Source organism: Rhodospira trueperi, from assembly GCF_900101965.1.
Lineage (GTDB): Bacteria > Pseudomonadota > Alphaproteobacteria > Rhodospirillales > Rhodospirillaceae > Rhodospira > Rhodospira trueperi.
In genome coordinates this window covers 343,312-400,413 of record NZ_FNAP01000002.1, presented here as the reverse complement: position 1 = coordinate 400,413, position 57,102 = coordinate 343,312, and the positions used below count along the sequence as shown (strand labels likewise).

Genomic DNA, 57,102 nt, shown 5'->3' with positions numbered 1-57,102 from the left:
ACGGGGTAGTCCCGCGCCCGCAACGCCTGCTCCAACTGGACCGGGAACGCCTTGTCCTGGGGCAGGTTGTAGCCAGCGGTCAGGCTGTCGCCCAGCACCATCAGGCGCATGTCCTCGGCCGCCGCCGGCGCAGACAGGACCGTGACGAACGCCAGCGTCACGACAACGGCTTTCAACCACCGCCGCGCATGCCCATATCCGCGCCAAGTGGACAGGAACCAAAGGCTTGCAAGCTTCATGACGGACTCCCCGACGGCCCCGCCGACCATCCGCCTGCGCGGCGTGCGCCTGACCCTGACGGGTCCGGCCGGCTCGGTCAACATTCTGCGCGGGCTCGATCTGGACGTGCCCCAGGGGCAGGCGCTGGGCTTGGTGGGACCGTCCGGGGCCGGCAAATCCAGCCTGCTGATGGTCGCCGCCGGCCTGCAACGCCCGACGCAGGGCACGGTCCAGGTCGCCGGCCACGACCTGTCCGGGCTGGACGAGGACGCGTTGGCCCGCTTCCGCCGCGATCATGTGGGGGTGGTGTTCCAGGGCTTCCACCTGGTGCCGACCATGACGGCCGAGGAGAACGTCGCCGTGCCGCTGGAGTTCGCCGGCCGCCGCGATGCCTTTGAGGTCGCCCGGACGCGGCTGGAGGCGGTCGGCCTGGGGCACCGTCTGGGGCACTATCCCGGCCAGTTGTCCGGGGGCGAGCAGCAGCGCGTGGCGTTGGCGCGGGCCTTCGCGCCCGACCCCCTTCTTTTGCTGGCCGACGAGCCCACCGGCAACCTGGACGGCGAGACCGGCCGGCGGGTCATGGACCTGCTGTTCGGCCTGCATGACGAGCAGAAGACGACCCTGGTCCTGATCACCCACGACCCGGCCCTGGCGGCGCGCTGTGACCGGATCGTGCGCATCGACGACGGGCGTATCGTGGATGACCGCCCGGCCAACGAGGCCGCGGCGTGACCCCGCCCCTCTCTCTCCGGCTGGCCCTGCGCGAGATGCGCGGCGGCCTATCGGGATTCCGCGTGCTGGTCGCCTGTCTGGCGCTGGGGGTGTTCGCCATGGCCGCCGCCGGGTCCATGACCCGCGCTATTCAGGAGGGGCTGGACGCCGACGCCCAGGCCCTGCTGGGCGGAGATCTGGAGGTGGAACGGCGCTACCGCCCACCCGATGACGCCCAGATGGCGCTGATGCGGGAGATCGCCACGGTGGCGCCCACCGTGGACATGCGGGCCATGGCCATCGCGCCCGGCGACGACGGCGGACGGGCACTGGTGGAACTGAAGGCGGTGGACGACGCCTATCCGCTCTACGGCGCGATGGAGCTGACAGGCGGTGGCGCGCTCGGCGACGCGCTGGCGCGACGGAACGGCGCCTGGGGCGCGGTGGCGGATCCGAACCTGCTGTCCCGCCTGGGTTTGTCCGTGGGCGATGCCGTCCGCGTCGGCGAGGCGACAGTCGAGATCCGCGACACCATTGCCCGCGAACCCGACCGGGTGGCCAGCCTGTTCTCGCTCGGCCCGCGCCTGATGATCCATCACGACGCGTTGCCGGAGACGGCGTTGATCCAGCCGGGCAGCCTCCTCACCTACGACACGATGCTGCGGGCGGACAGGGGCGTGTCGGCCGAGGCGATCCGGGCGCGCCTGACCGAGGCGTTCCCGGAGGCCGGCTGGCGCCTGCGCGGCACCGACGCGGCGGCGCCGGGCCTGACGATCTTTCTGGAGAACCTGACGCTCTATCTGACGCTCGTGGGGCTGACGGCCCTGCTGGTGGGTGGGATCGGGGTGGCCAACGCCGCCCGCGCCTATCTGCAGGGGCGCATGACCACCATCGCCACGCTGAAATGCCTGGGGGCGCCGGCCGGCGTGATCTTCCGCGTCTATCTGATCCAGATCGGCCTGCTCGCCGTGCTGGGCGTGGCCATCGGGCTGGCGGCCGGCGTGGCGGCGCCCTTTGTCGCCGAGGCGCTGTTCGGCGACTGGTTGCCGGTGCGGGCGCGGGTGACGGTCTATCCCGAACCGGTGCTGCTGGCCCTGGTCAGTGGCCTTCTGGTGGCGCTGGTGTTCGCGGTGTGGCCGCTGGCGCGGGCGCGCGACATCCCCGCCCTGGCCATCTTCCAGGGCATGACCGCCGAGACCCGCCGCTGGCCCCGGCGGCGCTATCTGCTGGGGCTGGCGGTGGCACTGGCGGCGCTGGTGGCGCTGACCGTCGCCAGCGCCCACGAGCCGCGCTTCGCCGCCGTCTTCGTGGCTGGCGCCGCCGGCGCGCTGGGGCTGTTCGGGCTGGCCGCCGTGGGCGTACGGAGTCTGGCCCGCCGTGCCGGGCCGCTGGCGCGCGGCCGGCCGGGGCTGCGTCTGGCGCTGGCCAACCTGCATCGGCCGGGATCGGCCACCGCGTCGGTGGTGCTGTCGCTGGGGCTGGGTCTGTCGGTGTTGGTGATCGTCGCCCTGATCCAGGGCAATCTGGGGCGTCAGATCGACGAGCGGCTGCCGCGCGAGGCACCCTCGTACTTCTTCATCGACGTCCAGCCGCATCAGGTCGACCCGCTGAAGGCTCTGTTCGCGGCACAGCAGGGGGTCGGCCGCACCGCCTTCGCCGACATGGTGCGCGGTCGCATCACCCGGCTGGACGGGATCCCGGTATCCGAGGTCGACATTCATCCCGACGCGCAATGGGCGGTGCGCGGCGACCGGGGGTTCACCACCGGGGACACGCCGCCGGAGGACTCGACCATCGTTCGGGGCGACTGGTGGCCGGCGGGCTACGACGGGCCGCCGCTGTTCTCGCTGACCGAGGACCTGGCCGACGGCTTCGGCCTGGAGATCGGCGACACCCTGACCGTGAACATCCTGGGCCGCGAGATCACCGGTGCCCTGGCGAACACCCGCACGGTGAACTGGGGCTCGCTGCGCATCAACTTCACGTTCATGGTTTCGCCCAACGCCCTGGCCGGGGCGCCGCGCACCTGGATCGCCACCGTGCGCGTGGACGACGCCCACGAGGCGGCGCTGGAACGCGCGGTCACCGATGCCTTCCCCAACGTCTCCGCCATCCGCGTCAAGAGCGCACTGGAGAGCGTGCGGGGCATCCTAGACACGGCGGCGCGGGCCATCACCGTGGCGGCGGCGGTGACGCTGGCGGCCGGGGCGCTGGTGCTGGCCGGGGCGTTCGCGGCCGGACACGCCCGGCGGGTCTACGAGTCGGTGGTGTTGAAGGTGGTGGGGGCGACGCGTGGGGCGTTGCTGCGCGGGTATCTGCTGGAATACGGCCTGCTCGGGCTGGCGACCGGGGCCATTGCCGCCGCCGTCGGCACCGCCGGCGCCTGGGCCGTGGTGGTGTTCGTCATGAAGGGCGACTGGGTGTTCCTGCCCGGCGTCGTGGCGGCGACGGTGGGCGCCTGCGTGCTGCTGACCCTGGCCGCCGGCTATGTGGGCACATGGCGGGCGCTGGGCGCGTCGGCGGCACCGCATCTGCGGAATGAATAGGCGCGCTTGCACATTTCGTCATGCCGCGACCCGTTGCCATCACAGACACAAGGGATTATAAGGCGCGCGCCCGTTCGGCCCCGGTTCACCGGTCCCGCCCTTATTGGGTCGCCGTCGGCCGGCCTCTCTCTCTTCAAGACACAGCAGGAAATCCCGATGGCCATCGAACGCACGCTTTCGATCATCAAGCCCGACGCCACACGCCGCAACCTGACCGGCGCCATCAACGCCCGGTTCGAGGAACGCGGCCTGCGCATCGTCGCCCAGCGGCGCGTCCAGTTGACCCAGACCCAGGCCGAGGGCTTCTACGCCGTCCACAAGGAACGCTCGTTCTTCGGCTCGCTGGTGGCGTTCATGTGCTCCGGCCCGGTCGTGGTCCAGGTCCTGGAAGGTGAGAACGCGGTCACCTTGAACCGCGAGATCATGGGCGCCACCAACCCGGCCAACGCCGAGGCCGGCACCATCCGCAAGGACTTCGCCGAGTCGATCGAGGCCAACTCGGTGCACGGCTCCGATTCGCCGGAGAACGCGGCCAAGGAAATCGCCTACTTCTTCTCCGAAGTCGACATCGTCGGCTGACCGGTCTCGCCCCAGGACAATTCTGGGGCTTGAACCGCAGTGGCCCGCGCTGTGGTCCGAATGCCCGCGGCGGATGAGTCCCTATCATCCTCCGCGTGGGTTCGGCGTGTTCGCGCGCGTGGCATCAATGAGTCGTTTGCACCAGTCTCGAGTGCAGTTCCCAGTCGTGCCGAACCGATTGAGCCATTGTTAACGTCTTTCCCCTATCGTTGCAGACATGACAGTATTGTCGGTGTTCTGTGGCGATTGAAGAAAGACGAAAACCATGTTCCACGGAAAGTCTATTCTCATAACCGGGGGCACCGGTTCATTCGGACGCCAGTATGCCCGCACAATTCTGAAGTCATACAGACCTCGTAGGCTGGTCATTTATTCCCGCGATGAGCTGAAACAGTTTGAGATGCAGGGGGAGTTCAACGACCCGTGCATGCGTTTTTTTCTGGGCGATGTCCGGGATTTTGAGCGGACGCGGCAGGCTTTCCAGGGCGTGGATTATGTCATCCACGCGGCGGCGCTGAAGCAGGTGCCGGCCGCTGAATACAATCCAACCGAAGTCATCCGGACCAATATCAACGGGGCCGAAAACGTCATCCGCGCCAGTCTGGAGGCGGGGGTCGAAAAGGTCATGGCGTTGTCCACGGACAAGGCGGCCAATCCGATCAATCTTTACGGCGCCACCAAACTGGCCTCGGACAAGCTGTTCGTCGCGGCCAACAACATCGCGGGCAACAAGATCACCCGGTTCGCGGTCACGCGCTACGGCAACGTGGCGGGATCGCGGGGATCCGTGATGCCGTTCTTCGCCCGCCTGATACGCGACGGGGCCGATCACCTTCCCATCACTGACGAGCGGATGACCCGGTTCTGGATTACGCTTCAAGAGGGCGTTGATTTCGTTCTGAAGAACTTTCACCGCATGGTCGGCGGCGAGATCTTCGTCCCCAAGATTCCGTCCATGCGCGTCGTTGATCTCGCCAAGGCCATGGCCCCGGACCTGCCGCTTGAGAACATCGGGATCCGGCCGGGCGAGAAACTGCACGAGATCATGTGCCCACGGGATTACGCGCACATCACATGGGAGTTTGCCGACCACTACGTTATCGAGCCGACGATCCGGTTTACGGACCACAATGTGGACTATGGCAACAACGCCATGGGCGAGACCGGCTCTCGGGTGGAACCCGATTTCGAGTACAACTCGGGTGAGAACGAACACTTCCTGTCCGTCGAAGAACTCCAGGACCTCAATGCGAAGCTCGGCGTATGATCCCGTACGGTCGCCATACCATCGAAGATGACGACATCGCGGCGGTCGCCGATGTTCTACGCAGTGAGGCCTTGACCGGAGGGGCAGCGGTCGGACGCTTCGAAACCGCTCTGGCGGCCGTCTCGGCGGCCCCGCACGCGGTTGTCTGCGCGAGTGGGACAGCGGCCCTGCACCTTGTCGCCATGGGGCTGGGGCTCGGCCCGGGGGACGCGGTGGTGGTTCCCTCCGTGACCTTCCTGGCCACGGCGAACGCGGCGCGGTACGTGGGGGCCGACGTGCGGTTCGCCGATGTCGATCCCGACACCGGTCTGATGACCCCCGAGACCCTGGAGGAGGCGTTGGCCCGGCCATCGCCGGGACGGCCGCGCGCCGTGATCGCGGTGCATCTGAACGGGCAATGCGCGGACATGGCGGGGCTGCTGACCGTCGCGGAGCGGCACGGCCTGACGGTGGTCGAGGACGCTTGTCACGCGCTCGGCGGCGCCTACCGGCTGGACGGCATCCGGCATCCCGTTGGCGCGGCGCCGCGGTCGGCCGCCGCGTGTTTTTCGTTCCATCCGGTCAAGACGGTGGCCATGGGCGAGGGCGGAGCCATCACCACGCGGGACGACGCGCTGGCGGATCGGGTGCGTCGGTTCCGCAACCACGGTATGACGCGCGATCCCGGGGCGTTCACCGAGACGGCCCAAGCCTTCGATCCATCGGGCGCGGCCAACCCCTGGTACTATGAGATGGCGGAGCCGGGGTTCAATTACCGGGCCTCTGACCTTCATTGCGCGCTAGGCGCCAGCCAGTTGGCCAAGCTGGATCGGTTCCTGGCCCGGCGCCGTGCGCTGGCCGCGCGGTACGACCGCGCGCTGGAGCCCTTCGCACCGCTGGTCCGGCCGATCCCGCGCGGCCCGACGGAGGACGACGGCTGGCATCTGTACGTGGCGCTGATCGACTTCGCGGCGCTCGGCCAGACGCGCGCCCGGGTCATGGAACGGCTGCGGGTCGCCGGCATCGGCACCCAGGTCCATTACCTGCCGGTGCATCGGCAACCTTACTACCGCGCGCTCGATCCCGACATCACCCTGCCGGGAGCCGACGCCTATTACGCCCGCTGCCTGTCGCTGCCTCTGTTCCCGGATCTGGATGACGGGGCCGTGGAGCGGGTGGCCGCGACCTTGGGGGAGATCCTGTCATGACGCGATTGGCTGTCATACCCGCGCGCGGTGGAAGCAAGCGCATCCCGCGCAAAAACATCCGACCGTTCTGCGGCAAGCCGATGATCGCCTGGTCGATCGAGGCGGCGCTGAAATCGGACTGCTTCGACGCCGTCATCGTCTCCACCGACGATGACGAGATCGCGGATGTCGCACGCGCGCACGGCGCGGCGGTCCCGTTCCGTCGACCGGCGGAACTGGCAAACGATCACGTCGTCACCGGCGACGTGATGTCTCATGCCATCGAGGCCTACGCGCAGGGCGCGGAGCAGCCGTCTTATGTCTGCTGCATTTATGCGACGGCGCCGTTCGTGGTTCCGGACGATCTGCGCGGGGGATATGAGCGGGTCACGGCGGAGGGCGTGAATTTCGCGTTCTCCGTGACGACGTTCGCCTTTCCGATCCAGCGGGCTCTGCGATTGCTGGAGGACGGTGGGGTCGCGATGTTCCAGCCGGAGCATGAATACACGCGCTCTCAGGACCTGGAGCCGGCGTACCACGATGCCGGGCAGTTCTATTGGGGCCGGGCGGAGGCGTGGCTGTCCCAGAAATCCGTCTTCGCGCCCTGGTCGGTGCCGATCGTGTTGCCCCGCTACCGGGTTCAGGACATCGACACGGAAGAGGATTGGGAGGTCGCCGAGCGTCTGTTCGCCCTGACGAGAGAGCGCGTCCTTGGGGGGTAAAGCGCTCGGGCCGTGAGCCGGGAGGGTGGGTCGATGAAGGTCATCGTGCGCGCGGATGCCTCGACGGACATCGGGTCGGGCCACGTCATTCGATGCCTGACACTGGCGACGGCGCTGCGACAGGACGGGGCCGAGGTCCGGTTCGTGTGCAGGGACTGCCCCGGTCATATGGCGGACCGGATCGCGGCCGCCGGGTTCGCGTTCACGCTCCTGCCCGCCGCCGGTCCCGCACCAACGTCCGCGACGGCGCGAACCGATGCGGCGCAAACCATCGGTGCCGTGGGGCCGGTCGCGCCCGAATGGGTCATTGCCGATCATTATGGTCTGGACCGGGCCTGGGATGCGGCGATCCGGCCGCACACGCGCGCCCTCGCCGTCATCGACGATCTGGCCTGCACGCCCCGCGACTGTGATCTCCTGATCAATCACACGGTTCGTCCCAATCTGGAGGCGTTCTACCGTCACGCCCTCCCGTCGCATTGCCGACGCTTTCTCGGGCCGGGTTACGTGTTGTTGCGGCCCGCGTTCGATCAGGGTGTCGCGCAACAACGAGACGGAACGGTCAAGCGTGTCCTGGTCTATTTCGGTGGCGCGGACACCGACAATCAGACACTCCGCGCCATGGAGGCCCTGTCGTGCTTCGATGGGATCGAAGCCACGGTCATTCTGGGCCTGCACCACCCATTTCAGTCCGAGATTGAACAGACCCCGGTCGCCCGGCGGTTCGATCTTGTGGCGTACTGCGATGACGTGGTCGGCGCCATGGCAACATCTGACCTTGCCTTGGGTGTCTGTGGCGGGGCGGCGTGGGAACGATGCGCGATGTCCCTGCCCTCCCTCGTCTGCATCACGGCGGACAATCAGGTTGAGGATGCTGAAATCCTGCATGAGAGGGGGGCGGTCGACTGTCTGGGCTGGTCGCGTGACGTCACGGCCCGGATCTGGACGGATGCCATGCGGCGCGCCCTGGACGACCCGGCGCGGGTGAGGCGGATGGGAACGGCGGCGCATGCGATTGTCGAGGGGCACGCACGCAACAGGGCGCAGATCGTGCAGGCGTTTCGCGACATCCCGGACTCGCGGCCATGTTGAGGGCGCTGTCGGAGGTCCTGGGGGGAGCGCATGTGGTGCCGGCGCCACGGGCGTCCCTGGGGCTTGTGGCCGCCCTGCGGGCGTGGGGTGGGGGCGGTTCCGTCGCGGTTCCATCCGCCGTCTGTCAGGACGTGGTCGTCGCCATCCTGGCGGCCGGTCGACGGCCCGAATTCTGCGATGTTGACGCGCGAACCGGCGCCGTTCCCCTGAGCGAGTGGCGGCGGGCAAGAGAGGCGGGCGCCTCCGCCGCCGTCGTCGTGCACCTCTACGGCAACCCCGTCGACACCGTCGGCATTCGGGAGATCTTTTCCGGCGGTCTGGTGATCGACGATGCCGCGCAGGCTCTTGGCGCGCGAACGCCCCGGAACCTCGCCGGCTTAGGCGGCGATGTGGGGCTCTTTTCCTTCGGCAGAACCAAGCATATCGAGGCGGGTGGTGCCGCGCTGGCCTGCTTCGACACAAGTCTCGCCGAGGCGTGCCGCCGATGTCTCGACCTGATGGAGCCGACGTCCCGCGCCGATCACGACGAGCGGCAGGCCCGTTTCAGACGCGGGTTCGACGCCGCGCGGGCCCATCTGCGCGAGTCCGGCGATCCCAGTCAATTCGCGGGGCTGCTGGACGGCCTGGAGCCCACGTTGCGCGTGCCGCCACCGGATGGGTGGCAGCAACGGGTATCGGATGCGTTGCCGGAGTTTCCGGCAGCTCTGGAGGAGCGTAGACTGAAGGCCGAGGCGTGGGCACGCGGTCTGGGTGCCGTCGGCTTCGAACCGGTGGGGATGGATGAGGCGGCGGCCCCCTGGCGCTACACCTGCCGCCTGCCGGGCCTGAACTGGTCCGCACAGCATGCCATCGGAACGGCGATCCGTCGTGGGGGCTTGGATGTCAGCCACTGGTATCTGCCGGCGCATTGGTACCGGGGGCCACATCAGGAGGGGTTTGAGGGAACCATTCAATTGAGCCGGGAGGTGTTTCAATTCTGGATCGACCAAACGATATCGGTTTCCGACATTCGTGAGGGTTCCAGTCTTGTTGCCGCAGCCGTTGAGCAGACCTGGCCCGAGCGAAGGTAACGTCTGGTCTTTCAACGTGAATGCACGCAGAGCCTTGCAATTCTTTGCATCGCTCGCGGTGGGGAGGGCCCTATGGAGGCATCCGAAGATACGGCACGCCCGAAGCTGAGAGGGATGATCTATCCCGACGAGTATCTTGTGCGTATGTTTTTCAAGTCCGGGCTTCAGACATCGGCCGGCCGGGTTCTTGAGCTGGGGAGTGGATCCGGAAACAACCTGATGCACTTCGCCCGTTTTGGCTGGGAGTCCGTCGGCCTCGACTACGATGGCGAAAGTCTGGATGATTGCCGGCACAACTTCAAGACCTGCGGATACAAGGGTGATTTTCATCAGCACGATTTGAATGATGGCCTTCCCGACTTGGCGCCAACGTTCCAGGCCTTGGTCGCGGCCAGCAGTCTATATTACATTCGTCGCGACTCTGTTTGGCGCTGCCTCCAAGAAAGCCGTCTTTTGCTGGCGCCTGGGGCGGCAGTTTATCTCAGAATGCGCCTCCCCCAGGACCACCGATACGGGCGCGGCGTTCCAGTCGAACGAAACGGCTGGAGATTGACGATTGATTACTCAGGAGAACAGGATCTGTTGAATGTGTTCTGGGAAGAGTGGGAGCTTGTTGAACTTCTTGAGGGAACGCTTGGTCTTGAAAAGAATCGGATGAAAATTCTGAGAACCCACTATGAGAACCACCAGAACGACTATTTTGTGTCGAATAGCGACATCATTATCTGGGGGACTCTCCCGTAATGCGGCGCCTTGCGATCATGCAGCCGACGTTTCTGCCTTGGGCGGGATACTTCAATTTGCTGGCGCAAGTGGACGACTTCGTGTTTCTGGACGACGTTCAGTTGGAGAAGCAGTCCTGGCAGACGCGCAATCGGCTGGTGATCAATGGGGGTGCCCAATGGGTGTCCGTCCCGATCTGTCACGGTGGTCTGGACCAGACGATCCTTGAAACCCGGGTCGTGCCGGATCGACGATGGCGCCAGAAGTTGTGGCGCACGGTGACTCAGAATTATGGGAAACATCCGCACTTCGCGGACGCGCGCGGTATCCTTGACGTTGTTATGGAAAGCGAAGAAGAAAGCCTTGCGAAACTCAACGAAGAGGTCATCGTTTACATTAAGGGTCAAGCGGGGATACAATCGGATATCCATGTCGCGTCAGGCATGAATGCGAGCGGAAAAAGGACGGAGAAACTGATAGATATTTGCCGACACCTTGGGGCGGATGAATATGTTTCTCCCGTTGGGGCGAAGGCCTACTTGACCGAGGATGATTTCGAGGGAAGAGCGCCCTGCTCTCTTGTGTTTCAGAACTTCACGCCGTCTGAGTATCCCCAGAAAGGGGTTGATGAATTCATCCCGAATTTGTCCGTCGTCGATGTCGTGGCCAATATCGGTTGGAACGGACTTGTGGAGTACGTTCGATGAGGACCCCGCTTTTGAGGAGACAGGTCGATCAGACGCGCGTTCCGGTCCTGCCGCGGGCGCCGGCGCAGGCGCGTCCGGTTGCGTGCGGTCCCGTCCATAAAAACCCCGTCCATAAAAACAACGCAGCGGTGGTGAGAAGGGAGGCGGAGATATGGCAGGGCTGAGGATCGGATCGCGGGACGTGTCCCTGTCTTCGGCCCCCTTCATCGTGGCCGAGATGTCGGGCAACCATAACCAGTCGCTCGACCGCGCCCTGGCCATCGTCGAAGCGGCGGCCGAGGCTGGCGCGCACGGCCTGAAACTCCAGACCTATACGCCGGACACCCTGACCCTGGACGTCGATCACGACGCGTTCCGGGTGGCCTCCAAGGACATGCCGTGGACCGGGCGGCACCTCTACGATCTGTACCGGGAAGCGATGACGCCCTGGGAATGGCACGCGCCTCTGTTCAAGCGGGCGCGCGACCTGGGCATGATTCCGCTCAGCACGCCGTTCGACGACACGGCGGTGGACCTGCTGGAGGACCTGGGGTCCGACGTCTACAAGATCGCCTCGTTCGAGAACAATCACCTGCCGCTGCTGCGCCGGGTGGCGGCCACCGGCAAGCCGGTCCTCATGTCCACCGGCATGGCGACGCTGGGTGAACTGGACCTGGCCGTGCGGACACTCCGCGAGGCGGGGTGCCGCGACCTTGTGCTGTTGAAGTGCACCAGCACCTATCCGGCGACACCCGAGAACACCAACATTCTGACCATCCCGCACATGCGCGAGCTGTTCGGCTGCGAGGTCGGGCTGTCCGACCACACCCACGGCATCGGCGTGGCGGTGGCCAGCGTGGCCCTGGGGGCGACGGTGATCGAGAAGCACTTCACGTTGTGCCGGGCCGATGGGGGCGTGGACTCGTCCTTTTCCATGGAACCGGAGGAGATGAAGGCCCTGGTCACGGAGACCGAACGGGCGTGGCAGGCCCTGGGTCATGTGTCCTACGGTCCCACGGCCGCCGAGATGGAATCGCGGTCCTACCGCCGGTCGCTCTACATCGTTCGGGACTGCCCGGCCGGGCATGTCCTGACGGGCGACGACGTGCGGATCGTCCGCCCCGGCCACGGGCTGGAGCCGGTGGCGTTCGACGACGTGATCGGCCTCGTTCTGCCACGGGGCGCGCGGCGGGGCGATCCCGTGACCTTCGATCTGTTCCGGTCGGCATGAACGGACCCCGCGCTCTGACGGCCGCCCTGATCGGCCTGGGCAACATCGCCTGGCGGTATGACGGCGGGCGGGTGGAGCCGGGTGCGCCGGCCCTGACCCATGCCTCGGTGTACGACCGGTCCCCGCGCACGACCCTGACCCTGGGGATGTCCCCCGACGCCGGGGAACGGCGGGCGGCCCAAGAGGCGCTGGGCATCGACACCACGGACTCCCTCCCGGATGTGCTGGCGGCGCGGCCCGATGTCGTCAGCATCTGTTCGCCCTCCGCGCTGCATGCCGAGCACCTGCGTGCGTGCCTGGACGCCGGTGTCCCCATGATCTGGCTGGAGAAACCGGCCGCCACCCGTCTGGCCGATCTTGACACCGTCATGGCCGCGAACACGGGGGCGAGCGTGGTGGCGGTGAACTTCCAGCGCCGCTATCAGCCGGCCTACCGGGCGTTGCGGGATCTCTGCACCTCCGGCGAACTCGGGCGATGCCACCACATCCAGGCCGTCTATTCGCGCGGGCTGGAGACCAACGGCTCGCACATGGTCGATCAGGTGTTGTTCCTGGCCGGGGATGGGCGGCCGTTCACCCTGGACTGGGTCGGTCCCACCGGCGGACCGGACAATCCGGGGTTCGCCCTGACGTTCGACGGAGGATTGACGGCCATGGTGACGGGGCTGGACCTGCCCTATCACTGCATCGACATCGCCGCCGTGTTCGACGGCGGACGGGTCTCGCTGTTGCACGGTGGTCTGACGGCGGTGTTCGAACGTCGGGTCGAACAGGAGCTGTTTCCCGGGTTCCATCGCCTGCGTCCCGAGCCCGATCCGCGCTTTCCGACCGACTGCGACTTTGGCGGGTCGATGGCGGCGGCGCTGGACGATCTGATTGCCGCGCACGAGACCGGCCGGAACGCGGCCAGTTCCCTGACCACCGCGCGCGCCGGGCAGGCGCTGATGCAGGCCGTGTGGGAGCAGCTTGGGGGGCAGCCATGACGCTGGTGTTCGCGGCGGGCGACGTGGGCGGGGCGCGCGCTCTGCTGCCCGTGGTCCGGCTTTGCCATGCCCGAGGCCTTCCGTTTGCGGTGGTGCACCATGGCTTCATCGCGGACGCGATGGAGCCGGGCTGGCCGGCCGTGGACCCGGGGCGGGACCCGGGGGAGGCCCTGACCTCTCTCGGCGCAAAGTGTCTGGCGTTCGCCACCAGTGTCTCCGACATGCTGGCCCTGAACTGGGCGCGGGCCGCCGCCGCCCGGGGGGTCAGAACTCTCCACCTTCTGGACAACTGGTCCTCGTACCGTCGTCGGATGGACTATGGGGATGCGGCGGTGTTCAGACCCGACGTCTACGCGGTGCCGGACCAACGTGCGGCCGAGGCGGCCATCGCCGAGGGTATCGATCCGACGACCGTGCGCGTCATCGGACACCCGGCGCTGGCCGATCTGGCCGGAGAGGTGGCCCGCGCGGGGTCCTGTCGCGGGTCCCGGACACGCCTGTCCCTGCTCTTCGTGTCTGAACCGGCGGCCCTTGACCAGGGCTCGACGCCGGACACCCCTGACTTCCGGGGCTACACCGAAACACAGGTTCTGGCGATCCTTTGCGCGGCACTGGCGCCGCTGGCCGATACACTGACGCTGACCGTTCTGCCGCATCCGCGAGAGGACGCGGCCGCACTGGCCGAAACCTGGGAGACGGTGCGTGGTCCGCTCGATGGTGCCGTGGTGCCGCCTGGAAACGGCCGCGCCCATGTGTTGGGCAGCGACGGCGTGGTCGGCATGGCCTCGATCCTGCTGTACGAGGCTTGGTTGGTCGGCCTGCCCGTCCTGTCCGTCCAACCCAACTTGCGGCTGAATGAGCTGACATTGATCGGACGCCGAGATGGCGTGCGTCTGATCGACGATCCCGACGCGGCGCCCGATCTGATCCAGGACTGGGTGGCCAAGCTGCGCACCGGGAGCCCGCTTGTGCCGCGACCGGACCTGGTGCGCCATGCGTCGGCGGCCGACGCCTGTCTGTCGCTGTGTGGCCCCGAAACACACGACACGCCGTAAACGGACTGATAAGGGCTTGAGTGATACGGTTCTGCGATCGGACTGGTATTGCGCGACCAATGGGCCGTCACAGGGGTGCGGGAGGGCAGAAGTGAGCGGACAGACATCCGGCGCGTCTGTGTTGGCGATACAGGGTGGGCGCCCGGTGCGCGCCGAGCCGTTTCCGTCCCGCAACACGATTGACGACGAAGAGAAACGGGCGGTCGCGCGCGTTCTGGACAGTGGCGTGTTGTCCCGCTTCCTGGGCACATGGCATTCCGACTTTCGCGGAGGAGACGAGGTCCGGGCCCTTGAGGAAGAGTGGGCGGCGCGTTTCGGGGCCCGCCATGCCGTGGCCGTCAATTCCAACACCTCCGGATTGTACTGCGCCATGGGCGCCATCGGCATCGAGCCGGGCGACGAGGTCATCGTGACGCCCTACTCCATGTCGGCATCGGCGGTCGCGCCCCTGATCTACGGCGGCGTTCCCGTGTTCGCGGATGTCGAACCGGAGTTCTTCTGCCTGGACCCGGCGTCCGTCGAGAGTCGGATCGGCCCGCGAACGAAGGCCATTCTTGTCGTCGATCTCTTCGGCCAGCCCTACGACGCCGAGGCCATCAACGCGCTGGCCCGGCGCCACGGATTGACGGTGGTGGAAGACGCCGCCCAGGCCCCGGGGGCGACCCTGAACGGTGTGCCGGCCGGCCGCCTGGGCGATCTCGGCATCTATTCCCTGAACTACCACAAGCACATTCACTGTGGCGAAGGGGGAGTGGTCGTCACCGACGACGATGATCTCGCCGACCGCGTCCGCTTGATCCGGAACCATGCGGAATCCGTCGTCGAGGGCATGGGGCACCGCAATCTGACCAACATGGTCGGCTTCAACTTCCGCATGACCGAGATGGAAGCCGCCGTGGCGCGATGCCAGTTACGCAAGCTCGACGGGCTGTTGGAACGGCGTCTTGAGAATGTCGCGATCCTGGAGGAGAGCCTGCGCGACTATCCGCCGCTGCGGCCGGCGGGCCAGCGCCCCGGCGCCCGGCATGTGTACTATGCCCACGGCCTGTTGTTTGACCCCGCCGTGGCGGGCGTGTCGCGGGATCGCTTCATCGCGGCAGTGCGCGCCGAGTTGCCGGTGTTCGCGGGCCGCGAGACGGAGGGCGTGACGCTGGGGTGCGGGTACGTGCGGCCGCTGTATCTGCTGCCCCTGTTTCAGGACCGCGTGGCCATCGGCGGCCGGGGCGATCCGTTCCCCGGGGACAGACGCTACGACAGGGGGCTCTGTCCGACCTGCGAGCATTTGCACGAGACGGCGCTGGTGCTGCATGAGTTCATGATCCCGTCCATGACCCGCGCGGACCTTGCCGACGTTGTCTCGGCCTTCGAGAAAGTCTGGGAGCATCGCCACCTGCTGAGGGAACACTGAACGCATGGCCCAGACCGCAATCCTGCGCACGGCGCGCCTGACGCTCGAGCCGCTGTCCGAACGCCATGTGACCGAGCGTTACGTGGCCTGGCTCAATGACCCGGTCCTGATGCGGTTCAGCGAGCAACGCCACAGGCAGCACACCATCGAAAGTTGTCGGGCCTATCGGGACTCCTTTGCGGGCACGCCGAACCATCTTTGGGCCATTGAGGAAACGGACCAGGGTCTGGGCCATATCGGCAACATCAACGCCTATGTGGATGTGCCGAACAGCCTTGCGGATGTCGGCATCCTGATCGGCGCGGCGGCGGCACGTGGAGGGGGCTTTGGCCTCGAGGCGTGGCTGGCGGTGCTGGACCATCTGATGAACACCCAGGGACTGCGAAAGGTCGCGGCTGGGTGCATTGCTGAAAACACGGCGATGTTGCGTATCATGGAGGGGTCCGGCATGGTCGAGGATGGTCGCCGCCGCTGTCATTATTTGGTCGATGGACGTGACGTGGACATCGTCCACGCGGCGGCCTTTCGGTCCACCTGGACCCCCGTCGGTAAGCATCCGTGAACACGGCGCCTCAAGAGACGGTCCGGGCTCTGCCGCCATTTTGGGGTTCGTTCCTGAGCGAAGTGCCGCGTCCACGCTGAACGGGAGAGAAGTCGATGCCTGTCGATTCAACGCAAGCCTCGTACGTCGACGATGCGTTGTTCAGGGAAAACGTTGCCGTGCTGTCCCGGCGGGCGCCACGACTGCGCGGTCTCATCGACTCCCCGCGAGAAGGCTACACCATCCATCGCGCGGACGGTGACGGATTCCAAATTCTTGACCGTCAGGGCGCGCCGGTCCTTCCGGACCCGGAACCCACCTATTCCCGGAACAGGGCCGCGGCCTTCCTTGAAAACCCGTTTGTTCTTCGGCATGCGCGGCATCCGAAACATGTGCCAGACCCCTATCTGTGGTGGGACCATGTCCGACCGATCATGGATGAGCTGCCAAGGGAGTTCTGGTTTCGCACGGTCCCGCATACGGAAGCCCATACATTGGCCTGCGTCGACTGCCCGGCGCCGGACGCTCTCCTGGACATCATCAATGCCCTGCCGGAACTCCGGAACGTCCTGGTCATGACCTGCAATGTCGGCCTTTTTGTCGGGGCGCTGCATTATTCGAGTTGGAAAGATTTTTTTGAGTCTTTGTCGGACCGGGACATATCGGTCGACTTCATTTATTCGGCCAACGACGAGCATCTTTCCCAACACCTGGTTGACTCCGTATTCACGCTGACTCCGTTTTTGTCAGACAATATTCTGGTCTATTTTCATCATTCGAACCCAGCGACAGAGGGAGTGCGAGGTTCACTGCAGACCAAGTACACAAACCGCCTGCTTGGTGTCGGTTTTTTCTCCGATGAACTGGAGATGATCCGGGCGTCGCGGTCCAACATCATGGTGCATCGGCGCCCGCTGATCGCCCGACGAGAAGCCCACGACGGCACGGCGATCGTCGTGGGGTCCGGGCCCTCGCTCGACCATACCATTGATGCCCTGAAAGACATCGCGGATCGCGGTTTTGTCATTGCGGCCGGAACCGCGGTCGAGCCGTTGTTGGAGGCCGGGATCAAGGTGGATTGCTGCGTGATCCTCGAAAGGGGGCCGGAAGTGCCGGAGACGTTCCGGGACATGGCCGCCCGGGTCGACCTGTCGAACGTGGCCATGATTGCCAGTTCCACAGTGGATCCAGAGACGGAAAAGTATTTCGGCAGCGCCTACTATTTTTTCCGGCCGGGCATGAACACATCATCCGGGTTTGATCCGGATGGAATTCATACCATGCGGCACTGCGACCCAACGGTGTCCAATACGGGAGTTGGGTTGGGCCTGTATTTCGGCTTTCGGAAGTTCATTTTGTTCGGTGTGGATTTGGGCACGGCCGACCCTGATCGTCATCACAACCGCAATACAGCATATTACCGATCAGACGAAATCAATCGGCAACTTGAGGAAGACCCAATCGTCATGGACGAAACGGCAGTCGGGGCATTCGGCGGGCTGGTTCGGTCCAATTTCGTCTTGAACTGGTCGCGGATGCTGATGGAACGGTGTCTTGCGGAACGCACGGACAGCTTGGTGATTTCGGTCTCCGACGGCGCCCGGATAAAGGGATCTGTTGCGGTCTTGCCCGAAGCTGTGAAGGGTCTGTCGCGGGCATTTCCAGTTCTCTTGAACCCGTATCCGGAAGACGTCCTCACCCCTGAGGAATACGACGTCGCGAACTACAATTACAACCTTGGCCACGCCGAAGAGTATCATGCGATGCTTCACAAGGCAGCAAGCGAAATCAGTTGGGAGCGCAGACATGAGGTCGCAAATGACTTTCAGCGAATCCTTCTTTTCATTCGCCGGCAAGACCCGTTCAAGATCGTTTTCCGTGGCACCACTGCGGAAATGGTATGGTCATTCTTTTCGGTGCTGAATCGCATGACCGACGAAGAACGACGAACCTACGAACCGCGGCTCCGTGAGGTCATGCTGAACAGTCTGCAAACGATGAAGCGCGAGGTCGCGGACTTGCTGAACGCGGACCACTAGTGCACTGATCCAGACAAAAGATGCAGCCTGCATTCTTTTGTCTGGATCGAAAGTGCACTAGAAACAATGTTTTTTTTTTGCAGCGACGTCTGCATTCAAGGGGACTCCCTTGAATGCGTCGCTGTACTAGGGGCCGAGACCCGCACATGACGTCGCGCAGCGCAAAGCCACTCCGAACCGCGCCCCTTCGGCTCAGTCCCCGAAGAACCAGACGTGATCGGCCGCGCGTGTGGAATAGGGCTTCAAGAGAGCATTTGACATGATTTCGGTTGTGTTCGGCGCGAGCAACGCCGCACGGCTGTTCGCGTCGACCGATAGGTCGAAGGCGCCGATTGTGGCCAGGATGATCGAAAGATTCCGGTAGTGATTCGGGTCCGCCGGCTCCACGGCGATCGCCCGTCTCAGGGCTTCCGCGGCGGGGCCGAACTGACCGACTTCGTACAAGGTCAACGCGGCGTTGTAGTGCGCCGATGCCTCGGCCGGTGAGAGGCGTTGTCCCCGTTGGGTTGCCGCATCGGCGGACAGGGAAAACCCAAGACTCACTTCGGTGTCCGCCAAGTTGTAATAGGCCGGCACGAAATCCGGCTGCAGGGCAATGGCGGCCCGGAAGTTGTCCCGGGCCTGGGGCCCATTGCCGACCGCCCGGTTGGCACGGCCCATGGAGAACTGAACCATGGGATGATTGTGCTGCGTGCGCATCGCCTGTGTCGCGATGGCAAGGGCTTCTTCGTTGTCTTCCAGTTCCAGCAACAGGCCGACCAGATTGGTCACCGCCTCAACATAAACAGGCTCGAGGCTCAGGGCCTTCCTGTAGTAGGCCTTGGCTTCGGACAGCCTGCCCGCCCTTTTGTGATAGACGCCGAGAATGAAGAAAATGCGCCAAGGATCGGGAACCACCTTGACTGCCCGATCCGCCGCGATCATGGCGTTCTCAAACTCGCCAAGCGAAAAAAGGGCGCGGATCAAGGGCACCCAGGCATCGGTACAGTCGGGCCACGATTTTACGATGCCGAAGGCCTTGCTGACGACGGCCTTATGGGCGCGAATGCTGACGTACCCTTCCAGATCCCCTAGCGCGAGGGTCTTGTCGCCCTGTTCCGCAAAACGATCAGGGTCAGTGTCAGGCGTGTTCATGTCGAAACCCTTCCTGGAAATACAGGGATCGGTGCTCGTTCGTTCCGCGGGACCGCATGATAACGGTGTCGTTGAGTGATCGGCGGAGGATCATGTCGGATAGAAGAAACCGCGCATGAACGAAAGACGGTCCATGACCACGCGGCGACCCGCCCGGCTGACGCCTAGCGTGCGCAGCAGGGCCACTTGGTCTCTTGGCAACCGCCAGCAGTAAATCCCCCTGAAGGACCCGAGATCAAGCCCCGCCTCGCCCAGCGCCGTGACACATCGCGCGTCCGGAACGCACAAATGATGGTCGGCGAGGGGCCAAAGCGCTTTCAGCCACGCGCTTTGCCTCAGGTCGAGGCCGACGTGCCATCGCGGAACGGCCGCGCGCAACGGCCCGAGCGTTCGGGCGACATAACTGATCCACATCTCCCGCAGAAACCCGCCATGGCGCTCCATGATCTCCGGGGTCAGGCGTCCGTCCCACCCGGGTTCCAGCTTGTTCATGCGCTCGGTCAGCCGGGACAGGACGTCGGTTCCCACGAGGGCGTGCGAACTGACCGACGACAGGCCGATGGCGATGTCTGGGCCGGATCGGGGCGGAAAGACGAAAAGCAGACCGCTGGGGGCGTTGTTGTCGCGGTGCAGCGGACCCTGCGTCTGGGGCGGGCCTCCATCGGCCTGGGCGAGCGCTTCGCGGACCTGTGGCACACCCGATGCAATGTCAGCGTCAAGGTCCGTATCGGTGAACCGATCACACGGGTTGATGAGGGAGTCGGGCCGTTTGAGAACGCGAAGAGTCTCCCGCCGACTGGCATAGGAGTTTGGCTCCAACATGCCGCGCAGGCCGCGCAAACCGAGATCGGCCGTTTCGTCGGGCCACGCCTTCCGGTTCGCGCCGGCAGTGTCCACACCCGGGCCGAACATGGCATGAACGGTCTCGACAATACGCTCATCCAGACCCGGGAGCGTGGCCGCGTTCAAGAGGCAGCCGGCGGCAACATGCGGTGCGTTCCGCTGCCGGGCGAGGAGATATCCGAGATGCGCCAGATGGCCCGAGCGTCTGTAGCGGGTCCACAGCGCATTGAGGGTCAGGTCGATTTCGTCGAAGCGACGTTTGTCAATGTAGTATCGGCTGGCACAGTACATTTCACCTTCGGATAGGTCGGGTCGGGAGAACACCGCCTCCGGCAGGTCCGTCACGGTCGTATACCCGTGCAGAAGCATGCGCGCGAAGATGTACCGAAACAGGGGATCGCGGCCCGGGTCGATGGCCTGCCCGGTGATGATGGCGTTCGCTGCCCGTTCCAGGGGCGTGAGGACATCGTCAAGCAACGTCGTATTGCCAAGCCCCTCGGTCTTGTTGCCGTCATCGACGTCAGTCCGGTTGGCCCTGTCCTGGACGACGTTGGCCTGATCCGCGTCGCTGTCTTCAAAGAGAAGAAGACCGGAGAGGCGGTTGCGCCAGACGCCCGGTGGGACTCTGCCCAACAGCGCGCGCGCCGTCAGGAAGTCAAACTGAAACAGGGCCACGGCCATTCTGTCTGCCAGTGGGACGTCGGTCAAACCACCCCTGTCCACAAAGGTATCCAGGGAAAACAACGCGGCCTGATGGATCATCAGGGATAGGTCCTCTTCGGCGCAGGCCCGATCTGGATCCGCGTCGGCTTGAGGCTTTGGGCCGATATCGATTTCGCTGTTCGAGATCATCTGCTCACATTCCCTGGTCACGGTACGCAGCTTGGATCGTCTCTTCCATGATGTGGAACTATACAGGATCGTCGGCGGAGGAACATCCGTGTTTGCGGTACTGCCACGCACCCCATGAAGCCAAGGATCGGTAGAAAAAGGGGCAATGGCGTTGCCGCCATTGCCCCCAGGAAAACCACCATATGGTCGGGCTGGCCCGACCAGTCCGGATGATATTAGAACAGACGCAGCACCGACTGCTCGGACTGGTTCGCGATCGACAGAGAGATCGTACCGAGCTGCTGGCGGGTCTGCAGGGCCAGCATGTTGGCGCTTTCCTTGTTGATATCGGCGTTGACCAGACTTGCCGAACCATCTTCCAGAGTCGTCACCATGTTGTCGGTGAACTGGTTCCGGATCTGCAGGACGGAAGCGGCCGTCGAGAACGACTGGCTGGCATTCCGCAGGTCGGATCGGGCGCTCTGGGTTTCTTCCACGGACTTGTCGATGTTGTCCGTGTCGGAGGTCCAGGTCGCCTTCGTCAAGCCAAGACCCACAGCCGTGACATTGACGCCCTGAACGTCGAGCTTGGAATCTTCGCTCAGGTCTTCGTTGAAGTAGACGGTCAGCTTGTTGCTGAGCGCATCGCTGTTCAGCAGGTTGATACCCGCATACTTGGCATCATCGGCCAGGGAATTGATCTGATCCATAACGTCGTTGTAGGCGTTTTCCAGAGACGCCAGTTCCTTGCCGACGTCCAAGGACGTCACGGTACCATCCAAGTTGGTGCCGCTGGTCAGATTCAGGCCGAACGTGGTCAGGAACACACCACTCGAAATCCCCGAAATGCGGGTCGTCGAGTCCTCGGCGTAGACCTTGAAGCCGGTGCTGTCCGGATCATATTCGAAGGTCAGCCCCTCGAACTTGACGGTCATCGCGTCCAGCAGGTCATTGACCGTAATCGTGCTGAACGTCGCCGTCTTGTCGGCGTTTTCGGCAACCTCGTCCCAGGTCAGGTTGGCGGAGATGACCGTCGTGCTCGCATCCATCGTGTAGATGATTTTGACGGCTTCGTTGCCGGCCGCGACTTCACCGGTGGCGGTGCCGATCACCATCTTGCCAAGGTTTTCGAGGAACGCGTCCTTGTTTTCCGCAATGGAAAGGTTGGTCCACCCATTGTCCTCAACAAACGCCAACTGGGAGAAGGCTTCCTGTGTGGTCAGAACAGCCGCCGTCCCGGCGGTCGTCAGACCATAAGCGCGGGTGGTATCCAGCTCCTGCGCCGCCAGCGCCTTCGATTGCGCGGTGTCGACCAGGTCAATGATGCTCTTGATGCCTTTGTCGGCGGCGGTAATGGTCTGCAGGCCCTGCAGAATCGAGTCCTTACGGGCGGTCAGGTCCGCCGCGCGGTAATTCAGGGACTGCGCCTTGAAAAACGAAATCGGATCGTCCAGCGCGCTGTTCACCTTCTTACCGGTGGACAGCTTGAACTGGGTGTCCTCAATCAGCGAGGACGTATTTTGAAGGGAGAGCAGATTGGCGCGAATGCCAGCAGTAAGGGTAACGTCAGCCATGACTGGATCCTTTCTGGTGTGTCGGGCTGTGTCCCGATAACGGGTGCTCATACGCCCGTGGGTTGGTCACCTTCTGGTGATCAAGCGCGAGTATAGGCGCGATCTGTTCCGGAACGCAATCGGATTCTTGCCTGACGGAGGTCGTATGCCTTCCGGACAGGGGGGGGGCATCACCCCGGCGCGATGCCGGCGCAGCGGGCACACCGGCGGGCGCCGCGGCTGCAATCAGAGTCGCCCACCGGTTGAAAGGAGAGCGCCGTGCTTCCCCGCCCCTCAATCAGCCCGCCCCCTGCGGGACAGCAGCCGTCGCACGAATGCGTTCGACCACATCCTCGGGAGGAGACATCGGCGTCATGGCGCCAGCCTCGACGAACACGGCCACAAACTCGCCAGCGAAACAGAGGACTCCGTCCTGGTATCCGCACACCTCGTGGGTGACGGATGTCCGCCCCAGCCGCGTCATTCTGACCTCACAGTCCAGGGCATGACGGGGCGTAATGGGGGCGCGGAAGTCCAGCCGCATGTGCACGAACGGGGTGCCGAGCCGGCGGTCGATATTGAACCGGTACCAGTCATGATCGGTGTGGTGGCTCCACCAGGACTCGATGGCCTCCAGCGCCCAGGCCGGAATATTCGGCGTATAGGCGATGGCGGCGGGGTCGCAGTCGCCCCAACGCACCCGGATCCGGTGCAGGAAGGGCGTCGTCTGCGGCCCGATCGTGGCGCCTTCGGGTTCCATTGGGCGGTCATCGTCCATGGGCGCGGTCATGCTGGTGATCCTTCCGTTTCGGCCTCGGCCCACAAATCGCCGAGCAGCCGGACCGCCGAGCCGATGGCCACCGCGCGGCGGTAGCGGGGCGAGGCGGCGGTGGTGCGCAGCGGAATGCACACCTTGCCCACAGCCTCCGTGACGGTGGCGGCCGCCGCCTCGGTCCACGGCTCGCTGATCAGGCCGTCCAGCCCCGGCACGGCCACCGGCGCCGGGGCCACCCCGGTCAGGGCCAGCCGGACGTTGGTCATTCGGTCTCCCGCGCGGCGCACCAGCGCGGCGACCCCGGCCAGGGGAAAGTCGATGGCGTCACGCACGCGCACCTTGGCGTACCCGGCCACGGCCCCGTCCAGCGGCGGCACGATGACGGCGGTGACCAAGGCGCCGGGGGCCAGAGCCAAGTGCGCGCGGCCGTCGGCCCGGAACAGATCGGCGAGCGGCAGACGGCGCGATCCTTGCGGCTCCAGCACCTCGACCGATGCGCCGAGAACCATCAGCGCCGGAGCGATATCGCCGGCGTAGGCGGCGTGACAGCGGTCGCTCTTCGGAACCACGTGGCACGTCTCGCCGCCGGCCTTCATGCAGAACCCGTTGGCGGCGCGCCACCATTCGCTTTGGTTCACAAACACGCACCGGGTGTCCTGACACAGGTTGCCGGCCACGGTGGCGGCTTCGCGATGAGTCGGTCCGGCCACACAGGCGGCGGCGCGGGCCAGCACCGGCCAGCCGTCGAGCACGCGGGAGTCGGCGGCCAGCCGCGCCAGAGTGACGGACGCCCCCAGCACCAAGGCGCCGCTGTCCTCGTCCACCGCGATACCGTCCAGGTCGGGGATGGCTGACAGATCCACAAGCGCCGGCGGCGCGTCCAGACCACGGCGCAGGTTGACCAACAGGTCGGTGCCGCCGGCCAGCGGGCGGCTGCCCGGCGCAGTGGCCAGCGCGGCCACGGCATCGGCGGTCGAGGTCGGGCGATGCAGGCGGACCTGCGGCATGGGCGTCATGGCGTCACGCTCCGTTGGGCGCAAGAAGGTCGAACACCCGCTCGGGGCTCAGCGGCAGCGCGCGGGCGCGAACGCCGGAGGCGTCGTGGACGGCATTCATGATGGCGGCGATGCTGCCGGCCAGCGGCCCCTCGCTCGCCTCCTTGGCGCCGAACGGCCCGTTCGGGTCCAAGCTCTCGATGATGTGGACCTCGATCTCGGGGCTTTCCGCGATGGTCGGCACACGGTAGTCGAGCAGGTTGGTGGCGATGCCGCGCCCGTCGCGCCAGTTGGTTTCCTCGGACAGGGCTTGACCCACCCCCATCCAGGCCGCGCCTTGGATCTGCCCCTCGACGGCCAGGGGATTGATGGCCCGGCCGACGTCGGCGGCCACCCAGAGCTTGTGGACCGTGACCCGGCCGGTGACCGGATCGACCGAGCACTCCGCCACCTGGGCGGCATAGGAAAAACCCATTGAGGCGCCGATGGCGCTGCCCCGGATGGCCTTGTCGCCCTGGAACTCCACCGGGCAGGTGAAGGTGCCCTTCACTGTGAGCGTCCCGGTGTCCACCAGGGCCTCGCGCACCACGTCACCGAAGGATAGGCCGGTGTCCTGGGACCCGGCCACGCGGAAGGTCTCGCCCAGGCATTCAATCTGGTCGGGCGCGGCGTCCAGGCGCCGGGCGGCCGCCATCACCAGGATCTCCTTCAGCCGCTCCGCCGCCTGGATGGTGGCGTTGCCGACCATGAAGGTCACACGGGAGGAGTAGCTGCCGTTGTCCTTGGGGGTCACCGCGCTGTCGCTGCTGATCACCCGCAACCGCCCGGGATCACACCCCAGCACCTCGCCGACCACCTGAGCAACCACGGTCGAGGAGCCCTGGCCGATGTCCGCCGCGCCGGTCAGGATGGTGATGCCGCCGTCGAAATCGAGCTTCAGGTTGATGACGGCGTGCGGCTCGCCGGTCCAATGCTTGGGCTTGGAGGTGCCGGAGACGTAGTGCGAACAGGCCATGCCCAGGCCGCGCCCGGGCGGCAGACCGCCGCGCCGCTCGCGCCAGCCGGAGGCCTGTTCGACCCAATCCAGGCACTCGGCCAGACCGTTGCTCAAGACCTTCTGGCCCATCAGGGTCGTGGTGGGCACGGTCAGCAGGTTGACGCGCCGCACCGCGAAGGGATCGAGTCCCAGTTCGGCCGCCATCTCGTCCAGCAGCGCCTCGAACGCGGCGCGCATGTCCACGGTGCCGTGGCCGCGCATGGCCCCGCAGGGCGGCAGGTTGGTGTAGACCCGCCAGCCGTCGTAGGTGACGGCCGGAATGTCGTACAAACCATGCAGCAACGCGCCAGCATACAGGATGGTGATGATGCCATAGCCGGCATAGGCCCCACCGCGCTGCACGCAGGTCGCGGCGCAGGCGGTCAGCCGGCCCTCGGCCGTCAGGCCCAGCTTCAGGGTAATCTCGGCCTGGGGGCGGCCGCGATGGGTCAGGAAGGTGTCCTCGCGCGACAGCGAAAGGAACACCGTGCCGCCGGCCTTGCGGGCCAGCAGGGCGGCGATGACCTCGAAGCCCAGCGCCTCCGTCCGCGCGCCGAAGCCGCCGCCCAGGAACGGCTTCACCACGCGGATACGGGCGGTATCCATCTCCAGGCACTGGGCGACGGTCAGGTGAACGTAGTACGGCACCTGGGTGGTGGTGTGCAGGGTCAGCCAATCGCGGTCGGGGTCGTACGCGGCCAGCGTGGCGTTGGGCTCCAGGTGGACGTGATTGACCTCGGCGAACGAGAACGCGCGCTCGCGCACCAGGGCGGCGGCGACGAACCCGGCCTCCACGTCGCCGAACGACTGGTGCACCTCGCGCTCGATATTGCCGGGCTTGTCGTCGTGCAGAAGCGGCGCTTTCGGCGCGCGCGCCTTGGCGCTTTCGAACACCGCCGGCAGCGGCGCGATGTCGGCGCGGATCAGCGCCAGCGCTTGGGCCGCCGTGCGCGCGTCCACGGCGGCCACGGCGGCGATGGGCTCGCCCCGATAACGCACCCGCTCCCGCGCCAACGGGTATTCGTTCCGCGCGATCGGCAGCACGCCGAAGGGCACCGCGCAGTCGGCGCCGGTGACCACCGCCAGCACGCCCGGCAGCGCCTCGGCCGCCGCCGTGTCCACGTCGCGCAGGATGCCGTGGGACACCGGGCTGCGCAGGATGGCCCCCGCCAGGGCATCGGCGGGCCGCAGATCGGCGGTGTAGCGGGCGCGGCCGGTCACCTTCTCGATGCCGTCCACCAGCGGCGTCGGTACCCCGATGCCGCCCTTGGGGGAAAGAGCTGTCATGACGCGGCCTCCTCGGTTGCGGCGGCCTGAACAGACTCGATGATCTTCACGTACCCGGTGCAGCGGCACAGGTTGCCGGCCAGCGCCTCGCGGATCGCCTCCGGGGACGGTGCCGGGTCACGCCGCAACAGGCCCTCGGCGGCCATGATCATGCCCGGCGTGCAATAGCCGCACTGGGTGCCCAAACGCTCGTGGAACGCCCTCTGCAGACGGTTCATGCGGCTGTTGCGCGCCTGCCCCTCGATGGTTTCCACGCGCCGGCCGGCCACCTGGTGGGCCAGCGTCGAGCACGCCAGACGCGGGCGGTCGTCCACCAGCACGGTGCAGGCGCCGCACTCGCCGCCGTCGCAGCCCTGCTTGGTGCCGGTCAGGCCGGCCACATCGCGCAGGTAGTCCAGCAACAGGGTGGAGTCTTCCACCAGATCCTGCCGCGCGCGGCCATTCACGGTGAGGTCAAGAACCGACTTCATGGGCTGTCCTGTCGCTTCGGGTCGGGAAACCGGGGTGAGGTCATTGGGGAGCGGGCACGGACCCCGCCGCCGCCATCTGGCGCAGCCGGAAACGCTGGATCTTGCCGGTCGCGGTCTTCGGCAGGTCGTCCAGGACATGAATGCGGCGGGGGTACTTGTAGGGCGCCAGTCCCTCCTTGCAGTGCCGCACCAGGGCCTCGCGCAGGGGGTCGCTCTCGCGCACGCCGTCGCGCAGCACCACCCAGGCCTCCGGCTTGATCAGGCCGTCGGTGTCGGGAACGCCGACAACGGCGGCCTCCAGCACGTCGGGATGGGTGATGATGCGGCTCTCGATCTCGATGGGTGAGCACCAGATGCCGCCCACCTTCAGCATGTCGTTGCTGCGACCGCAGTACTGAAAACGCCCGTCCTCGTCGCATCGGAAGGTATCGCCGGTGTCGAGCCACTCGCCGCGCATGGTGGCGGCGGTCTGGTCCGGGTTGTTCCAGTAGAACGCCGCCGTGGACCAACCCTTGACCTGAAGGCGGCCGACCTCGCCCGGCGGCACCTCGGCGTCGGTATCATCGACGATGCGCACGGTGTAACCCGGCACCGGCCGACCGCTGGACCCGGGTTGGGCGCCGTCCGGGCGGTTGCACAGGAAGATGTGCAGCGCCTCGGTGGAGCCGATGCCGTCCAGGATCGTCAGCCCGGTGCGCTGCGTCCAGCGGCGAAAGATCTCGGCCGGCAAGGGCTCCCCGGCCGAAAAGCACAGCCGCAGCGACGACAGATCGGCGTCCGTCGTCTCCAGCGCCTGAAGCTGAGCGGCGTACAGGGTGGGCACGCCGTAGTAGACGGTGGGCCGGAACCGTTCGATGACCGCGAGCGTATTGGCGGGGGTCGGCTTCTCGTCCAGCAGCACCGCCGCCGATCCGGTCCACAGCGGCACGGTGGCCGCGTTGCCCAGCCCATAGGCGAAGAACAGCTTGGAGGCCGAGAACGTCAGGTCATCGGGGCCAACGCCCAGCACCTCGCACCCGAACCACTGACTGGTCACCACCATGTCGCGGTGGCGGTGCACGGCGCCCTTGGGCCGCCCGGTCGAACCGGAGGAGTAGAGCCAGAAGCACGGGTCCAGCGCGTCGGCCGGTTCGGCCGCGAGGGTATCCACAGCACCGTCCATCAGCGACAGCAGCGTCCGCCCCTCCCCTTCCCCCTCCACCGGCAGCGCCACCGCCGGCCCCGGGTCGGCGGCCTGCACGGCGGGAACCACCTCGGCGGCATACTCCGGGCTCCAGACCACGGCCGCGCACCCGGAGTCCTCAATGATCCAGCGGTAATCCTCCGTCCGCAGCAGGGTGTTGAGCGGCACCGGCACCAAGCCCGCCTTGATCGCGCCCCAGAACAGGAACAGGAATTCCGGACAATCCTTGACCACCAGGATCACCCGCGCGCCCGGCTCCAGGCCCTGCCCCCGCAGGGAATTGCCGCAGCGGTTCACGCCGGCGGCCAGGTCGGCAAAGGTGACGGTGCGCCCGCCGGTGGTGACATACGCGGTCCTGTCGCCCCGCCCCTCCTCCAGATGGCGGTCGATGAAGGGCACGGCGACATTGAAGCCCGACCCGAAACGAATGGTCGCGGGCGATGTCGCCGGATCGACGGTCAGGGTCGGTGTCCGCATCTCCACCATGCTCTCTCCCCCCTCCTCTGCCCGGTCTCTAGAGCGCGTTGCGTGCGTTCTGACTCACGCAACGCGCTCTAATCCTTTCATCTTGAAGCAAATCGTCGTCGCGATTCGTTCCGGATCGCTCGGGATTTGCTCTAAAGGCTCAGGTGCCGGGTCAGGGCGGCCTCGTTCCGAGCCATCTCGGCGGCGGCCCCCTCCATGACGATGCGGCCCTTGACCATGACCATCGCCCGGTCGCTGAAGGCCAGAAGGTCCTTGACGTTCTTGTCCACCAGCAGGGCGGCGATGCCGGACTCACGGACCGTCCGGATGACCGCCCAGATCTCCTTGCGGATGAGCGGGGCCAGCCCCTCGGTCGCCTCATCCATGATGAGCAGGTCGGGGTTGGTCATCAGCGCCCGGCCGATGGAGACCATCTGCTGCTCGCCACCCGACAGCCGGTCGCCCAGGCTGTTGATGCGCTCGGCCAGTCGCGGGAAGGTGTCGAGCACCCGCTCCTGGGTCCAATCGCGGCGGCCGTCCTGGCCGGGACGCGCCCCCATCACCAGGTTCTCGCGCACCGTCAGGTTGGGGAACACGCCCCGCCCCTCCGGCACCACGGCGATGCCCTGACGGACGATGGCCTTCGGCGCCGCGCCGGTCATGATCTGACCGTTAACCCGCACCGCGCCGTGGGTAGGCCGCAGCAGGCCGAGCAGCGTGCGCAGCGTGGTCGTCTTGCCCATGCCGTTGCGGCCCAGCAGGCAGACCACCTCGCCCCGCTCCACCCGCAGCGACACCCCGTGCAGGATGTGGCTGGAGCCGATGTGCGTGTGCAGACCGTCGCCCTCGAGGATCGGCGGCGTCTCCGTCATGGCTCCGCCTCCTCGCCCAAATAGGCCTCGCGAACGGTGGCGCTGGCCCGGATCTGCTCCACCGACCCCGTTTCCAGGACGGCCCCGTTGACCATCACCGTGATACGCTCGGCGATGGCGAACACCGCGTCCATGTCGTGCTCGATCAGGATCATGGTGTGGTCGGCGGCCAGCCGCCGCAGCAGCTCGGTGACGCGGCGCGATTCCTCCTGGCCCATGCCGGCCAGCGGCTCGTCCAGCAGCAGCAGGGTCGGCTCAGTGGCCATCATCATGCCGATTTCAAGCTGGCGCTTCTCACCGTGGCTGAGGGTGGCGGCGATGGTGTCGGCGCGAGCCTCCAGCCCGCACAGCGCCAGCGCGTGCTCGGCCCGCGCCTGAACTTGCCGGCGGGCGGCGCGCGAGGGCCGGATGCGGGCCAGCCCCCCGGGCAGCCGGGACAGCGCCCCCAGGCGGCAATTGTCCAGGCAGGTCAGCTCGGGCAGGATGTTGGTCTTCTGGTAGCTGCGGCCGATGCCCATGCGCACGCGGCGCTGCACCGGCCGCGCGGTGATGTCCCGGCCCCGGAAGCGAATGGTGCCGCTGGTGGGCGGCAGGTCGCCGGACAGCAGGTTGATGACCGTGGTCTTGCCGGCCCCGTTGGGGCCAAGAATGGCGTGGACAACGCCCACCTCGAAGGTGAGAGAGACGTTGTTGACCGCGCGCAGGCCCCCGAAGCGGCGGGTCAGGGCGCGGGTTTCCAGCATCGGCTCAGCCATCGTCGCCGCCCTCCGCCTGGGCCTCCGCCGGCGTGGCCCGCCGGCCCCGCAACCAGGACGGTCCCGCCCCCCGCGTGAGCAGACTGACCAAGCCGTTCGGCAGGAACAGCACCACGGCGATGACGAACAGGCCGATGATCAACTTCCAGTGACTGGTCAGATCGGCGACCCAGTCCTCCAGCAGCACCAGGGTCAGGGCGCCGATCACCGGCCCCACCAGAGTCCCCATGCCGCCCAGGATGACGATGATCAGCACCATGGCGGACTCGTGCCAGCCCAGGTGGGCCGGGCTCATGAATCCGCTCCGCGCCACTTCCAGGAACCCGGCCAGCCCGGCGATGGTGCCGGCGATGACGAACACGGCCAACTGATGCCGGTGGACATCATGCCCCAGCGCCTGGGTCCGGCCGGGGTTGATCCGCACACCGCGCACGATCTGGCCGAACGGCGCGCGCATCAGCAGCCAAAGCCCGACGTACACCGCCACCAGACACGCCCAGGCGGTGTAGTAGAAGACCATGCGGTCGGACAGCTCGAGCAGCGTCCAGCCCCCCACCGCCAGCACCGGCTTGTCCCAGACCGAAATGCCGTCGGTGCCGCCCCAGTACGACACGTCGTGGAAGAACAGATAGGTCATCTGGCCGAGCGCCAGCGTGATCATGATGAAGTAGATGCCGGACGTCCGCACGCTGATCCAGCCGATCACCAGCGCCAGCAGCGCCGAGACCGCCAGCGAGGCCGGGAGGAGGAGCGCCATGTCCGTCACTCCGGCCTTCAGGATCAGGGTTGCGGTGATGTACCCGGCGGCGCCGGAGAAGGCCGCGTGCCCAAGGCTGACCAGGCCGGTGTAGCCGACCAGCAGATCCAGGCTCATGGCCAGGATGCCCAGGACGATGATCTTGGCCATCAGGCGGACGTAGAAGGTCTCGCCGACCAGCGGGTAAAGGGCGAGCCCCACGGCCACGACCACGAACAGCAGCGGCAGAACGACGGTGGGGGACAGGGCGCGGGACATCATGGGGCGTCACCGTGCCGCGAACAGGCCGCTTGGCCGCCAGACCAGCACCAGCGCCATCAGGGCATAGACCACCACGCCGGCGGCCTCGGGCAGGAACACGGCGCCGAAGGTATCCGCCAGGCCGATCAGCATGGCGCCCCAGAAGGCCCCTTGGATCGACCCCACCCCACCGACCACGACGACCACGAACGACATGATGAGAATGTCGTCGCCCATGGTCGGATGAACGGAATTGACGGGCGCCGCGATCATGCCGGCGAACGCCGCGAGCCCCACGCCCAGGCCGAAGACAGCCATGTTCAGCCGGTTCACGTCGACCCCCATCAACTCCACCATCTCGCGGTTAGAGGCGCTGGCGCGGATCATCATGCCCAGCCGGGTATATCGGATCAGCGCCAACAGCCCGCCGGCGGTGGCGATGCAGGCGGCGGAGATGAACAGCCGGTAGACCGGATAGGCCTGGGTGTCGGTCAGCGCGACCGAGCCCGCCAGCATCGCCGGCACGCTCACCCCATGGACGTCATCGCCCCACAGGATGGTGATCAGTTCGCCGATCACCAGGATCATCCCGAACGTGAACAGCACCTGCAGCAGGTGGTCGCGGTGGTACAGATGGACGAAGCCCAGGCGCTCGATCACCAACCCGAGAACAACCCCGATCGGCACGCCGACCGCGACCCCAAGAAAGAAGTTCCCGGTCGCTCCGGCGAGCCAGTAGGCCAGATAGGCGCCGACCATGTAGAACGCGCCGTGAGCCAGGTTGACGATGCCCATGATCCCGAAGACGAGCGTCAGCCCGCTGGCGACCAGGAACAGCAGGAACCCGTATTGGATTCCATTCATCGCCTGAATCAAATAGTAGGTGTAGTCCATGCGATGCCCGTGCCCTGCCGGTGCCAGAAAGACCAGAGAATGGTGATCGGTGAGGGAATGGGGGCCGACGGCCGCGCGTGACGCGCCGGCCCTCCGGGTCAGAGCGAGCAGCCCGTGGCCGGATCCTCCACGTCCTCGGCGGCCACGCCCAGGATATGGTCCTGTCCGTTCCGCACCTCGCGCAGGTAGATGTCCTGGATCGGATTGTGCGCCTTGGACATGCGGAACGTGCCCCGGGGGCTTTCGATCTCGGCGGCCTCCATGGCGGCGTACAGATCACGTTTGGCTGAGATATCGCCCTGAACGGCTTCCAGGCCCTTCGCCAGCAGGGTGGCGGTATCATACCCCTGGACGGCGAACACGTCGGACTCCCGGCCCGTGGCGGACTGGAACGCCTCGCGGAACTTCAGGTTAAGCGGATTATCGAGCGCAACCGAGTAATGCAGCGTCGTCTTGATGCCCTCGGCCGCATCGCCGACGCCGCCGAGCACGCCCTCGGTCAGGAAGCCCGGACCGTAAAGGGGGATCTGTCCGTGCAGGCCCGCCGCCGCGTAATCCTTGATGAACTTCAGCGCGCCACCGCCGGAGAAGAAGGCATACACGGCATCCGGTTGCAGCGCGGCGATGTCGGTCAGGTAGGCCTGGAACTCGTCATTGGGGAAATCCAACAGGATTTCCTTGACGATCTCGCCGCCGCCGGCCGTGAAGGACTCGGTGAATCCCCCCAGCATCTCCTTGCCGGCCGCGTAGTTCCACGAGATCAGCACGACCTTCTTGTGACCGTCCTTCAGGACGACATCGCCGCACGGATAGTTCGCCTGCCAGCTTGAGAACGAGGTCCGGAACAGGTTGGGGGCGCACAACTCGCGGGTGATGCGGTTGGCACCGGCATTCGGCACGATGGTCAACGTGCCTTCCTCGCGGACGATGGGCGCCATGGCCTGCACGACGCCCGAGTGGACGGTGCCCACCACAACGTCAACCTCTTCCTTCAGGACCAACTCGGTGATGTTGTCCACGGCCTTGGGCGGCGCGGACTCGTCGTCCACGCGCACGAACTCCACCTCGGCGCCGCCAAGGGTATCGCCCAGTTCCGCCATGCGCAGCATGAAGGCGTCGGTGATGTTGTTGCCGAGCTTCGCGTAGGTGCCGCTATAGGGCAGCATGAATCCCACCTTGATCCGCGGCGGCGACCCGATGGCGAACCGGGGCAGGCCGGCCATCGTGGCCGCGGCGGCGGCCCCGCCCAAAACGGCGCGGCGGCTGGGGGTGAACCGGATACCAGACATGACGTTTCCCTCCCGATTTGGATTGTTGACCGTTTGACGCGGCTGGCCAGGGTCTCCGGACCTTCCGTGGCGCTCTTGAACGCGCGCCGGAAGCCCGTTGGCCACCGCCTTCAACTGTCCGAGCAAATGCAGCCCCAATCGCGCTTTTCTTGTTTTTTCGTCTCCCCGATCCATCTCCGCGCCGGACCCTTGACCGATTTTCGTCGCTGCCAAGAGGCCACGCACAGGATGACCCTGGAGATGTCCCCACGATACCTGCGGTCAAATGCGCAATCAAGCACCATAATGCCATTTCTTGTTTCCGGTGCCCCAGGGCAATCGGGTGAATGCACGGTTGACGAAAAGCGAAGCGTCGTAGGGCGGGTTCGCGCCGAAGGCGCAACCCGCCGCATCACAGCCACGCGGCGGATTGCCCCGCTTCGCGGGTCGAATCCGCCCTACCTGCATAAAAAGATGGTGGGGCGTTCCGCCCCAAGCCACACGATCCCCCGCGTCTTTGCGACCACACACCCTTTCACCCGATTGCCCTGTCCAGTACCCCGGAATCGGTGTGCGGCCTCGCCCGTTCCGCTATGATGGGAAGAGGTGCAGTCCCAAGGGGTGTCGGTATGTCCATTCTCGGTCTCTCGCGAGTCCTCACCCCACGATCGGTGGCCGTCATCGGCGCCTCGGCGCGACCCCGCCGGTTCGGCAATGTGGTCATGCGCAATCTGCTCGAGGGCAACTTTCCCGGCCCGGTCATGCCGGTCAGTCCCAGGGAAAAGGCCGTGGCCGGCGTCCTGGCCTATCCGTCCATCGCCGCCTTGCCGGAAACGCCGGATCTCGCGGTGGTATGCGTGGCCGGCCGGCGCGTGCCGGAAACGCTGGAGGACCTGGGCGCGCGCGGCACCGCCGGGGCCATTGTCGTCGCCCTGGATGTGGACCCCGCCGCCATCCGGACCATCTCCCGGCGTCACGGCCTGCGGGTGTTCGGCGCCGGGAGTCTGGGGCTCATCGTTCCACAGGCGCGCCTGAACGCCAGCTTCGCGCATGTGCCGGCGCTGCCCGGGCAGGTGGCCTTTGTTTCCCAGTCGGGCGTGCCGTGCGTCTCGGTCCTGGACTGGGCGCGCCCGCGCGGGGTCGGCTTTTCGCGCTTCGTCTCGCTGGGACAGGCGGCGGACGTCGACTTCGCCGACATGATGGACATGCTGGCCAACGACCCGGAGACCCGCGCCATCCTGCTCTTCATCGAATCCATCGCCGCGCGGCGTGAGTTCATGCCCGCCGCCCGCGCGGCCGCCCGCAACAAGCCGCTGCTGCTGGTCAAGGCCGGACGCGACGACCTGAACCGGCAAATCGGCCCGTTCCTGTCCGAGGCCCTGGCCGCCCCCGACGACGTCTTCGACGCCGCCGTGGGCCGGGCCGGCGCGCTGCGGGTCGGCTCGCTGGATGAGTTGTTCGAGGGGGCGGAGACGCTGGCCCGGTCCCGCGCGCTGCGCGGCGACCGGCTGGCCGTGCTGGCCAACGGCGAGGGCGCCCTCACCATGGCGTGGGACGAGATCACCCACGCCAACGGGGGCCGCCCGGCCACCCTGTCGCCAGATACCCGGACCCGCCTGGAGGACATCGCCGTCCCCGGCGGGATCGGCGACTCGGCCGTGGATCTGGGATTGGCGGCGGCGCCGGAGCGCTACGGCGAGGCCCTGGCGGTGCTGGCCGAGGACGAGGGCCTGGACGTCGTGCTGGTGGTTCACGTGCCGACTCCCATGGCCGACGCCGTGGCGACGGCGCGGGCGGTCGTCGAGGGCACCCGCCGCCATGGCTGCCCGGTGCTGGCCTGCTGGATCGGCGCCGACGCCTCCATGCCGGCGCGCCGCCTGCTGACCGAGGCCGCCCTGCCGGTGTTCGCCAGCATCCGTGGGGCCGTGGCCGGCTTCCGCCATGTGGTCCTCCATGCCCGCAACCAGGACATGCTGCTGGAGACGCCACCGTCCGACAGCGCCGACCATCAACCCGACAAGGAGGCGGCCCGCCGCTTGGTCCAACACGGCCTGGCCGATCCCGACGGCTTGCTGACCGATGCCGCCGCGCGCACGTTGCTGGCGGTGTACGGCGTGCCCACGGTGCCGAGCGTGCCCGCCACCGACGCCGAGGACGCGGCCCGGGTGGCGGAGCGGATGGGCTTCCCCGTCGCCCTGACGGCGGCCTCGCCCGACCTGCCGCGCAAGTGGGACGTCGGCGCGGTGGCGTTGAACCTGGAAAACGGAGACGCCGTGCGCGCCGCCGCCGAGGGCATCCTCCAGCGCGTGCGGCAGCATCGGCCGGACGCCCGCGTCCAGGGCTTCGCCGTGCAGCGCATGGCGCTGCGCCCCAACGCCCGCCAACTCATGCTGGGCAGCGCCTGCGATCCGTTGTTCGGCCCGGTGCTGGTGTTCGGCGAGGGCGGGCGCGCGGTGGAGGTGCTGCGCGACCATGTGGTCGGGCTGCCGCCGCTCAACCTGCCGCTCGCCCGGCAGATGATCGCCCGCACGCGGGTCTCACGCCGGCTGGAGGCGCACGGGTTCCGGCCCGCCGCCGACCGCGAGGCACTGGCCCAGGCCCTGGTGCGTCTGTCGCACCTGATCGTCGACAATCCAGAGATCGTCGCCTGCGACATCAACCCGCTGTTCGCGGATGAGCAGGGCGTTCTGGTGGTCGATGCCCGCATTCGGCTGGCGCCCGTGGATGGTTCCGACCGGCGACGCTTCGCTATCATGCCCTATCCCAGCGGCTTGGAAGAATCCGCGACCCTGTACGACGGTAGCGCCGTAACGCTGCGGCCGATCCGCCCGGAGGACGAACCCGCGCACGCCGACCTGGTGGCCCGGGTCACGCCGCAGGACCTGCGCTACCGCTTCTTCGGCGCGGTCAGGGAGTTGAAGCACCACCAACTGGCCCGGCTGACCCAGGTCGACTACAACCGGGAGATGGCCTTCATCGCCACCCGCCCGCGCGCCGCCGACGGCCAGCCGGAGACCCTGGGCGTGGTGCGCACGGTCACCGACCCGGACAACCGGCGCGGAGAACTGGCCATCCTGGTGCGCTCCGACCTGAAGGGAACGGGGCTGGGCACCATTCTGGTGGACAAGATCGTCCGCTATCACCGGGCGCGCGGCACGGGGGAAATCGGCGCCCAGGTGCTGGCGGACAACGAGGCCATGCTGCGGCTGGCCAAGCGGTGCGGGTTCTCGGTCGGCCGGACGTCGGACCCGGAGGTCATGGACTGCGTCATCCGCACCGGCGGGAACGCGCATTAAAGACGGGGCCGTCTGCCCGCCTCAGGCCGCTTCCAGCACCACGGCGATACCCTGGCCCACGCCGATGCACAGGGTCACCAGCGCATACCGGCCGCCCTGCCGCCGCAACGCCCGCGCGGCGTGCAGGATCAGCCGGACGCCCGACGCGCCCAGGGGATGGCCGATGGCAATGGCGCCGCCGTCGGGGTTCAGGCGCGGATCGTCGGGAGCCAGCCCCATCTGCCGGCAGCAGCCCAGCACCTGCGCGGCGAACGCCTCGTTGATCTCGATCAGGTCCAGATCACCCAGCCGCAGCCCGGCGCGCTCCAACGCCTTGGCTGAGGCCGGCACCGGCCCCAATCCCATGACCCGGGGCGGCACCCCGGCCACTGCTGCTGTTACGATACGGGCCAACGGCGTCATGCCCGCAAGATCGGCCACCTCCCGGCCGCCGACCAGCACCAGCGCCGCGCCGTCGTTGATGCCGGAGGCATTGCCGGCGGTGACCACGCCGTCGGCGGCCAGCGGACGCAGCCGGGCCAGCGACTCCGCCGTCGTCTCCGGCCGGGGGTGTTCGTCCGCATCCACAGACCGGGGTTGCGCCTTGCGGCCCGGTGGGGTGATCGAAACCGGGAGGATTTCGTCGTCGAAGACGCCGGCGCCCCGCGCCCGCTCGTAAGCCTGCTGAGACCGCAGCGCGAACGCGTCACAGTCCTCGCGGCCGATCCCCAAGTCCCGGGCGACATTGTCGGCGGTCTGGGGCATGGTGTCGTCGCCGTGCGGCCCCACCAGCGCCGGATTGGGGAAACGCGAGCCGATGGTGGTGTCGAACATCCGCACGTCGCGGGCGTACGGGGCCTCGGCCTTAGCCATCACGAACGGCGCCCGGCTCATGGACTCCACACCGCCGGCCAGCACCAAGTCGCCCTCGCCGACGCGCACGGCCCGGGCCGCGTCCACCACCGCCGTCAGACCGCTGCCGCACAGGCGGTTGACGGAGGCGCCCGGCACCTCCACCGGCAGGCCGGCGATCAGGGCGGCATTGCGGCCAACGTTGCGGCCATCCTCGCCGGCCTGACAGGCACAGCCGAGCACCACATCCTCGATGCGGGACACGGCCGCCGCCGGCAGGCGCGCCACCAGGGCGCGGATCAGCCCGGCCGCCAGATCGTCGGGCCGCACCCCGGCCAGGGCGCCGCCGTGGCGCCCGAACGGGGTGCGCAGGCCGTCCAGGATGAAGGCGTCCCTCATTCCTCGAGACCCTGCCCCTGTCGCAATCGGAAGCGCTGGATCTTTCCGGTGGCGGTCTTCGGCAGTTCGTCGATGAAATGGAGATCACGCGGGAACTTGTACGGCGCCAGGGCCTTCTTGCAGTGCTGTTGCAGTTCTTCGCGCAGGGCATCCGTCGGTCGCGCGCTGTCGGCCAGCACGATCCAGGCCTCCGGCTTCACGAGCCCGGCGCCGTCCGCGCGGCCGACGACGGCGGCCTCCAGCACGGCGGGATGCTCGATCAACGCGCCCTCGATCTCGAACGGCGAACACCAGATGCCGCCGACCTTCAGCATGTCATCGGAGCGACCGCTGTAGAACAGATAGCCGTCCTCGTCCTGGTAGTACGTGTCGCCGGTGTTGAGCCAGTCCCCCACCATGGTGGCGGCGGTCTTCTCGGGGTTACGCCAGTAGCAACGGGCGGTCGACGGCCCCCGGATGAACAGGCGCCCGGCCTCGCCCGGGGGAACCTCGCGGTCCTGCTCGTCGAGGATGCGGGCCTCGTACCCGGGCACGATGCGGCCGCTGGAGCCGGGCCGAATGTCGTCCTCGCTGTTGGAGATGAAGATGTGCAGCGCCTCGGTGGAGCCGATGCCGTCCAGGATCGTCAGCCCAGTGCGTTGCTTCCAGCGCCGGAAAATGTCGGCGGGCAGGGCCTCGCCGGCGGAGACGCACAGGCGCACCGAAGACAAGTCGGGCTTGGCCTGCTCAAGGGCCTGCAACTGGGCGGCATATAGCGTGGGAACACCGAAAAACAGGGTCGGACGGTAAGTCTCGACGGTCGCGAACGTGCTGTCCGGCGTCGGCCGCGAATCCAGAAGCACGGCCGTACCGCCGACCCAGAGGGGGAACGTCATGCCATTGCCCAGGCCGTAGGCAAAAAACAGCTTGGCCGCCGAGAAGAACACATCATCCTCGCGGGCGCCCAGGGTCCGGCGGCCGTACAATTCGCTGGCGGCCACCATGTCGCGCTGGCGATGCACCGCCCCCTTGGGGCGCCCGGTGGAGCCCGACGAGTACAACCAGAAACAGTCTTGGTCCTCGCCGGCCGGCACGGCGTCGAAGGTCTCGGGGCCGGATTCGAACAGCGGACAGGCACCGGTTTCGTCAACCTCGATCACGGTGCAAGGCCGGTGCGCCGCCGCCTCCAGGGCCGCCTTGACCTCTGCGGCGAATTCAACGGAGGAGACCAGTGCGGCACACTCCGAGTTCTCGATCATGAAGGCAAAATCCGGGCCTCGCAGCAGGGTGTTGACAGGCACGGGCACAAACCCCGCCTTGATGGCGCCCCAGAACACATGGAAGAAGGCCGGGCAGTCCTTGACGATCATCAGAATGCGGTCGCCGCGCGTCAGTCCGGAGCCGGTCAGGGCGTTGGCGCACCGGTTCACATGGGCGACAAGATCCGCGTAGGTGACCGCCCCGTGCCGCCAGCGGATGGCGACCTTGTCGCCGCGCCCCTCGGTCAGGTGGCGGTCGATGAAGGCCGTGGCGGCGTTGAAGCCATCCGGAAATACCAGGTCATGTCCTGGCCCGACCGTGGGCGAAGCCTCCGGCATGGTTTGTGTCTCCTCCCCTTGGCCCGGTCCGGCGTTGTTTTTGGTGGCCGGCTCCGGTGTTCATCGCGTCCGGACGGATGGGCACCATCCGTGTTTCGTTTCCGGAGTCCGTCCGGCGGCTCCGTCACAATTCCGGTAAAGTGGTGCCCCTTTACGCCTTTTTGCCATCGCGGCACCGCGTTGTCAAGGTTCGGTCGCATTTCCTGCCTTTTGTTGTGGGGCTGAAGAGGTCATATCCGTGGCACGCGGCCGGTTCATACGGACCGACTCATCATGCCGGTGGCCACCCGATTCAATAACAGGTATTCTGGTACTGAATTTGCTTCATTCTCGAAACAACCGCCCCATGCCCCGACCAGAAGGAGATTCGGCCGTGGCCGACGATCCGGACCCGTTGACCCCGACCATTCGCCCCGCGACGCCTGCCGACCTGGACTTCATCATTGCCCTGGACCGCGATATGACCGGCATAGAGAAGCCGGAGTATTGGCGCGGAATCTATGATCGATTCGGCAAAGGGTCCGAGGGCTGCATTCTGGTCGCCTACACGGACGACCGTTTCGTCGGGTTCATCGTCGGCGAGGTCCGCGCCTGGGAATTCGGCTCACCGCCATGCGGTTGGGTGTTCGCGCTGGGCGTGCCGGCGGACCTGCGCGTGCAGGGCGTCGGCACGGCGCTGTTCGAAGGGCTGTGCGACCGGTTCCGCGCGGCGGGCGTCAAGACGATCCGAACCATGCTGGCGCGCGATGCCCGGCTGCTCATGTCCTTCTTCCGCAGTCAGGGCATGATGGGGGGGCCGTTCATCCAGCTTGAGAAGGAGTTGGCCGGATGAACCTGCAAATGGCCACCCGCCACGCCTTGTTCGCCATTCTTGAACTGGCCGCCCAGCCCGACCGGCAGGTCTCCGCCGCCGAAATCGCGGAGAAGTACGACATTTCCCTCAACCATCTTTCAAAGGTGCTGCGGACCCTGGGACGGCGAGGATTGGTTGAGGCCGTGCGCGGCGTGGGTGGCGGATACCGGTTCGTTGGCAACGCGCGACGGGTGACGCTGCTGGACATCATCAACGCGTTCGAGGAGGTCGGCCCGTCTCCCGGCTCGCATCGGGACCCCGGCGACGACACCGCCGAGGGGCAAGCCCTTCGCACGGTCATGGAGGAAATCGACATCCTGACCGAGGCCACGCTGTCCTCCATCACCGTCGAGACCATGCTGAAGATGATCCGCCGCTCGCGCCGGGAAACCCCGTCGGCCGCGTGAAGCCGGTCGAGCGGATCAAATGTACTGCCCCGAATCCACCTGAAGCACCTGCCCCGTGATACACCGCGCCGCGTCCGACAGCAGGAACAGGGCGGCGGCGGCCACGTCGTCCACCTCCGGCAGCGCCAGCAGCACGCTTTCGGCGGTGGCACGGTCCCGCACCTCCTGGGGCAACCCCCGCACCATATCCGTCAGCACCATGCCGGGTGCGATGGCGTTGACGGTGACCCCCTTCGGCCCCAACTCGCGCGCCGCCGTTTTGGTCAGGGCAATCAGCCCGCCCTTGGACGCCGCATAGTTCGCCTGCCCGAACTTTCCCCGCAGACCGTTGATCGAGGCGATATTGACGATTCGGCCGAAGCCAGCCTGGGTCATCGGGGCGGCCACGGCGCGGATCAGGTTGAAGGCGCCGGTCAGGTTCACCGACAGCACGGTCTCCCAGTCCTCGTCGCTCATGCGGGCGATGGAGCGGTCGCGCGTGATGCCGGCGTTGTTGACCAGCAGCGTCGGCGGCCGGTCCAGCGCCATCACGGCCTCGGTCACCTGGGCGCTGTCGCGGATATCCACCGCATGCAGAACCAAGCCGTTGGCGTCCTCGCCGGCCTCGCGATCAAACACATGCACCGCCGCGCCTTGGGCCGCGAGCGCCTCGGCGATGGCCCGGCCAATGCCCCGCCCACCGCCCGTGACGATGGCGACCCGGTCCTCGAACATCTGTCCCTCGGGGCTACCATTTTCGGGTTCGTTCCGCGTTCGATCCATGCCTTCTCTCTCCCTTGACTGCCCGTGCAAACGCTGGCACGCTTCAATCGTATTCACGCACCACAATACGGGTTTAGCGTGACGCGACGGCCTTGTCGAGTCAAGGACCGCGCGGCGCGAAGCCCCCCGACCCTCAGGGATCCCCATGACCGCAGCGGATACTCGGTGTTCTCCCTTGACGGCGGCCCATCTGGATGCCGTCATCGCCCTGGACCAGCGCCTGACGAACCAGACGCGGAAGGGCTTCTTCACCCGTCGCATGGCCGACACGCAGGCCGACGACGGCGCCACCCTTGCCCTGGTGGCGCTGTCCGGCGAAACGCCCGTCGGCTACCTGATGGCCCGCATTCTTGACGGTGAGTTCGGCGATGTCCACGCCGCCGCCGTCATCGACGCGATCGGCATCGACCCGGCCTATCGGAGCCAAGGCCTCGCCCGGACCCTGATGACTGAGTTGGAAACCCGGGCCCGCGCGCTGGGGGTCACCGAGATCCGCAGCGAGGCGGACTGGTCCGAAATGGACCTGATCCGCTTCTTCGCGGCGCAAGGGTTCGATCTCGCGCCCCATCAGGTCGTGGAACGCGACGTCGACGCGCTGGTTCCGGGTCCGGAAGAAACCGACCCGCCCGCGACCGAGTCCGTGACCGTCCGCTCGATGGTCGAGGCCGACCTGCCGCTGATCGTATCCACCGACCAACGCATCACCGGCCGGGACCGCACCGCGTACTACCGGCGCAAGCTTGCGGAGATGATGGGCGGCAGCGGCGTGCGCCTGTCGCTGGTGGCTGAAATCGACGGCGACTTCGCGGGCTTCGTGATGGCCCGCGTCGATTACGGGGATTTCGGGCGCCTGGAGACGACGGCGGTGATCGACACCATCGGCGTGACCCCGCTGTTCGCGTGGCGCGGCATCGGCCGGGCGCTGCTGGGTCAACTCATGCGCAACCTGTCGTCCCTGCGCGTGGATCGGGCGGGCACGCGTCTGGACTGGAACGAGATTGCCCTCCGCGCGTTCCTGATCCACCTGGGGTTCACGCCCCGCCCGCGTCTGTCGTTCACCCGCCAAATGGGGTGACGCGGTCTTGAACGTCATCCCGAGCGAGCCCCCGCGACCATCGGGACGATGGTCGCGCTTCTATGATCTCGGCGACGCGAAGCGTTGCCGGGGGCGAGCCGAGGGATCTGCCGCGTGGGTTCACGGCTGCAAGGGCGGCGTGCCGCCGAGGGCGATCCCTCGCCGCCTTCGGCGGCGTCGGGATGACGGAGAGGAGGCGGCGGCGTCGGGATGACAGAACCGGCACACGCCGCTATGCCGCCGCCCGCCCCTGAGCCGCGAGCTTCTCATAGCGGAAGGCGCCCCATAGCGCGGCGCCGATGGCCCCGGCGTGGATGGCGTCCGGGTGACTGCGCGCGCGCAGGGCCACCTTCTCCTTCTCCAGCGCCGCGTTCAGCGCCGACATCAGGCCCACATCCAGGCCCAGGCCCCCGGTCATCAGGGCGATACCGTCCTTGGCGCCGATGGACTTCAGCAGCTTGGCCATGCGCACCGCCATGGAGACATGCACACCGCGCAAAATGCTGCCGGCCGGAATGCCGCGCGAGACCATGTTGATCACGTCGGTCTCGGCCAGCACCGCGCAGATGGAGGAAACCTTCTCGGAGTCCTCCGCCGCCTGCGACAGCGGCCCAATCTCGTCCTGGGCGATGCCCAGATAGCGGGCGATGTTCTCCAGGAACTGGCCGGCGCCGGACGCGCACTGGCTGGTCATCTTGTAGGCCAGCACCTTGCCGGCCTCGTCCACGCGGATGGCGCGGCCGTTCAGCGCGCCCACGTCCATCACCGCGCGGGCCTCGGGATCCAGGAACACCGCGCCCCGGGCGTGCGTGGTCATGGAATAGAAGTGGCCGGTGGTGAAGGTCAGGCTTTCCGCGTCGCCCGTCGAGGCCACATAGGCCACGTCGTCCCGGCGCAGCCCCTGGGCGTCCAGCAGGCCCTGGAAACTGTCCTCCGCCAGTTGGAACGGGTCACGGTTTCGAATGCGCAAAACCTCGCGGCCAAGCCATTCGGCCTCGGCGCCGTTGACCCGGAACAGGACGGTCTTGACGCAGCCGGCGCCGATATCGACGCCGCCGGTGATCAGGTCGTTCATGTCCATTCCCTCCTGTCCTACTGCGTGACCGCCCGCACGGCGAACGTGGCGCCGCCCAGAGCCCCGGTGTAGATGGAGTCCGGGTCGATGTTGATGGTCACGTCGCCGTAGTTCTCCTTGATGAGCGCGCGCAGTTCCTTGACGGCGGCGCCGTTCTTGGCCACGCCGCCGGTGAACGTGAACTCATCCTGCACCCCGCCGGCGCGCGACAGGATGGAAATGGCGCGCAGGATGATGGCCCGGTGCAGGCCGGCCAGGATATCCTCGCGCTTCTCGCCCAGGGCCAGACGGTTGCGCAGCTCGGCCCCGGCGAACACGGTGCAGGTCGAGTTGATGCGCACCTGTTTGGTGGCCTTCAGCGCCATGGGCCCCAGTTCGTGCAGGCCCATGCTCATCTCGTCGGCGATATAGCCCAAATAGCGGCCGCACCCGGCGGCACAGCGGTCGTTCATCTGGAAGTTCTCGACGATGCCGTTCGGGTCCACCTGGATGCCCTTGGTGTCCTGACCGCCGATATCCAACACCGTGCGCGTGCCCGGGAACATCATGTGCGCGCCCAGGCCGTGACAGAGAATCTCGGAGCGGATGTGTTCCTTGGGGAACGGCAGGCGGACGCGGCCGTAGCCGGTGCCGACCACGTAGGATTCCTCCAGCGGCACGGCCAGGGTGTCCTTCAGCACCTGGGCAACCTCCGGCCCGCCACCGGCCGCGCCGGACTTTTCCAACGCCCGCAGGAACGTGCTTTCCATGGTCGCGGTCGGCTCGCGGTTTTCCACGGCGATAATCGACTTGTCGTAGACGTTCAGAATGAGATCGAAGGACAGCCCGGCGTCTTTGCAGGCCGCTTCCGCCGCGTGCATAAAGCCGGCGCCGGCGAGATCGCGGAAGAAGTCGGACTTGCGGGCCACCCCGGGGGCGAACAACTCGCCCGAGTCCGCCCGCAGGCGGGCGAACACCGTGGCAATCACCTCGTTCGCCGTCGCCCGCACGTCGGCCAGACGCGGCACTCCGGTGTTCTCCAGGCAGGTCGCCTCCAGATCCTCCAGCTTTTCCAGGTACTGGACGTGGCGGAAGTTGCGCTCGATGTCGGCCAGAATGTCGTCCACCTTGCCGGCAAGGCTTGGAAACGCCGACAGGCTGTTCCGGAACAGGGTCAGACGGGTATCGATCAGCGCCTCCTGCTTGGCGACGGCGGCGGCGGTGTCATAGTTGGAGCGGGAATTGGTGATGCCCCGGCCCATGACCCGGCAGGTTTCGTCCATCACCACGGCCTTGGTGGTGGTGGAGCCCAGGTCAATCCCGATGAAGCAGCGCATGGGGTGTCGTCCTTCCAAGAGCCGGGCCGATCAAGCGGCCTTGTTGGCGCCGCGGCGCTTCTGGTCGATCATCTGGAAATAGCTTTCCAGCCGGTTCTTGACGTTGGCCGGCGAGAAGTAGCGGGGATCGACCAGATCGGTCTCGATGAAGGCCCCGGGCTTGCCGGTGCGGCGCTCCACCTCGCGCATGATCATCAACTGCCCGGCGCTGAAGCTGTTGCAGCTCTTGATCGAGTTCACCAGCAGGCCGTCGGCTTGATAGTCCTCGACGTATTGGGCCAGGATGTCGACGCGGCTGGGCAGGTTTCGGTTGGTGTAGCAGCCCAGGCAGTACTCGGCGAGCGAGCGCAGCGGATCAGCCGGGTCGTGGCGGAAGCCCAGATCGTACATGCCGCCGACCTTGGTGTAGCTGGAGGCCACCACCACCGCGCCCTCGTCGACGAACATCTGCCAGAACTCACGGAAGCTGGTCCAGTTGGGCGGTCCCTCGACCACCAGGCGGTATTTTTGGTCGGTCAGAACGCTGCCGTCCGGGGTCGTCGGCCCCTGACCGGCGTCGAGACGCGCCTGCACCTCCCGGCGCAGGGCGGTGTAGTAGTCCACGGCCTCCTGGGTGCCGCGAAAGGCGGTGAAGATGGGCCCGATGTAGTAGACACCGCCGAAGTAGGCGTCGATGGGCGATGGCTTGTGCTTGCCGCTTTCCAGGCACCAGACCAGATCGTCCTCGGCCTTCGCCGACAGGGCGAGGATCTCGCGCAGGCGGTCGATGTCGAATTTGACGCCGGAGACCTCCTCCAGGCCCGGGATGATCACCTCCTTCAACTGCTTGACCACATAGTCGATCATGTTCGGCGTGACGTGACCGTCGCCGGTGTAGGGCACATGCAGCATCAGGGTCGGGCACTTGTACTCGGCCCGCAGCAGTTCGAACCACTTCATGAACGTGTAGCAGCCGGTGTAGGACAGCAGCAGCACATCCGGATCCGGAAACGGCTTGCCATTGGGCGCGATATTGCCGCGCCCCATCATGCCAATGTCGGCCTTGACGTAGGTGCAGACGTCCTCGGAGTGGCCGCCCTTCTCCGCCTCCATGATGTAGTCGCCCGACAGGCGGCGCATCCCGTTCTGGATGGCGTTGATCTCCGGTAGGTTGTTGACGATGCCGAAGCACATCAGCAGTTCGTTCAGGTTCCCGGGAACGAACGTGGAGGAGACCTTGCGTCCGGTCTCAGGCGCGGAGGTGATCGCCTCGTAGTTCCCGGCGATCATCTCCTTCTGGAGCAGCATGGACGGCTCTTTGACGGCTGCGGTCATCGGCTCAGCTCCACAGTTTGATGGAATCGGCGAAGGCACCGGCCTGCTCGCGGATCGGCTGCATCTGCCCGGAGTTCTCGGCGTACTTGAAGCTCATGTTGGGAATGCCGGCCTCCGACAGGCGGCCGCAGATCATCGGCCGGTCGAGCAGCGCCGGATCGCAGAAGCTGGGGGCGGCATAGATCACCCCCTCGGCACCGGTTTCCTTCACGCGCTCGACATGGAAGCGGCCCTTGTCGGCCTCGTTCGGCACGTACTTGCACGAGGTCTCCACCGAATGCCGCAGGTAGGCGTTGGACAGCGCCTCAAGGGGGTCGCCGTCGGTGGCCACGTCCTCCGTGATGAAGCGGTTGACGAGGGCGTAGTCGTCCTCGACCACGTAGCAGCCCGCCATCTCGATGGACTTCAGCAGGGCCAGCGGCGGCTGTTCGCAGAACGAGCCAAAGATGGCGACGCGGACGTTGTCCTTGCGCGGTCGATCCTCGATCTCCAGCGCCGCGAGATAATCCGCAAGCAGCGCGTTGTGCTCCTCCACCGGCATCATCAGGCCGGCGCGCATGACGACATAGACGTCGGCGGCCGGCGCCTTCCAGGGTTCCGCCGCGCGGGCGTCGTAGACGGCACGCACAAGTCGGCGATTCTCGTTGTACAGCGCGATGGAGGCCCGCAACGCCGCGTCGGGGATGTCCCGCCCGGTCAGGCGTTCCAAATCGGCGCGCAGTTCGCGCAACTCGTTGACGTAGTAGGCGCCGCCGATCTCTGGATCGAAGTTCTGCGGCGTGTCGAAGAACTTGGTCCAGACGTCGGGGAACATCACCTTCCACATGCCCGACAGATTGCGAATGACGTCGCAGACGAACGGGAACAACAGGCCGTCGACGAAGTCCAGACGGCCGGTCACCCCCAGTTCGATGGTCGAGCGCGGAATGCGGCAGATGTAGCTCTGGTAATAGGCGTCGCCGTGGATGACCTCGATGCGGTCGCCGCCGCCGAACAGGCCCAGCGGCAGGCAACCGGCGGCGTGGATCAGTTCCATCGGCACGTACACCGGCAGGAAGCCGACCACCTTGCGGCCGGGCTCGGCGGCCTTCCAGTCGCGGGCCGCCTGGAAACTCAGGTCATCGACAATGGCTTCGCAGCGCCGGGCGATGGCGCCGGCCTTGGAGACGGGCATATCCATGGTCATCGGCCCTCCCAGGTTGCGGGACGCTTTTCCAGGAAGGCCGTCAGGCCCTCGTTGGCGTCGTGCGTGCGCATCAAGTCCGACAGGTACATCTCCTCCAGCGCGCCCAGCTTGTCCCGCACCCGATCCACGAGCCCCAGGCGCGCGGCCTTGGTGCCCAGGCGCAGGACGGCCGGGCTGTGCCGGGCCGGTCCCTGATCGAACCAGGCCAGCGCGGCGGATTCCGGATCGTCGCTCGCGCGCTGAGCCAGCCCCAGACGCGCGGCCTCGGCGCCGTCGATGGAGCGGCCGGACAGCAGCAGGTCCTCGGCGGCGCCCAGGGGCATTTTCTCGGGCAACAGGCACGACGCCGCCGGCGGGAACACACCCAGTTGGATCTCCGGCTGGCCCAGGCGCGTATCGGGGTGAACGAACAGCATGTGTCCGGCCGTCGCCACCTCCAGCCCCCCGCCCAGGCACTGCCCGCGCGCCGCCACCATCACCGGCAGTGGATACGCCAGCAGATCGAGCACCAGCCGGTGCAGGGTGGCCAGCATGGCGGCCACCCGGTCGGGCATGTGCTCCTCGACGCTGGCGCCGAAGCTGAAGTGCGGACCTTCGTGATCGATCAGCACGCCGCGCATCATCTGCGCGTCCCGGTGTTCCGTCAGCGCCGCAGACAGGGCGCCGATCATGGCGGCGTCGACGATGTTGGCCTTGGGCCGGGACAGGCGCAGGCGCAACAGGGCGCCGTCGCGGTCCCACCAGACCTTCAGGGGGGAGGAAGCGGGCACGTCGCTCATTTGCCGGCCCTCGCGGCGGGCATCAGGCTCTCGGTCAGCTCCGGCGTCCAGGGCGTGCCCTTGGCCAGCGCCTGACGCAGGCCGACGAAGTCGATCTCCCGGTCGGCCTTGGTGCCCTCGTTGAAGGCGCGGAAGCCGGCGCGCGCCTCGGTCATCATGTTCAGCGCCAGCCACGCCCGGCTGTTCTCCTTGTTGGCGTTCCAGGCGTTCAGCTTGGGCTTGCGCAGTTCCTCGATGGTCTTGGTGAAGCAGTCGGGAAAGGTCAGCAGGATCTTGGCGCACAAGTCCTCGACCTTCTGGTCCAGCAGGGACAGGTCGATCTCGCCCTTCTTGAGCGTTGCCTTGGCGGCCTCGGCCTCCTCGCCGGTGCGGAACTCACCGTGGACGATGCGGCCGTATTCATCGGTCCAGCGGTCGGTGATGACCATGGGATTGGCGACGAACTTGCCGTCCACCTTCAGCGCCGGCACGATGTCGGTGAGCAGGCCCAGACGGGCGGCCTTGTGCGCCGACCACGGCTCGCACAAGGAGCCGGAGACCATCGCCATCTCGCTGCCCAGCATGACCGGCAAAAAGTCCGTCGAGCCACCGACGGGCGCCGAACCGTGCTTGGGGCCGGCCTGACCGAAGCGGGCCAGATCCTGGGCCACCGAGAAGTCGCAGGCCATGCCGATTTCCTGACCGCCACCGATGCGCATGCCGTTGACGCGGCAGATCACCGGCTTGTCGCAACCCAGGATGGCCGAGACCATGTCGTTGAACAGGCGGATGTACTGGCGGTATTCCTGCGGATTGCCGGCGTAGTACTCGGCGTATTCCTTGGTGTTGCCGCCGGTGCAGAACGCCTTGTCGCCGGTGGCCGTGAACACCACCGCCACCACGTCGCGCGACACCGAGGCCTCGCGAAACGCCAGAATGACGCCCTTGACCATGTCGGTGGTGTAGGAGTTGTACTGCTTCGGGTTGTCCAGGGTGATCCAGGCGTTGTACAGGCCCGCGACCTCCGTGCCGTCGGGGGTGCGCGCCGGCTTCTTCTCGAAGATCACGCCGGGGCGCACAGTGTCGCGCGTCAAAGTGTGATCGAAAAGCGCGGCCGGAGCGGTGGCCGTGGTGACGGAAGCGGTATCGGCGGTCATGCTCTGCCCTCTTATGATGTGGGGTGTGTCTCGGGGGCTCTTGCCGGGCGTGGTCAGGGGATCATCACCGCGCGGCGCGCCAGACGATGGGCGTGGGCGTCCTCGAACACGCGGTTGATGTCGTCCAGGGGATGGCGCTCGACGAAGGCGCCCAGCTCGATGCGCCGGTCGAGAACCAAGTCCAGGGCGCCCGGGTACAGGTCCGGCGGGCACCCCCAGTTGCCCAGGGCGCGGGCGTGGAAGGCCATCAGGTTGGACAGGCGCACCTCGACCCGGTCCATGGTGAAGCCGACGACCGACAGGGTGGCGCCATGCACCAGCAGGGACCACGCCGTGGTCTGCCCAGCAGCGGTGCCGGAGCATTCGAAGATCGCCCATTCGCGGGACGAGGCGCCCTGTTCCTTGGCGAAGGCGGCGATGTCCTTGCGCAGGCCGCGCGGGTCCGCGCCCTTGACATTGATGGTCTTGGCGGCGCCGTAGGGGGCGATGGCCTCCAACTTGGCGTCGTCCACGTCCAGGGCCACCACCACACCGCCGAACGCGGCGGCGATCTGCGCGCAGTAGCCGCCGACGCCGCCAACGCCGATCACCACGCACAGGGTGCCCGGGGTAACCTCGGCCTGTGTCACCGCCTGATAGGGCGTGGTCACCGCGTCGGCCACCACGGAGACGTCGGCCAAGCCCAGGCCGATGGCCGCCAGCCGGTCCTCGTCCACGGGACACAGGCCCTGGGCCGGCACCGTGATGTGGGTGGCGAAGCCGCCGTCGATGTCGTTGCCCGGCATTTTCTGGTTCGGGCAGATGGTGCCCTTGCCCCGCCGGCACAGATCACAGGTCCCGCACGGCATGACGGCGGGGATGATGACCGCGCGCCCCTGCCAGTCCGCCGCGCCCTCTCCGGTGGCCACCACGCGGCCGCTGATCTCGTGGCCCAGGGTCAGAGGCAACGGGCGGTTGGTGCGCACGCCGTCATACAGAAAACCGAGATCGGTGTGACAGACACCGCAGCCGGCGATGTCCACAACCACCTGACCGGGGGCCGGATCGGTCACCGTCAGGGGGCGTTTTTCGAACGGTTGACCGGGCGCGGTCATCACCCATTGATGGGCCTCGTTGGACATTCCCCTCTCCCTGCTCGTGTCTTCTGGCGGCCCCCGTTTCGGGTTGGGAGGCCGATTGGGCCGGGCCGTTCCGCGCCGCGAAATGTCCCGACCGGGAATAATGGCATTGACGTACCATAATGCTTCTTACAAAGTCAAGCGCGTTTCGGGCGGCCGACCTGGCCGCTGTTCCCCACCAACCTGCCTCGCCTGGAGTATGGATAATGCCGGCCGATATCGCCCCGTTTCAGTGGGATGACCCCCTGCTGCTGGAAGACGTGCTGACCGAGGACGAGCGTATGGTGCGCGAGTCGGCCCGGGCGTACTGCCAAGACAAGCTGATGCCTCGCGTGACCAAGGCGCACCGCGATGAGGTGTTCGACCGCGCCATCATGACGGAGATGGGAGAACTCGGCTTTCTCGGCCCCACCCTGCCCGAGGCCTACGGCTGTGCCGACGTGTCCTATGTCTGCTACGGCCTGATCGCCCGAGAGATCGAGCGCGTGGACAGCGGCTACCGCTCGGCCATGAGCGTGCAGTCGTCGCTGGTCATGCACCCCATCCACGCCTACGGCACCGAGGAGCAGCGGCAGACGTACCTGCCCCGATTGGCGACGGGCGAGTGGGTCGGCTGCTTCGGCCTGACCGAGCCGGACGCCGGATCGGACCCTGGCAGCATGCGCACCCGCGCCCGGGCCGTGGACGGCGGCTATCTGCTGACCGGCTCCAAGATGTGGATCACCAACAGCCCCATCGCCGACGTGTTCGTCGTCTGGGCCAAGACCGACGACGACACGATTCGCGGGTTCGTGCTGGAAAAGGGCATGAAGGGGCTGTCGGCCCCCAAGATCGAGGGCAAGTTCTCCTTGCGCGCCTCGATCACCGGCGAAATCGTCATGGATGAGGTGTTCGTGCCGGCGGAAAACCTGCTACCCAACGTTCAGGGGCTGAAGGGGCCGTTCGGGTGCCTCAACCGGGCGCGCTACGGCATCGCCTGGGGCGCGATGGGCGCGGCCGAGTTCTGCTGGCACGCGGCGCGGCAGTACACGCTCGACCGCAAACAGTTCGGCCGGCCGCTGGCGCAGACCCAGTTGATCCAGAAGAAACTGGCCGACATGCAGACCGAGATCACGCTCGGCCTGCACGCCTGCCTGCGGGTGGGGCGACTGATGGACGACGGCCGAATGGCGCCGGAGATGATCAGTCTGGTCAAGCGCAACAGCTGCGGCAAGGCGCTGGATGTCGCGCGGACCGCGCGGGACATGCACGGCGGCAACGGCATCGCCGACGAGTTCCACGTCATCCGCCATGTGCTGAACCTGGAGGCCGTGAACACCTACGAAGGCACCCACGACGTCCACGCCCTGATCCTTGGCCGCGCCCAGACCGGGCTAAACGCCTTCTTCTGAGGACCGCGCGTCAGCCCGCCTTACGATCCGGCGCCACCCTGTGCGCCGGATCCCAGGGACGCGCTCTGTTCGGTGTAATCAATCGCGCCGTCCGGCAGCAGAAACAGGATTCGCACACACCCGCCGGTGGCCGCCGGCCAGTGGTCGCTTCCCGGCGGATAGACCGCCCAACCGCGCGGGTTGCCGTCGAACTGCCCGGCCGCGTCGGCCGGCATCACCGCGCAGACCTCCCCGTTCGGGTGGCGGTGATGCGGGCCGCAAAAGTCGATGAGCTGGACCACATCGACGCTCAGGCCGCCGGTGGCGGCACAGGGCTCAATGACGCGCGCGCCCTTTCGAACGTCGTCGCCCTGAAGGCCCATCCAGCCGGTTTCAATCCCCTCGCCGCACCGGGCCTCCAGGGTCGAAAACAGGGGGCCGTCCGGCGGAAACATCGCGTTGAGTCGCGCCGCCAGGGCGGCATCCCACGGCACCGTCGCGACCTCGCCAATCACGGGTGCAAGCACATCCGCCAGCGCGCGCCGATCCTCGTCCATGGCCAATCCTCCCCTCCTTGCGAACAGCCCTCGGACCCCGCTGTCCCGACGATCCCGTGCACCGCGATCAGCCCAGGACTTGATCGGGACACCGTCACGATAGCACAGGATTTTTCGTCGAAGACAAATGTGCGTCAACAGGCGTCGTTCACCGGATTGCAGTGACATTATTCACAGCATCATTGATGTTTTTTCTACTGTCGATTAACGTTGCTGATCTCGTGAGGACACTTGATCGTCACCTCGTGTTCGGTGGCCGCCCTTCCATACAGCCATGAAGGGTATTTCGGGAACGAAGCACGACCTCCCGAGGGAGCGCGCCACCGTGGGAGCGGAACCATGTCGGCCCCCCATTTGAATGGGTTTCTTGAGACGCGCCGGCGGGCCGCCAATTTGGGGCCGGCCAAGCGGGAACTCCTGGTCTTCATGGTGTTCGGCGCCCTTGGCACCCTCGCCGCATACGTCAACGTCAACCTGCCGCACACGGATATCTTTTTGTCGGGCCGCTATGCCTTCGGCGTGATGGGGTTCGTGCTGCTGCGCCACTGGTGGACGGCGTTGCTGCTGGCCACGCTTCTGGCGGCGGTGGGCGAGCACACGTTGCCGCTCAGCACTGTGTTTCCGATCAACATGGCGCTCACGGTCCCCATGGTCGTGTTGCTGCGGGCGCTGTATCAAAAAGTGCTGGCACAGACCGAGAACACCGTTCAGTTCGGGCTCGTCTGGATCGCGGCGATCATGCTGTATTATCAGTTTGTTATGGTGTCGATCGGGGGGATCGAGTCCGGCCGCCAGCAGACACCCCTGGGGTCCTCCGTCCTAACCTTCCTCGCGGCCCAGTCGCATTTGGTGGAATCGGTCTTGGTGGGGGTCGTGTCCGCTGCCGGCCTGACCATGCTGAGAAGCTACCAAATCGTCGCGCGCCAGCGCACGGAACTTGAGGTGACCCTCGCGTCCATCGGCGACGCGGTGATCGTGACCGACGCTAAGGGAACCATCCGACGCGTGAACCCGGAAGCCGCGCGTCTGTCCGGCTGGAAACCAGAAGAGGCCGAAGGCCGGCCCTTGTCGGACGTCCTGCACCTCGTCAACAGCGAAACCCGCCGGCCGGTGCCCGACCCGGTGTCGCGGGTGCTGTCCGACGGAGTCACCGTGGGGCTGGCGAATCACACGGCGTTGATCGCCCGCGACGGGCAGGAACACCAGATCGCCGACAGCGCCGCGCCGATCCGCGATCCGTCTGCCATCCGCGCCGCCTCGCCGCCGCTTGGCGTCGTGATGGTGTTCCGCGATGTGACCGACACGTATCGGATGCAGGCGGCGTTGGCGTTTCAGAAACGCAATTTCGACATGGCCGTCGCGGCCAGCGGCACCGGCGTTTGGGATTGGAACGTTCGGACTGACCGGGTCGTTCGCGCCGGCAACTATGCTCACCTGTTCGGCATCGACGTCCACGACACCGAGGGGGGGCCCCTGTCTGAGGACATCACGGCCCTGATACACCCGGAGGATCGGGCGCCGATCCCAGACAAGCTTCAGCAGGCCCTGAGGTCCGGGACGGAGTACGAACACACGTTCCGTGTGACCCGACCCGACGGCCGGGAGCGCTGGCTGCGAACCCGGGGGCAAGTGATCGAGCGGGATGAATCCGGTCCGATCCGCATGGCGGGAACAACCCAGGACATCACCGACCTTCAGATCACTCTCGAAGCCCTGCGTCGCTCCAACGCCGACCTGGAACAATTCGCGCATGTGGCGTCGCATGATTTGCAGGAACCGGTCCGCAGCCTGGTCGCCTATTCTCAGCTTCTCGGCCGACGCTATGACCACCTGCTTGACCCGGACGGACGCGAGTTTCTCGGCTTCATTATCGGTGGCGCGAAACGCATGCAGGCCCTTGTTCTGGACCTGCTTGAGTATTCCCGTGTGTCCAGCCGCGCCAAGCCGTCCTCAAGCGTGGATCTGGCGACCTTGGTCGCGGAGGCGATTGAAAACCTGGATCAGGCCATCCGGGACTCCGGGGCTCACATCACCGTCGGCGACCTTCCGGTTGTAACGGGCGACAAACCTCAGCTTCTATCGCTGTTCCAGAACCTGATCGCCAACGCCATCAAGTTCCAACGGGCGGGCGCCGCGCCCGAAATCACCATCTCCGCCCGCCGGAAAACCGATGCTTGGGATTTGACGGTCGCCGACAACGGCATCGGTATCGACCCGGCGTTCCAGGACCGGATTTTCGAACCGTTCAAGAGACTGCACACCAACGATACGTTTTCCGGAACCGGGATCGGCCTGGCGGTTGCCAAGCGCATCGTCGAACGCCACCAGGGCCTGATCCGCGTGGACAGCGCGCCGGGGGAGGGAAGCCGCTTCGTCGTGACCCTGCCCGACGCGCCGTCCCCACTGGAGATGGAGACATCGGGCCGTCAGGACATGACCGGACGTCACACCACCCCGAACGACAGCCCGGACTGACCGCGCCCGGCACGAAGCCGGATCATCCGCCCCGGGCGATGCCGGAGCCACTCAGGGCACCGCCTCCCGCGCGTGCCGACGGACATGGTCCGGCGTGCGACCGAACGCGACGGGCGGCCCCCGCGCACTCTTGGTTTTCGGGGCCGACTCTGCAAGGATGCGCCCCGTTGCGCCGTTGCGCGGCACCGTGCTTCCGGAAACGTCCGCCCATGCTGCTTTTCATCGAACAGGTTCTGAACGGCCTCCAGCTCGGGGTGATGCTGTTCCTGATGGCCTCCGGGTTGACGCTCGTCTTCGGCATCATGGGGCTGATCAATCTCGCCCACGGGTCGCTGTACATGGTGGGCGCCTATGTGGCGGCCACGGTCACCCTGCACACCGACAGTTTCCTGTTGGGGCTGGCGGCGGCGCTGCCGGCGGCGGCGGCGGTGGGCGCGGTGATCGAATCGGGCATCATGCGTCGGTTGTATGATCGCGACCATCTGGACCAAGTGCTGGCGACCTTCGGCCTGATCCTGTTCTTCAACGATCTGATGGTGATCCTGTGGGGGCGCCAGCCCTTGTTCATGAACGTGCCCGAGGCCTTGTCCGGCACCGTTGAGCTGGTCCCCGGCGCGCCCTATCCGATCTATCGGCTGGTCATCATCGCCGTCGGCCTGCTGGTGGCGGTGGGGCTGTGGGCGCTGATCACCAAGACCCGCCTGGGCATGCGCATCCGCGCCGGGGCCAGCGACCGCGAGACGGCGGACGCGCTGGGCGTCAACATCGGCCTTCTTTACACTGGCGTGTTCACCCTGGGCGCCGCCCTGGCCGGGCTGGCGGGCGCCATGGCCGGGCCGCTGTTGGCGGTGGAGGCCGGCATGGGCGAGAGCATTCTGATTCTGACCTTCGTCGTCGTGGTGATCGGCGGCATCGGCTCGGTGAGGGGCGCGCTGGCGGGCGCCATCCTGGTGGGTCTGGTGGACACGCTGGGCCGCGCCTTCCTGCCCGACGTGCTGCGGATGGTGACGGATCAGGCCACCGCCGACGGCGCCGGCTCAAGTCTGGCCGCCATGTCCATCTACATCCTGATGGCCGCCGTGCTGGTCTGGCGGCCCAAGGGACTGTTCCCCGCCCATGGCTAGCCCGATGCGTCGCCCCTTGTCCGTCCGCGCCCGCCTGGGCGTTCACCTCGCCGGCCTGCTCGTGCTGGCGCTGCTGCCGCCGCTTCTGACCCTGATCGGCGAACCGTTCTATGTCACCCTGGCCACGCGCATGCTGATCCTGGCCCTGGCCGCCGTCAGCCTGGACCTGATCCTGGGGTACGGCGGCATGGTCAGCTTCGGGCACGCCGCGTTCGTCGGCGTGGGCGGCTATGTGACCGGCATTCTGGCCCATCATGCCTTCATGGGCGAGCCGCTGGCGCTGTTCGGTCTCGCCGTGCCGGGGATGAACGAGGCTTTGGTGGTCTGGCCGCTGGCCATGGCCGTTTCCGCGCTGGCGGCGCTTGTGATCGGGGTGCTGTCGCTGCGCACCGGCGGGGTTCACTTCATCATGATCACCCTGGCCTTCGCGCAGATGCTGTACTTCCTGATGGTCTCGCTGGAGGCCTACGGCGGCGACGACGGCCTGATGCTGTGGGGCCGCAACACCCTGGCCGGCGCCGACGTGCTGGGGAACCGCACGCTGTTCTACTACCTCTGCCTGGGTCTGCTGGCCGCCGTGTTGCTGGCGCTGCGCCGGCTGGTGGACAGCCGCTTCGGCCTCGTGCTCCAGGGGGCGCGCCAGAACGAGCGGCGCATGCGGGCGCTGGGCTTTCCGGTGACGCGCTACCGGCTGGCGGCGTTCACCCTGGCCGGGGCGATCGCCGGACTGGCCGGCGCGCTGAGCGTCAACCACGCCGAGTTCGCCTCGCCCACCCTGCTGCACTGGACCCACTCCGGCGAGTTGCTGGTGATCGTCATCCTGGGCGGCATGGGCACGCTGGTGGGGCCGGTCCTGGGAGCGCTGGCCTTCGTCGGGTTGGAGGAAGCGCTGTCCGGCCTGATGGAACACTGGCGCGTGGTATTCGGGCCGCTGCTGATCCTGGTGGTGCTGTTCGCGCGGTCCGGCTTGCACGGCTGGCTGATCGGACGGCGCCCGATGGGGAGGACGAGGCCATGACGTCCCCCCTGCTGGAGGTGGAGGGCCTGGTCAAGACG

Annotated in this window: 50 protein-coding genes (2 of these 50 cut by a window edge); 25 read left to right on the top strand and 25 right to left on the bottom strand. The window is 66.7% G+C overall.

The features are described from left to right. Positions 1-239, bottom strand: partial view of an arylesterase gene (locus tag BLS85_RS05100; RefSeq protein ID WP_218128293.1) — the 5' portion only. The gene continues 463 nt to the left of window position 1, outside the view; the window shows 239 of its 702 coding nt (coding positions 1-239); the start codon lies at positions 237-239; its stop codon lies off the left edge, out of view. Between BLS85_RS05100 and BLS85_RS05095 the strand changes: the two genes are divergently transcribed. The 16 genes from BLS85_RS05095 (at position 238) to BLS85_RS05020 (ending at position 18,038) form a co-directional block, all read left to right on the top strand. After that, a complete protein-coding gene (locus BLS85_RS05095; RefSeq protein ID WP_092783083.1) occupies positions 238-951 on the top strand; it encodes an ABC transporter ATP-binding protein in 714 nt (237 codons plus the stop codon). The genes BLS85_RS05100 and BLS85_RS05095 overlap by 2 nt on opposite strands. After that, positions 948-3,476, top strand: coding sequence for an ABC transporter permease (locus BLS85_RS05090; RefSeq protein WP_342729105.1), 2,529 nt, complete (start codon positions 948-950; stop codon positions 3,474-3,476). The genes BLS85_RS05095 and BLS85_RS05090 overlap by 4 nt, the downstream gene beginning before the upstream one ends. A gap of 156 nt (positions 3,477-3,632) precedes the next feature. Further along, positions 3,633-4,055 (top strand): nucleoside-diphosphate kinase, encoded by a 423-nt coding sequence (gene ndk, locus BLS85_RS05085; RefSeq protein ID WP_092783081.1) that lies wholly within the window; start codon positions 3,633-3,635, stop codon positions 4,053-4,055. A gap of 265 nt (positions 4,056-4,320) precedes the next feature. Further along, positions 4,321-5,322: a UDP-N-acetylglucosamine 4,6-dehydratase (inverting) gene (gene pseB / locus BLS85_RS05080; RefSeq protein WP_092783078.1), complete on the top strand. Its 1,002-nt coding sequence runs from the start codon at positions 4,321-4,323 to the stop codon at positions 5,320-5,322. Next, the gene (gene pseC / locus BLS85_RS05075; RefSeq protein ID WP_092783075.1) at positions 5,319-6,509 is read left to right on the top strand and encodes a UDP-4-amino-4,6-dideoxy-N-acetyl-beta-L-altrosamine transaminase; all 1,191 of its coding nucleotides are present in this window, start codon (positions 5,319-5,321) and stop codon (positions 6,507-6,509) included. Before pseB ends, pseC begins: the two co-directional genes overlap by 4 nt. After that, a complete protein-coding gene (gene pseF / locus BLS85_RS05070) occupies positions 6,506-7,210 on the top strand; it encodes a pseudaminic acid cytidylyltransferase (protein ID WP_092783072.1) in 705 nt (234 codons plus the stop codon). Before pseC ends, pseF begins: the two co-directional genes overlap by 4 nt. Before the next feature lie 33 nt (positions 7,211-7,243). Continuing rightward, the gene (gene pseG, locus BLS85_RS05065; protein ID WP_092783069.1) at positions 7,244-8,302 is read left to right on the top strand and encodes a UDP-2,4-diacetamido-2,4,6-trideoxy-beta-L-altropyranose hydrolase; all 1,059 of its coding nucleotides are present in this window, start codon (positions 7,244-7,246) and stop codon (positions 8,300-8,302) included. Continuing rightward, entirely contained in the window at positions 8,296-9,372 is a 1,077-nt protein-coding gene (locus BLS85_RS05060; protein ID WP_092783066.1) for a DegT/DnrJ/EryC1/StrS family aminotransferase, read from the top strand. The genes pseG and BLS85_RS05060 overlap by 7 nt, the downstream gene beginning before the upstream one ends. 72 nt (positions 9,373-9,444) lie before the next feature. Continuing rightward, entirely contained in the window at positions 9,445-10,116 is a 672-nt protein-coding gene (locus BLS85_RS05055) for a class I SAM-dependent methyltransferase (protein WP_092783063.1), read from the top strand. Next, the gene (locus BLS85_RS05050) at positions 10,116-10,802 is read left to right on the top strand and encodes a WbqC family protein (RefSeq protein WP_092783060.1); all 687 of its coding nucleotides are present in this window, start codon (positions 10,116-10,118) and stop codon (positions 10,800-10,802) included. Before BLS85_RS05055 ends, BLS85_RS05050 begins: the two co-directional genes overlap by 1 nt. Positions 10,803-10,953: 151 nt before the next feature. Beyond that, positions 10,954-12,012: a pseudaminic acid synthase gene (gene pseI / locus BLS85_RS05045; protein ID WP_092783057.1), complete on the top strand. Its 1,059-nt coding sequence runs from the start codon at positions 10,954-10,956 to the stop codon at positions 12,010-12,012. Beyond that, positions 12,009-12,995 (top strand): Gfo/Idh/MocA family protein, encoded by a 987-nt coding sequence (locus BLS85_RS05040; RefSeq protein ID WP_092783054.1) that lies wholly within the window; start codon positions 12,009-12,011, stop codon positions 12,993-12,995. Before pseI ends, BLS85_RS05040 begins: the two co-directional genes overlap by 4 nt. Then, positions 12,992-14,050, top strand: a complete 1,059-nt coding sequence (locus BLS85_RS05035; protein ID WP_092783051.1) for a hypothetical protein — start codon at positions 12,992-12,994, stop codon at positions 14,048-14,050. Before BLS85_RS05040 ends, BLS85_RS05035 begins: the two co-directional genes overlap by 4 nt. 91 nt (positions 14,051-14,141) lie before the next feature. Beyond that, positions 14,142-15,458, top strand: coding sequence for a DegT/DnrJ/EryC1/StrS family aminotransferase (locus tag BLS85_RS05030; RefSeq protein WP_245699084.1), 1,317 nt, complete (start codon positions 14,142-14,144; stop codon positions 15,456-15,458). Between the two features lie 4 nt (positions 15,459-15,462). Beyond that, on the top strand, positions 15,463-16,020 hold the full coding sequence (locus BLS85_RS05025; RefSeq protein WP_092783045.1) for a GNAT family N-acetyltransferase: 558 nt from the start codon (positions 15,463-15,465) through the stop codon (positions 16,018-16,020). A gap of 95 nt (positions 16,021-16,115) precedes the next feature. Continuing rightward, positions 16,116-18,038 carry a motility associated factor glycosyltransferase family protein gene (locus BLS85_RS05020; protein ID WP_092783042.1) on the top strand — a complete coding sequence of 641 codons (1,923 nt, stop codon included), beginning with the start codon at positions 16,116-16,118 and terminating at the stop codon, positions 18,036-18,038. 192 nt (positions 18,039-18,230) lie between these two features. Here the strand turns inward: BLS85_RS05020 and BLS85_RS05015 are convergent, their stop codons facing one another. The 13 genes from BLS85_RS05015 to BLS85_RS04955 all read right to left on the bottom strand — a co-directional run bounded on the left by BLS85_RS05015 (position 18,231) and on the right by BLS85_RS04955 (position 33,417). After that, complete coding sequence (locus BLS85_RS05015) at positions 18,231-19,172, bottom strand: tetratricopeptide repeat protein (protein ID WP_092783039.1); 942 nt, start codon at positions 19,170-19,172, stop codon at positions 18,231-18,233. 90 nt (positions 19,173-19,262) lie between these two features. After that, complete coding sequence (locus tag BLS85_RS05010; protein ID WP_092783036.1) at positions 19,263-20,867, bottom strand: hypothetical protein; 1,605 nt, start codon at positions 20,865-20,867, stop codon at positions 19,263-19,265. 215 nt (positions 20,868-21,082) lie between these two features. Continuing rightward, a complete protein-coding gene (locus BLS85_RS05005) occupies positions 21,083-22,420 on the bottom strand; it encodes a flagellin N-terminal helical domain-containing protein (protein ID WP_176793378.1) in 1,338 nt (445 codons plus the stop codon). 277 nt (positions 22,421-22,697) lie between these two features. After that, positions 22,698-23,189: an acyl-CoA thioesterase gene (locus BLS85_RS05000; protein ID WP_218128292.1), complete on the bottom strand. Its 492-nt coding sequence runs from the start codon at positions 23,187-23,189 to the stop codon at positions 22,698-22,700. Further along, positions 23,186-24,190 (bottom strand): 4-hydroxybenzoyl-CoA reductase subunit beta, encoded by a 1,005-nt coding sequence (gene hcrB, locus BLS85_RS04995; protein WP_092783030.1) that lies wholly within the window; start codon positions 24,188-24,190, stop codon positions 23,186-23,188. Before hcrB ends, BLS85_RS05000 begins: the two co-directional genes overlap by 4 nt. 4 nt (positions 24,191-24,194) lie before the next feature. After that, the gene (hcrA, locus tag BLS85_RS04990) at positions 24,195-26,492 is read right to left on the bottom strand and encodes a 4-hydroxybenzoyl-CoA reductase subunit alpha (RefSeq protein ID WP_092783027.1); all 2,298 of its coding nucleotides are present in this window, start codon (positions 26,490-26,492) and stop codon (positions 24,195-24,197) included. Then, positions 26,489-26,962, bottom strand: a complete 474-nt coding sequence (hcrC, locus tag BLS85_RS04985) for a 4-hydroxybenzoyl-CoA reductase subunit gamma (protein WP_092783024.1) — start codon at positions 26,960-26,962, stop codon at positions 26,489-26,491. Before hcrC ends, hcrA begins: the two co-directional genes overlap by 4 nt. Positions 26,963-27,002: 40 nt before the next feature. Then, the gene (locus BLS85_RS04980) at positions 27,003-28,631 is read right to left on the bottom strand and encodes a benzoate-CoA ligase family protein (RefSeq protein ID WP_245699083.1); all 1,629 of its coding nucleotides are present in this window, start codon (positions 28,629-28,631) and stop codon (positions 27,003-27,005) included. A 131-nt stretch (positions 28,632-28,762) separates the two neighbouring features. Then, positions 28,763-29,482, bottom strand: coding sequence for an ABC transporter ATP-binding protein (locus BLS85_RS04975; protein WP_092783021.1), 720 nt, complete (start codon positions 29,480-29,482; stop codon positions 28,763-28,765). Then, entirely contained in the window at positions 29,479-30,237 is a 759-nt protein-coding gene (locus tag BLS85_RS04970) for an ABC transporter ATP-binding protein (RefSeq protein ID WP_092783018.1), read from the bottom strand. The genes BLS85_RS04975 and BLS85_RS04970 overlap by 4 nt, the downstream gene beginning before the upstream one ends. Beyond that, positions 30,230-31,255: a branched-chain amino acid ABC transporter permease gene (locus BLS85_RS04965; RefSeq protein ID WP_092783015.1), complete on the bottom strand. Its 1,026-nt coding sequence runs from the start codon at positions 31,253-31,255 to the stop codon at positions 30,230-30,232. The genes BLS85_RS04970 and BLS85_RS04965 overlap by 8 nt, the downstream gene beginning before the upstream one ends. A 6-nt stretch (positions 31,256-31,261) precedes the next feature. After that, positions 31,262-32,128, bottom strand: a complete 867-nt coding sequence (locus BLS85_RS04960) for a branched-chain amino acid ABC transporter permease (protein ID WP_092783012.1) — start codon at positions 32,126-32,128, stop codon at positions 31,262-31,264. 98 nt (positions 32,129-32,226) lie between these two features. Next, a complete protein-coding gene (locus BLS85_RS04955; protein WP_092783009.1) occupies positions 32,227-33,417 on the bottom strand; it encodes an ABC transporter substrate-binding protein in 1,191 nt (396 codons plus the stop codon). A 608-nt stretch (positions 33,418-34,025) separates the two neighbouring features. Between BLS85_RS04955 and BLS85_RS04950 the strand changes: the two genes are divergently transcribed. Beyond that, positions 34,026-36,692: a bifunctional acetate--CoA ligase family protein/GNAT family N-acetyltransferase gene (locus BLS85_RS04950; protein ID WP_092783006.1), complete on the top strand. Its 2,667-nt coding sequence runs from the start codon at positions 34,026-34,028 to the stop codon at positions 36,690-36,692. Between the two features lie 21 nt (positions 36,693-36,713). Here BLS85_RS04950 and BLS85_RS04945 read toward each other — a convergent pair whose 3' ends face one another. Beyond that, complete coding sequence (locus BLS85_RS04945; RefSeq protein ID WP_092783003.1) at positions 36,714-37,922, bottom strand: acetyl-CoA C-acyltransferase; 1,209 nt, start codon at positions 37,920-37,922, stop codon at positions 36,714-36,716. After that, positions 37,919-39,499: a benzoate-CoA ligase family protein gene (locus tag BLS85_RS04940; RefSeq protein WP_092783000.1), complete on the bottom strand. Its 1,581-nt coding sequence runs from the start codon at positions 39,497-39,499 to the stop codon at positions 37,919-37,921. Before BLS85_RS04940 ends, BLS85_RS04945 begins: the two co-directional genes overlap by 4 nt. A 373-nt stretch (positions 39,500-39,872) precedes the next feature. Here BLS85_RS04940 and BLS85_RS04935 point away from each other — a divergent pair, with 373 nt between their 5' ends. Together BLS85_RS04935 and BLS85_RS04930 are read left to right on the top strand one after the other, a co-directional pair. Continuing rightward, positions 39,873-40,331: a GNAT family N-acetyltransferase gene (locus BLS85_RS04935; protein ID WP_245699082.1), complete on the top strand. Its 459-nt coding sequence runs from the start codon at positions 39,873-39,875 to the stop codon at positions 40,329-40,331. Next, positions 40,328-40,759: an Rrf2 family transcriptional regulator gene (locus BLS85_RS04930; RefSeq protein ID WP_092782994.1), complete on the top strand. Its 432-nt coding sequence runs from the start codon at positions 40,328-40,330 to the stop codon at positions 40,757-40,759. Before BLS85_RS04935 ends, BLS85_RS04930 begins: the two co-directional genes overlap by 4 nt. A gap of 15 nt (positions 40,760-40,774) precedes the next feature. Here BLS85_RS04930 and fabG read toward each other — a convergent pair whose 3' ends face one another. After that, complete coding sequence (gene fabG / locus BLS85_RS04925; RefSeq protein ID WP_245699081.1) at positions 40,775-41,521, bottom strand: 3-oxoacyl-ACP reductase FabG; 747 nt, start codon at positions 41,519-41,521, stop codon at positions 40,775-40,777. A gap of 145 nt (positions 41,522-41,666) precedes the next feature. On the opposite strand from fabG, the gene BLS85_RS19275 reads away from it, so the two are divergent. Next, positions 41,667-42,596: a GNAT family N-acetyltransferase gene (locus tag BLS85_RS19275; protein ID WP_218128291.1), complete on the top strand. Its 930-nt coding sequence runs from the start codon at positions 41,667-41,669 to the stop codon at positions 42,594-42,596. 232 nt (positions 42,597-42,828) lie between these two features. Here the strand turns inward: BLS85_RS19275 and bcrD are convergent, their stop codons facing one another. The 7 genes from bcrD to had are packed head-to-tail and all read right to left on the bottom strand — an operon-like array spanning position 42,829 to position 50,523. Continuing rightward, positions 42,829-43,671, bottom strand: coding sequence for a benzoyl-CoA reductase subunit D (bcrD, locus tag BLS85_RS04915; RefSeq protein ID WP_092783255.1), 843 nt, complete (start codon positions 43,669-43,671; stop codon positions 42,829-42,831). A gap of 17 nt (positions 43,672-43,688) precedes the next feature. Beyond that, complete coding sequence (bcrA, locus tag BLS85_RS04910) at positions 43,689-44,987, bottom strand: benzoyl-CoA reductase subunit A (RefSeq protein WP_092782991.1); 1,299 nt, start codon at positions 44,985-44,987, stop codon at positions 43,689-43,691. A gap of 30 nt (positions 44,988-45,017) precedes the next feature. Further along, a complete protein-coding gene (gene bcrB, locus BLS85_RS04905) occupies positions 45,018-46,301 on the bottom strand; it encodes a benzoyl-CoA reductase subunit B (RefSeq protein ID WP_092782988.1) in 1,284 nt (427 codons plus the stop codon). Positions 46,302-46,305: 4 nt separating this feature from the next. After that, positions 46,306-47,481, bottom strand: coding sequence for a benzoyl-CoA reductase subunit C (gene bcrC, locus BLS85_RS04900; RefSeq protein WP_092783252.1), 1,176 nt, complete (start codon positions 47,479-47,481; stop codon positions 46,306-46,308). Positions 47,482-47,483: 2 nt separating this feature from the next. Beyond that, positions 47,484-48,266 (bottom strand): cyclohexa-1,5-dienecarbonyl-CoA hydratase, encoded by a 783-nt coding sequence (locus BLS85_RS04895; protein WP_092782985.1) that lies wholly within the window; start codon positions 48,264-48,266, stop codon positions 47,484-47,486. Next, the gene (gene oah / locus BLS85_RS04890; protein WP_092782982.1) at positions 48,263-49,402 is read right to left on the bottom strand and encodes a 6-oxocyclohex-1-ene-1-carbonyl-CoA hydratase; all 1,140 of its coding nucleotides are present in this window, start codon (positions 49,400-49,402) and stop codon (positions 48,263-48,265) included. Before oah ends, BLS85_RS04895 begins: the two co-directional genes overlap by 4 nt. Positions 49,403-49,455: 53 nt before the next feature. Beyond that, positions 49,456-50,523: a 6-hydroxycyclohex-1-ene-1-carbonyl-CoA dehydrogenase gene (gene had / locus BLS85_RS04885; protein ID WP_092782979.1), complete on the bottom strand. Its 1,068-nt coding sequence runs from the start codon at positions 50,521-50,523 to the stop codon at positions 49,456-49,458. A 203-nt stretch (positions 50,524-50,726) separates the two neighbouring features. Here had and BLS85_RS04880 point away from each other — a divergent pair, with 203 nt between their 5' ends. Then, the gene (locus BLS85_RS04880; RefSeq protein WP_092782977.1) at positions 50,727-51,911 is read left to right on the top strand and encodes an acyl-CoA dehydrogenase; all 1,185 of its coding nucleotides are present in this window, start codon (positions 50,727-50,729) and stop codon (positions 51,909-51,911) included. A gap of 20 nt (positions 51,912-51,931) precedes the next feature. On the opposite strand, the gene BLS85_RS04875 is transcribed toward BLS85_RS04880, so the two are convergent. Continuing rightward, the gene (locus BLS85_RS04875) at positions 51,932-52,447 is read right to left on the bottom strand and encodes a 4-hydroxylaminobenzoate lyase (protein ID WP_176793376.1); all 516 of its coding nucleotides are present in this window, start codon (positions 52,445-52,447) and stop codon (positions 51,932-51,934) included. A gap of 339 nt (positions 52,448-52,786) precedes the next feature. On the opposite strand from BLS85_RS04875, the gene BLS85_RS04870 reads away from it, so the two are divergent. The 4 genes from BLS85_RS04870 to BLS85_RS04855 all read left to right on the top strand — a co-directional run. Continuing rightward, complete coding sequence (locus BLS85_RS04870; RefSeq protein ID WP_092782972.1) at positions 52,787-54,922, top strand: sensor histidine kinase; 2,136 nt, start codon at positions 52,787-52,789, stop codon at positions 54,920-54,922. A gap of 209 nt (positions 54,923-55,131) precedes the next feature. Continuing rightward, complete coding sequence (locus BLS85_RS04865) at positions 55,132-56,046, top strand: branched-chain amino acid ABC transporter permease (protein ID WP_092782969.1); 915 nt, start codon at positions 55,132-55,134, stop codon at positions 56,044-56,046. Further along, positions 56,039-57,064, top strand: a complete 1,026-nt coding sequence (locus BLS85_RS04860) for a branched-chain amino acid ABC transporter permease (RefSeq protein ID WP_245699080.1) — start codon at positions 56,039-56,041, stop codon at positions 57,062-57,064. Before BLS85_RS04865 ends, BLS85_RS04860 begins: the two co-directional genes overlap by 8 nt. Next, a protein-coding gene (locus BLS85_RS04855; RefSeq protein ID WP_092782963.1) for an ABC transporter ATP-binding protein crosses the window boundary here: on the top strand, positions 57,061-57,102 show its 5' portion. 714 nt of this gene lie beyond the right edge of the window; 42 of the gene's 756 nt are visible here — the first part of the coding sequence; the start codon lies at positions 57,061-57,063; its stop codon lies off the right edge, out of view. The genes BLS85_RS04860 and BLS85_RS04855 overlap by 4 nt, the downstream gene beginning before the upstream one ends.

Excerpts from the sequence above, each read along its gene's own strand:
- BLS85_RS04945 (WP_092783003.1), bottom strand. The coding sequence starts at position 37,922 with ATGAGGGACGCCTTCATCCTGGACGGCCTGCGCACCCCGTTCGGGCGC.
- pseB (WP_092783078.1), top strand. The coding sequence starts at position 4,321 with ATGTTCCACGGAAAGTCTATTCTCATAACCGGGGGCACCGGTTCATTC.
- BLS85_RS05055 (WP_092783063.1), top strand. The coding sequence starts at position 9,445 with ATGGAGGCATCCGAAGATACGGCACGCCCGAAGCTGAGAGGGATGATC.
- BLS85_RS04930 (WP_092782994.1), top strand. The coding sequence starts at position 40,328 with ATGAACCTGCAAATGGCCACCCGCCACGCCTTGTTCGCCATTCTTGAA.
- hcrB (WP_092783030.1), bottom strand. The coding sequence starts at position 24,190 with ATGACGCCCATGCCGCAGGTCCGCCTGCATCGCCCGACCTCGACCGCC.
- BLS85_RS19275 (WP_218128291.1), top strand. The coding sequence starts at position 41,667 with ATGACCGCAGCGGATACTCGGTGTTCTCCCTTGACGGCGGCCCATCTG.
- pseG (WP_092783069.1), top strand. The coding sequence starts at position 7,244 with ATGAAGGTCATCGTGCGCGCGGATGCCTCGACGGACATCGGGTCGGGC.
- hcrA (WP_092783027.1), bottom strand. The coding sequence starts at position 26,492 with ATGACAGCTCTTTCCCCCAAGGGCGGCATCGGGGTACCGACGCCGCTG.
- BLS85_RS05005 (WP_176793378.1), bottom strand. The coding sequence starts at position 22,420 with ATGGCTGACGTTACCCTTACTGCTGGCATTCGCGCCAATCTGCTCTCC.
- BLS85_RS05095 (WP_092783083.1), top strand. The coding sequence starts at position 238 with ATGACGGACTCCCCGACGGCCCCGCCGACCATCCGCCTGCGCGGCGTG.
- had (WP_092782979.1), bottom strand. The coding sequence starts at position 50,523 with ATGTCCAACGAGGCCCATCAATGGGTGATGACCGCGCCCGGTCAACCG.
- pseI (WP_092783057.1), top strand. The coding sequence starts at position 10,954 with ATGGCAGGGCTGAGGATCGGATCGCGGGACGTGTCCCTGTCTTCGGCC.
- BLS85_RS04950 (WP_092783006.1), top strand. The coding sequence starts at position 34,026 with ATGTCCATTCTCGGTCTCTCGCGAGTCCTCACCCCACGATCGGTGGCC.
- BLS85_RS05015 (WP_092783039.1), bottom strand. The coding sequence starts at position 19,172 with ATGAACACGCCTGACACTGACCCTGATCGTTTTGCGGAACAGGGCGAC.
- bcrD (WP_092783255.1), bottom strand. The coding sequence starts at position 43,671 with ATGAACGACCTGATCACCGGCGGCGTCGATATCGGCGCCGGCTGCGTC.
- BLS85_RS04955 (WP_092783009.1), bottom strand. The coding sequence starts at position 33,417 with ATGTCTGGTATCCGGTTCACCCCCAGCCGCCGCGCCGTTTTGGGCGGG.
- BLS85_RS04865 (WP_092782969.1), top strand. The coding sequence starts at position 55,132 with ATGCTGCTTTTCATCGAACAGGTTCTGAACGGCCTCCAGCTCGGGGTG.
- BLS85_RS05050 (WP_092783060.1), top strand. The coding sequence starts at position 10,116 with ATGCGGCGCCTTGCGATCATGCAGCCGACGTTTCTGCCTTGGGCGGGA.
- BLS85_RS04970 (WP_092783018.1), bottom strand. The coding sequence starts at position 30,237 with ATGGCTGAGCCGATGCTGGAAACCCGCGCCCTGACCCGCCGCTTCGGG.
- hcrC (WP_092783024.1), bottom strand. The coding sequence starts at position 26,962 with ATGAAGTCGGTTCTTGACCTCACCGTGAATGGCCGCGCGCGGCAGGAT.
- BLS85_RS05040 (WP_092783054.1), top strand. The coding sequence starts at position 12,009 with ATGAACGGACCCCGCGCTCTGACGGCCGCCCTGATCGGCCTGGGCAAC.
- BLS85_RS05020 (WP_092783042.1), top strand. The coding sequence starts at position 16,116 with ATGCCTGTCGATTCAACGCAAGCCTCGTACGTCGACGATGCGTTGTTC.
- BLS85_RS05010 (WP_092783036.1), bottom strand. The coding sequence starts at position 20,867 with ATGATCTCGAACAGCGAAATCGATATCGGCCCAAAGCCTCAAGCCGAC.
- BLS85_RS04980 (WP_245699083.1), bottom strand. The coding sequence starts at position 28,631 with ATGGTGGAGATGCGGACACCGACCCTGACCGTCGATCCGGCGACATCG.
- BLS85_RS05025 (WP_092783045.1), top strand. The coding sequence starts at position 15,463 with ATGGCCCAGACCGCAATCCTGCGCACGGCGCGCCTGACGCTCGAGCCG.
- fabG (WP_245699081.1), bottom strand. The coding sequence starts at position 41,521 with ATGGATCGAACGCGGAACGAACCCGAAAATGGTAGCCCCGAGGGACAG.
- BLS85_RS04975 (WP_092783021.1), bottom strand. The coding sequence starts at position 29,482 with ATGACGGAGACGCCGCCGATCCTCGAGGGCGACGGTCTGCACACGCAC.
- BLS85_RS05000 (WP_218128292.1), bottom strand. The coding sequence starts at position 23,189 with ATGACCGCGCCCATGGACGATGACCGCCCAATGGAACCCGAAGGCGCC.
- BLS85_RS04860 (WP_245699080.1), top strand. The coding sequence starts at position 56,039 with ATGGCTAGCCCGATGCGTCGCCCCTTGTCCGTCCGCGCCCGCCTGGGC.
- BLS85_RS05035 (WP_092783051.1), top strand. The coding sequence starts at position 12,992 with ATGACGCTGGTGTTCGCGGCGGGCGACGTGGGCGGGGCGCGCGCTCTG.
- pseF (WP_092783072.1), top strand. The coding sequence starts at position 6,506 with ATGACGCGATTGGCTGTCATACCCGCGCGCGGTGGAAGCAAGCGCATC.
- BLS85_RS04875 (WP_176793376.1), bottom strand. The coding sequence starts at position 52,447 with ATGGACGAGGATCGGCGCGCGCTGGCGGATGTGCTTGCACCCGTGATT.
- BLS85_RS04895 (WP_092782985.1), bottom strand. The coding sequence starts at position 48,266 with ATGAGCGACGTGCCCGCTTCCTCCCCCCTGAAGGTCTGGTGGGACCGC.
- BLS85_RS04965 (WP_092783015.1), bottom strand. The coding sequence starts at position 31,255 with ATGATGTCCCGCGCCCTGTCCCCCACCGTCGTTCTGCCGCTGCTGTTC.
- BLS85_RS04940 (WP_092783000.1), bottom strand. The coding sequence starts at position 39,499 with ATGCCGGAGGCTTCGCCCACGGTCGGGCCAGGACATGACCTGGTATTT.
- ndk (WP_092783081.1), top strand. The coding sequence starts at position 3,633 with ATGGCCATCGAACGCACGCTTTCGATCATCAAGCCCGACGCCACACGC.
- BLS85_RS04960 (WP_092783012.1), bottom strand. The coding sequence starts at position 32,128 with ATGGACTACACCTACTATTTGATTCAGGCGATGAATGGAATCCAATAC.
- bcrA (WP_092782991.1), bottom strand. The coding sequence starts at position 44,987 with ATGCGCTGCTTCATCGGGATTGACCTGGGCTCCACCACCACCAAGGCC.
- bcrC (WP_092783252.1), bottom strand. The coding sequence starts at position 47,481 with ATGGATATGCCCGTCTCCAAGGCCGGCGCCATCGCCCGGCGCTGCGAA.
- BLS85_RS05060 (WP_092783066.1), top strand. The coding sequence starts at position 8,296 with ATGTTGAGGGCGCTGTCGGAGGTCCTGGGGGGAGCGCATGTGGTGCCG.
- BLS85_RS04870 (WP_092782972.1), top strand. The coding sequence starts at position 52,787 with ATGTCGGCCCCCCATTTGAATGGGTTTCTTGAGACGCGCCGGCGGGCC.
- oah (WP_092782982.1), bottom strand. The coding sequence starts at position 49,402 with ATGACCGCCGATACCGCTTCCGTCACCACGGCCACCGCTCCGGCCGCG.
- bcrB (WP_092782988.1), bottom strand. The coding sequence starts at position 46,301 with ATGACCGCAGCCGTCAAAGAGCCGTCCATGCTGCTCCAGAAGGAGATG.
- BLS85_RS04880 (WP_092782977.1), top strand. The coding sequence starts at position 50,727 with ATGCCGGCCGATATCGCCCCGTTTCAGTGGGATGACCCCCTGCTGCTG.
- pseC (WP_092783075.1), top strand. The coding sequence starts at position 5,319 with ATGATCCCGTACGGTCGCCATACCATCGAAGATGACGACATCGCGGCG.